This window comes from Streptococcus caballi DSM 19004 (genome assembly GCF_000379985.1).
Taxonomy (GTDB): Bacteria; Bacillota; Bacilli; order Lactobacillales; family Streptococcaceae; genus Streptococcus; species Streptococcus caballi.
Map to the genome: position 1 here is coordinate 1 of NZ_KB904065.1, position 53127 is coordinate 53127.

The window sequence follows — 53127 nt, forward strand, 5'->3', positions numbered from 1 at the left end:
CCACATCGTGATACGGGCAAAGTTGGATTATCAAGCTTCTGACTGTCCCCATTGTCAGGGAAAAATGATGACATACAACTTTCAGAAAACATCAACTATCCCACTTCTTGATATCCAAGGAATGCCCACCGTCCTTAAGCTCAAAAAAGTGTTGCTTTCAGTGCAAGGCTTGTCGCAGAGTGAGNGTGGCTGAGACCTCTCTCGTTCAGAAAAACGGGCAGATTTCCAAACCTGTCTGGGCTAAAATCACACAGCTCCATACAGAGAGGTTGACTAACTCAGCTATCGCAAAGAAACTTCATATCTCCGTCTCTACCGTTCAGAGAAAGCTAGAACAGTTCACCTTCAAAGAGGATCTCCAAACTTCCTACAGTTTTGAGTTGGGATGAATTCTCTCGAAATAAGGGCAAGCTCGCCTTCATTGCACAAGATTTTGAGACGAGGAAGATCGTCACCATCCTTGAAAACAACAGGCAATCAACCATCAAAAACGACTTCTACAAGTCTCCTAGAAGGGTTCGTGAGCAGGTTAAAGTGGTAACCGTGGACATGTCTGGCAGCTACATTCCTATCATTAAACAATTGTTTCCTTGCGCCAAAATCGTCCTTGACCGCTTTCATATTGTGCAGTACATGAGCAGAGCGCTCAATCAAACCCGCATTCAAATTATGAAGCAATATGACAAGAAATCCCTTGAATACAGAGCTCTTAAATACTACTGGAAGCTCATTCAAAAGGACAGTCGGAAACTGTCGCTTAAGGCTTTCTACTCTAGAACTTTTAGAGAAACGCTAACGCCTAGACAATGTCTTGATAAGATAGTCAAGCGCGTTCCTGAATTAAAAGGTTATTATGACCTGTACCAACTGCTCCTGTTTCATTTTCAAGAGAAAAATACCGACCATTTCTTTGGTTTAATTCAAGAGGTTTTACCTCAGCTCAATCACACCTTTAAAACTGCTTTGAAAACCTTTATGCGCTACAAAAGCTATATCACTAATGCCATTGAATTGCCTTATTCTAACGCTAAACTAGAAGCTACCAATAAACTCATCAAGGATATCAAGCGCAATGCTTTTGGCTATCGGAACTTTGACAACTTTAAAAAACGCATTTACCTCGCTTTGAACGTAATCGCCCAATAACAAAGTATATTGAAAAAGGCTCCAAAGTCCTGTCGACCCTGGAACCTTTTTCTATTTACACACTCTTTTAATTTTTTCCTTCCATGGCAAATAGGCCTCTAGCACCTCTTTTTTTGCGAGCGTCTCCTCGTTAGGTAAGTGTTCTAGAGGATAGGTCATATATTTCTCTGCATCAAGGCCATGTCGTTTAGCAGTTTCCAAAAGACTCAGAATGACAGCTGCCGACTTGGCTCCCTCAAAGCTTTGAGAAAACAACCAATTTTTACGGCCCATCACCAATGTCTTCATTGCCCTTTCAGCCATATTGTTAGACAGGACTAAGTCACCGTCCGAGAGAACGGTTCGGAAAGTGGTTTCGTAGTTGAGGCTATACTCTATGCAGTGCCCAATTTAGAACCCGGCAAGACAGCCTGAATGCGACACCAGTCAAAGAATTCGTCCATCAAAGGGGCTAACTCTGTCTGACGTTTATGTAGTCGTTCCTCAGTAGACAAATCTGCCCAGTCATTCTCTAAGGCAAATAGGCGGTCGCAATAGGCTAATCCCTTGGCTCCTAAAGAAGTCTTGTCTGTCTTCTTAGGAGTCGCCTCAAAAAAACTTTCGTCTGACGTGAGCCCAACAACCAACCAGCTGAGCCTTGTTTAACTGCCGATAGGCTGACAGCAGTTCGCAGTTAACCAAGCTTAGCGTCGCTTCGCTCCTAAACCTTGGACTGCTATCGCATAGGCAGAACTAAAGGACTAAAGTCCTAAGTTACTGCCGTAACATGTCACAATGTACGTAGCCCGCATAATCCCCAAGAAATTCCTCCACAACCAAGCCACTCCGTCGTTTGTCATGATGATAGAGGGTGATGCCATTTTTCTCATGCTTACCAGACAAGAAGGTCCAGTAGAAGGTCAACTCACTATCATTTTCTAAGACCTTGTAGGAAGTCTCATCCGCATGGAGAATAGGTTGTTTCAGTAATTTCTCATGTAACAGGTCATAAATCGGCTCGAAATAATACTGACTAGACTTGATATGCCAGTTGGCTATCTCCTTCCGACTGATGGGCAGGCCAAGCTTATGCCAGTCCTCCTCCTGGCGGTAATTTGGCACCTTCAGATTGAATTTCTGGTGAATGGTGTGGGCGATGATAGAGGCTGAACCCAAGCTGTGTGCCAAAGGTGCCTTAGGAATGGGAGCCCTTATAATCTTATCGCTCAGATTCTTCTGACTACAGGCCTGACACTTGTATGCGTGTTGAACATGGTCAATCCGCTTTAACTGTGCAGGAATGAAGACTAACTCTTGTCGTTGAACGGTAGAACCAATCTCTTTCAACTGTCCATGACAGTCTGGACAAGTACAGTCTTCACCCTGCAATTCGTGATGAACTATCTCTGGAGTGAACTGACTAAAAATAGCCTGACGAACTCCCTTAGCTTTCTTGCGTTTATAAGTGATAATCTCTGTTTCAACTGGGTAAGTCAGCTTCTTCCTTCAGGGAGGCTTTCCTCCCCAAACAAGCTCAGCTGACCGGGTTGATATACAACCTTCTCTGATGATTTTCCGTAAAGTTTCTGTCTCAGATAATCGTCCTGTTCACGAAGGAGGGTTAGCTCATTGGTAAGTTGTTCAATCGTTGAGGTCTGTTGTTTAATAATTGCTAATAACTCATCCATGCTATTGAGCCTCCTTCATTTTATTTCATTATACCGAAAGAAAAGCCATGATTTCAATAGAAATCACGATTTTTTGAAACATTTATTTTTGGGATGATAGAAAATCCCTTCATGAGCCAGTCTACTTGTTCGGAAGTTAGAGCCTTGACCTCTTCTTCATTGTTTGGCTAGGTCAATTTCCCATTTTCAAAACGTTTATACAATAACCAAAATCCCTGTCCATCCCAGTAAAGAGCCTTGAATCGGTCTTTTCGACCGCCGCAGAAGAGATAGGCCTGACCTGAAAAGGGATCCAAATTGAATTGACTTTTGACAAGGTAAGCGAGTGAATCAATCCCCTGACGCATATTCGTTTTTCCGCAAACCAAGTAGACTTGACCTAGATCACTGAGCCGGATTGTCATAGAGCAGTACCTTATCCAAGATTGTTTCCAATACTTCAGAGTTGATAGATTGGAAGAATGTGACTTCCGTTTTTCCGATACGAATTTTCATCAGAATATCGTTTCTGCTTTTCTTTTCAAAGCGTCGTGATTTAGGAACAGTCAATGGGACGATGGGTTGTGACATAAAAAATCCTCCAGTTTTTTTATTACAGTATACTGGAGGAGTGAGTGATTGGATAGATACCTTGTTATGGGGCGCTTACCTTTGAACAGCACAAAAGAGAAGACAACATTTGTCTCCTCTCGTGCTTAGTTATAAGTCACCCACTACAGTTGACAAGAGTCAAAAAACGCCTGCTTACGAAATACCTTTACAAGTAGAGATATTTCGTAAACAAGCGTTACCTACCAATATGATGAGTGTTACCGCTGGAGGACCCTCCAGCGGCTGACCAGAGCTAGACTAAGAATTTTTAATTCCATCATCATAACACTCAACAAAATTGATGATTTATACTAATTCAATGATAGCCATTGGAGCAGCATCACCACGACGTGGTTCTGTTTTAAGAATACGTGTATATCCCCCGTTACGTTCAGCATAACGAGGTGCGATGTCATCGAAAAGTTTTTGAAGTGCTGTTTGTGCTGAATATTTATCAGTAGCTTCATCATAATTTTCTGATGCAATTTCGTTACGTACATAAGCAGCTGCTTGACGACGAGCGTGTAAGTCACCACGTTTACCAAGAGTAATCATTTTTTCAACTGTTTTACGGATTTCTTTTGCACGTGCTTCAGTTGTAACGATTGATTCGTTAATCAAAAGGTCAGTTGTCAAATCGCGCAACATTGCTTTACGCTGTGAGCTAGTGCGTCCTAGTTTACGGTAAGCCATTGTGTCCTCCTCTATTTATTTATCGTTTTTTAGTCCGAGACCAAGGTCGGCAAGTTTAACTTTAACTTCTTCAAGACTCTTGCGTCCAAGGTTACGAACTTTCATCATTTCAGGCTCAGTTTTTTCTGTCAAATCAAATACAGTATTGATTCCTGCACGTTTAAGGCAGTTATATGAGCGTACTGACAAATCAAGCTCTTCGATGGTACGGTCAAGTACTTTCTCATCGTTCACCTTTTCTGTTTCCTTCATCACATCTGTCGCTTTAGCAACTTCAGTAAGATCAGTAAACAAGTTCAAGTGTTCAATAAGAACACGGGCTGAAAGACCTAAAGCATCCTCAGGAATGATTGTGCCATTTGTCATGATTTCAATTGTTAATTTATCAAAGCCATCATTGCTACCAACACGGGCAGGCTCAACTTGATAGTTAACTTTTTTCACCGGTGTATAGATAGAATCCACCGCCAGCGTTCCTACTGGTGCATCATCTTTTTTATTACCTTCAGCTGGAACATAACCACGATTTTTTGCAACGGTCATTGTCGCCTTCAAGCTGTGTCCCTCAGCGATTGTAAAAAGATAATGATCAGTATTTACAATTTCAATATCACTATCTGTCAGGATATCTCCAGCAGTCACTTCTGCAGGACCTTCAACATCTAGTTCAATAATTTTTTCGTCTTCGACGTAAGATTTTACAGCAAGACCCTTAATGTTAAGGATGATTTGCATCACATCTTCGCGTACACCAGGAATAGTATCAAATTCGTGAAGTACTCCATCAATTTTAATTGACGTAACTGCTGCACCAGGAAGTGAAGACAAGAGTACACGACGAAGAGAATTACCTAGAGTTGTACCATAGCCGCGTTCAAGTGGCTCGATGACAAATCTGCCATAATCTTTATTTTCATCAATTTTTGTTATTATTGGTTTTTCAAACTCAATCATCTATTTACCCCTCAAAAACGAATCCTGTATACTATTAAAATTTATGATTATACACGACGACGTTTTGGAGGACGAGCACCATTATGTGGTACAGGAGTCACGTCACGAATTGCAGTTACTTCAAGTCCAGCAGCAGCAAGCGCACGAATAGCAGACTCACGACCTGAACCAGGACCTTTTACAGTGACTTCAACTGTCTTAAGACCATGTTCTTGTGCCGATTTTGCAGCAGCCTCAGCAGCCATTTGTGCAGCGAAAGGTGTAGATTTACGAGAACCTTTGAAACCAAGAGCACCAGCTGATGACCAAGCAAGAGCATTACCATGTACATCTGTAATCATAACAATAGTGTTATTAAATGTAGCGTGAATATGTGCAATACCAGATTCGATATTTTTCTTCACACGACGTTTACGTGTTGGTTTAGCCAATTTTTATACCTCCTATTTTATTTTTTCTTGCCAGCAATCGCAACAGCTTTACCTTTACGAGTGCGAGCATTATTTTTAGTGTTTTGTCCACGGACAGGAAGTCCACGACGGTGACGGATTCCGCGGTATGAACCGATTTCCATCAAGCGTTTGATGTTCAAGTTAACTTCACGACGAAGGTCACCTTCAACTTTAATTGAGTCAACTTCACGACGGATTGCATCTTCTTGATCCGAAGTCAAATCTTTAACACGGATATCTTCTGAAACACCAGCTGCTGCCAAGATTTTCTTAGATGTTGCAAGACCAATTCCGTATACATAAGTAAGTGAAATTACTACACGTTTATCATTTGGAATATCAACTCCAGCAATACGAGCCATTTTTTCTCCTTTCTATCTTATCCTTGACGTTGTTTGTGTTTTGGATTTGATGGACAAATTACCATAACACGACCGTTACGACGAATTACTTTACAGTATTCGCAAATTGGTTTAACCGATGGTCTTACCTTCATGTTTTAATCCCTCCAATTATTTCGATTATTTAAAGCGGTATGTGATGCGTCCACGTGTTAAATCGTATGGGCTCATTTCAACAGTAACACGATCACCTACCAAAATACGGATGTAGTTTTTACGGATTTTTCCTGATACAGTTGCTAAAATTTGGTGTCCATTTTCCAATTCAACAGTAAACATTGCATTTGGCATTGTCTCAACAACCTTGCCTTCAATTTCAATCACATCTTCTTTTGCCACGCAAAAGTACCCCCTAAATTTCGATTTGATGCCCTCTGGATACAGAGGTAACAATTATAAGTCAGACTATCCTAGTATATCACGAGTTTTCTACTTGTGCAAGTAGAAAATCTAAAATTATTGCATAGCCAATATCGCATTCTCAACATCTTTAAAGACATCGGCAATGTCTTGATTACCTTCAATATCTGAAACAAGACCTGCTTTACGATAGTGATCCAGAATAGGTTGACCTTGAGCAATATTAACATCCAAACGGCGTTTTACAGTCTCAGGTTTGTCATCCTCACGTTGATAATAATCTTCTTCTTTATAATCAACTGGTGGATTAAAGACTTTATGATAAGTCGCCCCTGTTTCACGATGGATAATGCGGCCACTCAAACGTTCAACTAAGCAAGCAGGATCAACTTCAATATTGATGACACCGTCCAATTTGATACCCAGCTCAGATAACGTTTCATCCAAAGCATAAGCTTGTTCAATTGTGCGTGGATAACCATCTAGTAAGAAACCTTTTTCTGAAATATCTTCTTGTGCTAGACGTTCTTTAACAATACCATTTGTCACTTCATCTGGAACTAGCTCGCCTTTATCAATGTAAGATTTTGCTAATTTACCCATTTCAGTTTGGTTGGCTATTGCTGCACGGAACATATCACCAGTAGAGATATGTGCTACACCAAATTCTTCAACAATTTTTGCCGCTTGGGTTCCTTTACCAGCACCTGGTAAGCCCATGATTAAAAGATTCATGATCGTCTCCTTTTAAAGAATAAGAGGTCCAATTAAAGAAAAGTAGTCAAAGAGTAAGAATTCAACTAATGATACCATTCTCGGTCTGAACTCAATTTTGTTTTCAAATAAATCTAACAACTACTGCTAGACTTATTAAAAAGCAAAATAGAAGGCTGACTAAGTCAACCTATACTCTATTCTGTTGTATCCATAAAACCAACATACTGTCTTTTCAAGAGATAGCCTTCTAGTTGTTTCATTCCTTCAATACCTGTTGAAATCAAAATCAACAAACTTGTTCCTCCAAGTGCAATACTTGAAGAAAGATTCATCGCTTGTTGAGCAATGATTGGTGTTAAAGAAATGAAAGCTAGGAAGATAGAACCTACAGTCGCCAATTTTTTCAGCAAGGATGACATATATTCTTCTGTCTCACGTCCAGGTCTAACACTTGGAATATAGGACGCATTCTTCTGTAAGTTTTCTGCAGTTTTTTCCGGATTAACTTGTACAAATGTATAGAAGAATGAGAAGAGAATGATGAGAATGGCATAGATAACCATACCCGTTGCTGTTTGATAATTAAAAATAGACTGAAGGTTAGTCAACCAAGGAATTTCCTTACCATGTTGCAATAAAGGAATAATCGTACTTGGAATGGTTGTAATCGAGCTGGCAAAGATAACGGGAATAACGCCGGCAGGATTCACCTTTAACGGTAGGTAAGAACTTGTTGGTGCCCCTTGAGCAAGTTTAGTATATTGAATTGGAATTTTATACTCAGCTTGTTGAACAAAAGTCGTAAAGAAGACGATTGCCAAGACTGCTAAAATCAAAATACCAACAAAAATATATGAATGTGTCAAATCGCTTGAACGAACATTGACAAAGAAATCTTCGTAAATCGTCGAAACTGCACTTGGAATAGATGAAATGATACCTGCAAAGATAATCATTGAAACACCGTTTCCGAAACCTTTGTCCGAAATCTGTTCACCTAACCAAGTTACAATCATGCTCCCAGTCGTCAATAATAAACCAATTAAAACATAGGTTTGAACGTTAGGGGTAGATACCAAAGCAATACTTGACAACGTATTAAATCCGGCTGTAATACCGATAGACTGAACAAAAGCAATAGCTAATGTAATATAGCGCGTTGCTTGGTTGAGTTTACGACGGCCGACCTCACCTTGTTTACCCCATTCAACAAACTTAGGCAAAATGTCCATTTGCAAAAGTTGAACGATGATTGAAGCAGTGATGTATGGACTAACCCCCATTGAAAAAACAGAGAAGTTAGTCATAGCATTACCAGAAACGAGGTTTAACATATTTAAAAAAGGAAGATCACTAAGTTGTTCAAGACTTTTTACATTAATACCTGGCACTGTAATGTGAGTACCGATACGAAAGACGAGGATGATAAAAAGAGTATAGAAAATTTTATTTCTTACATTTTTTACCTTCAAAGCGTCTTTGAGTATTTTAAAGAACATCCTGAGTCCTCCTCATTAGATGACTTCGATTGAACCACCTTTTGCAGTGATTGCTGCTTCAGCAGATTTTGAGAATTTCGCTGCTTTAACAGTCAATTTCTTAGTCAGTTCACCATTACCAAGAATTTTAACGCCTGATTTTTCAGCACGAACAATTCCAGCTTCTTTAAGAACAACTGGAGTTACTTCTGTGCCATCGTCAAAGACGTTCAATTGATCAAGGTTGACAAGAGCGTATTCTTTAGCGTTGATATTTGAAAATCCACGTTTTGGCATACGACGGAACAATGGAGTTTGTCCACCTTCAAAACCAAGACGAACACCGCCGCCTGAACGAGCCTTTTGACCTTTTTGACCACGGCCAGATGTTTTACCGTTACCTGATGATGTACCACGACCTACACGGTTACGGACTTTACGAGAACCTGTTGCAGGTTTAAGTTCATGAAGTTTCATTCTATTTCTCCTTTTTTTGCATAATGCTAGCGCCTCTACGTAGGGAAAAGGACTCCACGCAGAGACTCGCCTATGCTTTTCTTAATTCAGATTAAGTCGCAAGGAAAACCCAGCGACTTAAAGATTATGTTGCGCAGCAGATAAACTGCATTGCCCTGATAAGAATATCTTATCAATTATTTAACATCCTCAACAGTTACCAAATGAGATACTGCATTGATCATACCACGAACAGCAGCGTTATCTTCTTTAACAACTGAAGAGTTTAATTTACCAAGTCCAAGGGCAACAACTGTTTTGCGTTGTGCAGGGATGCGACCGATTGGAGACTTAGTCAAAGTAATTTTAATTTGAGCCATGATAATCTCCTTTCTTATGCCAAATCAGAAACTGAGATGCCACGAAGAGCAGCAACTTCTTCTGCACGTTTAAGTTGTTTCAAACCTTCAACAGTTGCACGAACGATGTTGATTGGAGTATTTGAACCAAGTGATTTAGATGTAACATCTGCAACACCAGCTAATTCGATGACGGCACGAACAGCACCACCAGCGGCAACTCCAGCCCCTTCAACAGCAGGTTTCAACAAAACGCGGGCTCCACCAAATTCTGAATGAACTTCGTGAGGAATTGTTGTACCAACCATAGGAACTTCAATCATATTTTTCTTAGCAGCTTCAACTGCTTTACGAATAGCTTCTGGTACTTCTTGTGCTTTACCAGTACCAAAGCCTACGTTACCATTGCGGTCACCAACTACTACTAATGCTGCGAAACGAAGACGACGTCCACCTTTAACAACTTTAGTAACACGGTTAATCGCAACAACGCGTTCTTCAAGTTCAACTGCGTTATCTTTAAAAGCCATTTCTTAGTGTCCTCCTATTAGAATTTCAATCCGTTTTCACGAGCTGAGTCAGCCAAAGCTTTCACACGTCCGTGATAGAGATATCCACCGCGGTCAAAGACCACTTCAGAAATACCTTTAGCTACTGCGCGTTCAGCAACAAGTTTACCGACAACAACGGCTTGTTCTGTTTTAGTTCCTTTAGAAACTTCTTTGTCAAGAGTTGATGCACTTGCGAGCGTTACACCCGCTACGTCATCAATTACTTGAGCGTAGATGCCTGTATTAGAACGAAATACGTTCAAACGTGGGCGATCAGCAGTTCCAGAGAGTTTACCGCGAACGCGACGGTGGCGTTTTTGGCGGATTTTATTTTTATCTGGTTTCGAAATCACAATTTTCACCTCTTTAAATTTAGATCTTGTCAAATGACAATATGTAAATTCTAGAGCATGACAGGTAAGCAAGCAAGCTCTTGCTAAACTGACATAATCTATTATTTACCTGTTTTACCTTCTTTACGACGTACAAATTCACCAACGTAGCGAATCCCTTTACCTTTGTATGGTTCTGGCGAACGGAGGCTACGAATGTAAGCAGCTGTTTGACCAACAACTTCTTTATTGCTTCCAAGTACGTTGATTGTAGTTGGTGTTGGTACTTCAAAAGTGATCCCTTCTGGAGCAACAACTTCATCTTGATGAGATTTACCAACAGAAAGTACGAGTTTTGAACCTTGAAGTTGAGCACGGTAACCAACCCCGCGCATTTCAAGTTCTTTTTTGAAACCTTCAGAAACACCAACAACCATGTTGTTCAAGTTAGCACGAGTTGTACCGTGGATTGTTTTCATTTCTTTTGAGTCGTTTGGACGATGAAGAGTAACTTCGGTTCCTTCGACTTTGATTTCAATATTTTTGTTAAACTCACGAGTGAGTTCGCCCTTAGGTCCCTTTACAGTAACAACATGGTCGTTGTTAGTAACTTCGACACCAGCAGGCAAAGTAATAACTTTATTACCAATACGTGACATAGTTTTTATTTTCTCCTGTTAAATTGTCAGGCCGCTTACGCGACGAGTTTTCACGGGGCAACCATGATACTAGAGCCGTCAAGCAAGTCACAGAAAAATAGGAAAACAAATCAAAGATGCTAACATCTAGGTGAAGTTTATCTTTTTTTCAGAGACTTGTAGGCGAGTTCAATTACATATCTCGGTTAGAAGTCTGATAAAATCTGATTTGAACACGAGCTAGGGCCTGTGTGAAAAAGATACATTTTCCTAGAGTGCAAACATTCTCCGCTAGATGCCCTATTTCACTTGGCCTCTTATGCTCTTCGTATCATGATTTTACCAAACGTAGGCGATCACTTCTCCACCAACATTCTTTTGACGTGCTTCCTTGTCTGTCAAAAGACCTTCTGATGTTGAAACAATTGCAATTCCAAGTCCGTTAAGAACTTTTGGCATATCTTCACGTTTTGTGTAAACACGAAGACCTGGTTTTGATACACGTTTCAAGTTTGTGATAACACGCTCACCATTTTGTCCATATTTAAGGAAGACACGGATGATACCTTGTTTATCATCTTCGATAACTTCAACGTTTTTTATAAAACCTTCGCGTTTAAGGATCTCAGCAATCCCTTTTTTGATGTTTGATGCAGGCACTTCAAGTACTTCATGTTTCGCTTGATTAGCGTTACGAATACGTGTCAAAAAGTCTGCAATTGGGTCAGTCATAACCATTTTAAATTTCTCCTCTTACTAGTAGTTTGAATTGTTCACTTGCTAGTTAATGATTCTTGGATTACCAAGAAGCTTTAGTAACACCAGGAATTTGACCTTTGTAAGCCAATTCACGGAAGCAAACACGGCAAAGTTTAAACTTGCGGTAAACAGAATGTGGACGACCACATTTTTCGCAACGTGTGTAAGCTTGCGTAGAGAACTTCGCTGGGCGTTTGTTCTTAGCAATCATTGATTTTTTAGCCAATTTATTTACCTCCTAGATTATTTTGCAAAAGGCATTCCAAGACCTTTAAGCAATTCACGTGATTCTTCGTCAGTATTAGCAGTAGTAACGATAACGATATCAAGACCACGTACTTTATCAACATCGTCGAAGTTGATTTCTGGGAAGATCAATTGTTCTTTCACACCAAGTGTATAGTTTCCGCGTCCGTCAAATGATTTTGTTGGAACACCATGGAAGTCACGTACACGTGGAAGTGAAACAGTAACCAATTTATCTAAAAATTCGTACATGCGTTCGCCACGAAGGGTAACTTTAGCACCGATTGCAACACCTTCACGAAGACGGAAGCCAGCGATTGATTTCTTAGCTTTAGTGATAAGTGGTTTTTGACCTGAAATAAGTGCCAATTCAGCAGCAGCTTTTTCAAGGTTTTTAGCGTTTGATACAGCATCACCAACACCCATGTTAAGAACGATTTTCTCAACTTTTGGCACAGCCATGACAGATGTGTAGTTGAATTTTTCTGTCAACGCAGGAACAACTTCTTTAGTATATTTTTCTTTTAAGCGATTTGCCATTATGCTTCTCCTTTCCTTCGTGATTAATCAAGCACTTCGCCTGATTTTTTGTTGTAACGAACTTTCTTGCCGTCTACAACTTTGTAACCAACACGCCCTGCAATACCATTTTTATCAAGAACTTGAACATTTGATGCATGGATTGGCGCTTCTTTTTCCACGATAGCACCTTGAGGGTTTTCGGCGTTTGGTTTTTGGTGTTTTTTGACGATTGCAACACCTTCAACAACAACTTTGTTTACCTTTGGAAGAGCTTTGAGAACTACAGCTTCAACGCCTTTGTCCTTACCAGCAATAACGCGAACTTTGTCGCCTTTTTTTACAAACATTTGAGCTTTTCTCCTAATTATTTCTTACGCCCTACTGGGCACCCTGACAAACGTCAGGGGACTAAGTTTGTTTTAATTTTAGATTAAAGTACTTCTGGTGCAAGTGATACAATCTTCATATAGCCACCTTCACGCAATTCACGTGCAACTGGGCCGAAGATACGAGTTCCGCGAGGAGTTTTGTCGTCACGAATAATCACCGCTGCGTTGTCGTCAAATTTGATGTATGAACCGTCTGGACGGCGAGCACCAGTTTTTGTACGAACGATAACAGCTTTAACAACATCGCCTTTTTTAACTGCCCCACCAGGAGTAGCTTGTTTTACAGATGCAACGATGACGTCACCGATGTTAGCGAATTTACGTCCTGAACCACCAAGAACTTTGATAGTCAAGATCTCACGAGCACCGCTATTATCAGCAACTTTCAAGCGAGTTTCTTGTTGAATCATTTCAATTTTCTCCTTTTAGTTTGATTAGATAATAACAGCTTCTTCCACAACTTCTACAAGACGGAAGTGTTTTGTAGCTGACAGTGGACGAGTTTCCATGATACGCACGATATCGCCTTCTTTAGCGACGTTGTTTTCATCATGTGCTTTGTATTTTTTAGAATAGTTGATACGTTTACCATAGACTGGGTGGTTACGTTTAGTTTCAACTACAACAGTGATTGTTTTATCCATTTTGTCAGATACTACGCGTCCAACAAGGGTTTTACGTTGATTACGTTCCATTATTAGAATTTCTCCTTTCCCAATCTATTATTTTTTTTCAGTTTGCACTGTTTTTACACGTGCAATTTGTTTTTTCACTTCGTTCAAACGAGCAGTTTGATCAAGTTGACCTGCTGCAGCTTGGAAACGAAGGTCGAAAAGTTCTTTCTTAAGTTCGTTTTCTTTCTTAGCAAGCTCTTCTTGAGAAAGACCACGAAGCTCTTTAACAAAATCTTTAATTTCTTGAAGTTTCATGATTTCTCCTTATTCTGCTTCACGTTTCACGAATTTAGTCTTAACTGGCAATTTGTGGCTAGCAAGACGAAGTGCTTCACGTGCGACTTCTTCAGATACACCAGCGATTTCAAACATCACTTTACCACGTTTAACTGGTGCTACCCAACCTTCAGGTGCCCCTTTACCAGAACCCATACGTACACCGATAGCTTTAGCAGTGTATGATTTGTGTGGGAAGATTTTAATCCAAACTTTACCACCACGTTTCATGTAACGCGTCATCGCAATACGGGCAGCTTCGATTTGACGGTTTGTGATCCAGTGGCTAGTAGTAGCTTGAAGACCGTATTCACCGAATGCGACTTCTTTACCACCTTTAGCTTCACCGCGCATTTTTCCACGGAATTCGCGACGGTGTTTAACACGTTTAGGTACTAACATTTGTTATTTGCCTCCTTTAGTGTTTTTACGAGCTGGAAGAACTTCACCACGGTAGATCCAAACTTTAACACCAAGTTTACCGTAAGTAGTGTCAGCTTCTTCCCAAGCGTAGTCGATATCTGCACGAAGTGTGTGAAGTGGAACAGTTCCTTCTGAATAACCTTCAGCACGGGCGATATCAGCACCGTTCAAACGACCAGATACTTGAGTTTTGATTCCCTTAGCGCCTGCACGCATTGTACGTTGGATAGCTTGTTTTTGAGCACGACGGAAAGCAACACGTTGTTCAAGTTGGCGAGCAATATTTTCACCAACAAGGTGAGCATCAAGATCTGGTGATTTGATTTCAACGATGTTGATGTGAACTTGCTTTCCAGTCAATTTATTAAGTTGAGCACGAAGAGCATCAACGTTTGCTCCTCCTTTACCGATAACCATACCTGGTTTAGCAGTATGCAGTGATACGATTACTTTGTTTACAGCACGTTCGATTTCGATTTGTGAAACTGAAGCGTCTGCCAATTCTTTTTGAATGAATTTACGGATTGCAAGATCTTCATGAAGGTAATCCGCGTATTCTTTTTCAGCATACCATTTCGCATCCCAGTCACGGATGATCCCGACACGCATACCGATTGGATGTACTTTTTGACCCACGATTTTACCTCCTTATTTTTCTGACACAACTACAGTGACGTGAGTTGTGCGTTTGTTGATTGGTGAAGCTGAACCTTTCGCACGTGGACGGAAACGTTTCATTGTTGGTCCTTCGTTGGCGAATGTTTCAGATACTACCAAATTAGCTTTTTCCAAACCAAAGTTATTTTCTGCGTTTGCAATTGCAGAGGTAAGAACTTTTTCAACAACGCGAGCTGCTTTGTTTGGAGTAAATTTCAAGATTGCGATTGCGTCAGCAACGTTCTTACCACGAATAAGATCAAGAACAAGACGTGTTTTACGAGGTGAAACACGCACTGTACGAGCCATTGCTTTAGCTGAAGTAATTTCTGCCATTGTGTCCTCCTCCTATTAACGACGTGTTTTCTTATCGTCAGCTGCGTGACCTTTGTAGGTACGGGTTGGTGCAAATTCACCAAGTTTGTGACCTACCATGTCTTCTTGGATGTAAACTGGTACGTGTTTACGTCCATCATAAACTGCGATTGTGTATCCGATGAAACTTGGGAAAATCGTTGAACGACGTGACCAAGTTTTGATTACTTTTTTCTTTTCGTCATTTGCTTGAGCTTCAACTTTTTTCATCAAATGCTCATCGACGAAAGGTCCTTTTTTAAGACTACGTCCCATTTTGTAGTTTTCTCCTTTAAAATATTGTACCACAGCGGCCTGTGCGCCCAAGGCGCACTACCGAGTTGGCGGATGTATCATAACCAACCGGCGCAGTGGTTGACGGTCAAATAGCGGCATTTTTCAACTTGCTATTTTCCTCGTCAACTGTGCGGGGGTCTCGCTACGAAGTTTTAACAACCTTCTGCTCGGCCGCCTATTTTTCGTTACGACGACGAACGATAAGTTTGTCTGATTTAGCTTTCTTATTACGAGTTTTAAGACCAAGCGCAGGTTTACCCCAAGGAGTAGATGGCGCTTTACGTCCAACTGGTGCTTTACCTTCACCACCACCGTGTGGGTGATCGTTAGGGTTCATTACAGAACCACGAACTGTAGGACGGATACCCATCCAACGTGTACGACCAGCTTTACCAAGGTTGACAAGTGATTGTTGTTCGTTACCAACTGTACCGATTGTAGCACGACAAGTTCCGAGAATCATACGAACTTCACCTGATTGAAGACGAACAAGAACATATTTACCTTCTTGACCAAGCACTTGAGCAGAAGCTCCAGCGGCACGAATCAGCTCGGCACCTTTACCTGGTTGAAGTTCAATATTGTGGATAACTGTACCAACTGGGATATTTGCAAGTGGAAGTGCATTACCAACTTTAATATCTGCATCTGGACCAGAAATGATACGTTGACCTACTTCAAGACCTTTTGGTGCAAGAATGTAAGCTTTCACACCGTCAGTGTAGTGTACAAGAGCGATGTTAGCTGTACGATTTGGATCATACTCGATAGTCTTAACAACTGCTTCAACGCCGTCTTTGTTGCGTTTGAAGTCAATCAAACGGTAGTGACGTTTGTGTCCGCCACCTTGGTGACGTACAGTAATGCGACCGTTGTTGTTACGACCAGCTTTGTTTTTAAGTGAAACAAGCAATGATTTCTCAGGAGTACTTGTTGTGATTTCAGCAAAATCCAAAGAAGTCATGTTACGACGGCCATTTGTCGTTGGTTTATAAACTTTAATACCCACGTTAATTCCTCCTTAGATTATTCAGCTTCAGCTGCGAACAACTCGATTGCTTTAGAATCAGCTGTTAGAGTGATAATAGCTTTTTTAGTTTTATTAGTGAATCCTGTGTAACGACCAACGCGTTTAGCTTTTGGTTTAACGTTAACAGTATTTACGTTTGCAACTTTAACTCCGTCAAATGCAGCTTCAACAGCTTGTTTGATCAAAAGTTTGTGTGCACGAGTGTCAACTTCAAATGTATATTTCCCTGCTTCGAGGTCAATCATAGATTTTTCAGTGATGACAGGTTTTTTAATTACGTCGTACAAATTCATTATGCAAGAACCTCCTCGATTGTAGAGATTGCTTCTTTAGTAACAAGAAGTTTGTCTGCGTTCACGATGTCAAGAACACTTGCAGTAGTTGCAGTTGCAACTGTTACGTTTGGAAGGTTACGTGCAGAAAGAGCTGCAAATTCATTTCCTTCTTCAAGGATTACAAGTACTTTTGAGTCAACGTTAAGTGCTGAAAGTACATTTGCAAATTCAGCAGTTTTTGGAGCTGCAAATGAAAGGCTTTCTACAGCTACAAATTTATCTTCAGCAACTTTTGCTGAGTAAACTGATTTCAAAGCAAGGCGACGAACTTTTTGTGGAAGTTTGTATCCGTATGAACGTGGAGTTGGCCCGAAGACAACACCACCACCACGCCATTGTGGTGAGCGAATAGAACCTTGACGTGCACGTCCAGTTCCTTTTTGACGCCATGGTTTACGTCCACCACCAGATACTGCAGAGCGGTTTTTAACTGCGTGAGTACCTTGGCGAAGGCTAGCGCGTTGGCTAATCACGACATCAAATACTACTGATTCGTTTGGTTCGATACCGAAGACAGCGTCGTTCAATTCAACTGAGCTAACTTCTTTACCAGTTTGGTCAAATAGTTTTACGTTTGCCATTTTAACTGTTTTCTCCTTTCTTATTATTTAGCAGCTTTAACTGCTGATTTGATAGTGATAAGAGATTTCTTAGCACCTGGTACGTTACCTTTGATAAGGACAACGTTTTTCTCTGGGATAACTTGTACAATTTCAAGGTTTTGGATTGTCACACGGTTGCCACCCATACGTCCTGCCAAGTGTTTATTTTTGAAAACACGGTTAGGTGCAACAGGTCCCATTGAACCTGGACGACGATGGTAACGAGATCCGTGAGCCATAGGACCACGTGATTGACCGTGACGCTTAATAACACCTTGGAAACCTTTACCTTTAGTTGTACCAGTTACATCAACAACATCGCCGGCTTCAAATTGTTCAACAGTAAGTTCTGCTCCAACCTCTACGCCTTCGATGTTCTTGAATTCACGAATGAAGCGCTTAGGAGCAGTGTTAGCTTTCGCTACATGGCCTTTGGCAGGTTTGTTACTCAATACTTCGCGTTTATCATCAAAACCAACTTGAACCGCTTCGTAACCGTCTGTTTCAACAGTTTTCACTTGAAGCACAACGTTTGGTGTTGCTTCGATGACAGTAACAGGGATAAATTCACCAGCTTCAGTGAAGATTTGAGTCATTCCCACTTTTTTCCCTAAGATTCCTTTTGTCATGAGAAAATATTTCCTTTACTTTATTTATTTCAAAAAGTTTTTAATGAGCGTTTTTTATGCTCAAAAAAGTTTTTAACGAGCGTTTTTTATGCTCAAGGTATGATGCAAAAGGCGTCAAACTCACAGCAAAAACAGGAAATCTGACGAAGAAACTTCTGTTTCTAGGAAGATTTATCTTTTTTGCACAGAGTTTAGCTTGTGCTCAATTAGGTGAAATCAAATTAGAGTTTGATTTCGACGTTAACACCACTTGGAAGATCAAGTTTCATCAAAGCATCAACAGTTTTTTGTGTTGGGTTGATAATGTCGATGAGACGTTTATGCGTACGCATTTCAAATTGCTCGCGTGAATCTTTGTATTTGTGAGTCGCACGAATAATAGTGTAAAGGCTGCGTTCAGTTGGAAGTGGAACTGGTCCAGCAACTGTAGCGCCTGTGCGTGTCGCAGTTTCAACGATTTTTTCTGCCGCTGTGTCAAGTGTACGGTGTTCGTATGCTTTCAAGCGGATACGGATTTTTTTGTTTGCCATCTTTTTCTCCTTTTCGTCTATTTAAGATAATAGGCTAGCTCCTCAAGAAAACCAACACATGTTGCGTGGCAATGCAACCAAGTGTGTCGCAACCTCTTGTATCATAGCTAAAGCTGTTTATTTACAGCACCAGTATATGATATCAGATTTGGCAAGGCTTTGCAAGGTTTTTAGCTTACTTTTTTTAAAAAAAGAAATGTGGGCGCTTTCAGATGCCCACACCTTTTATTTGATAAAGTTGATAACGATAATAAAGGAATCCCCAACGGAAAACATTGTCTAAAATCGTCGCGATCCATACACCAGCTAACCCCATGCTGAATGTGATTCCTAGCAAGTAGCCAGTGATAATACGAATGACCCACATTCCAAATGTCGTGGCGTAAAAGGGGAGTTTTGCATTACCCAAACCTTGCCACGCCGCCGTGTAAATAAGTGTTCCTGCTGTCGCCGGACCACCGGTAAAAGAATACAGAAGGACAACCATACTAGCCTTAATTGCGTTCGTATTCGTCGTAAATAGACCTGTCAAGTGGCCACCTAAAATATATACCGTCGCTCCAACTAGCAACATAAGAATCACAGAAATGATGTAAGAATCATGCACCAACTGGCGAATTTCTTGCTTGTTGTCCTGTCCCAAACTGTGAGCCACTAAAATAACCGTGGCCGTAGCAACACCCATTCCTGGCATATAATTAAACTGGGTCAAGGTTTCACCAATTGCATTTCCGGCAACAACCTCTGTTCCAAATTTAACGATGATAGCAACGATGACTACATCTCCTGCCCGCATCATCAACCGCTCCCCAGCTGCTGGCAAAGCAACTTTCAACAAGTCTGTATCAACTGTTGGTCTCATCTTCCTTATTATAGAAAAAATGGGTAGCTGACTAGCCATCAAAAGAAGACCTAGAAAACGCGACAGAACAGTTGCCCCAGCTACTCCAGCGATCCCCCAGTGGAAAATAAAAACAGTTAGCGCCGACAAAATTGCATTTAGTAGGTTGCTTAATAAGCTAGCATACATGGGCAAACGGGGCTTCCCCTGTGCGCGTAAGAAGGCCCCAAAACTTGTCATCAGACCTAAGCTAACAATCAGACCGCCAACAATAGCCAAATAAAAACTTCCTGCCTGTGTCACGTTTGCTTCAGTTCCCAAAAAAGATAAAATGGATTTTCCGCCCAAGAGTGAGATTAACCCTAAGACCAGACTTAAAACAAGGGTAGCAAAAATAGCTTCCGCCTGATAACGCAAAACTTTCTGATTATCTTTTTCGCCTCTACTCTTTGCAATTAAACTGGAAATAGCTGCACCTAAAGCAATGAAAACAGCTTGATAAATGGTGATAATATTGTTAGCCACCGAAACGCCTGATACAGCTACCAAGCCAATTTGAGCTACCAAATAATTATCTACCACTCCCATGAGCATCTGCAGCAAATTTTCTGCCATGGCTGGCAGAGCCAGCTCAATAATTTTTCTTCTTTGATTCATAATACTCTATAAATGAAAAGAGCCCAACGGCTCCTCCCTATTATTAAAATACATTCTTCATTTTTACAAGCCTAAATAATCTTCAACAGCCTTTTGCATATCTGCTGTCGCAACAACTGTTTTATGTAGAACTGCTGCTTCTTCAAGGCCGTCAACTGCTGCTGGAATAGCAACACCTGATAGTTCATGTAATTTCTGTACCGCTGCAAAGTCATCTCCACTGTCTTTACCTGTCACTGCTGCTACTGCAACGCGTGGGAATTTATAAGGACTAGCCGTTGAGACGATAACCGTTGGCTTATTGTCCCCTGATTTTTCAGTGTAGTCTTGATAGACAGCTGAAGCAACTGCTGTGTGAGGATCTTCAATATAATGGCTTTCCTCATAAACACGTTTGATTTCCGCTGCTGTTTCTTTTTCAGTTGCAAAACCTGCTGCAAACAAGTCCAAAATGGATTGGTCAGCATCTTTCAACTTGTACTCTCCTGCATTATCAAGGTCTTCCATGAGTTGCTTAGTCTTAGCAGCGCTATTTCCCAAAAGATGGAAAATAAGACGTTCCAAGTTTGAAGACACCAAGATGTCCATAGACGGGCTAGTTGTCACCTTAAAGGCACGCTTCTTGTCATAAGTCCCCGTTTTGAAGAAGTCGGTAAGAACATTGTTTTCATTAGAAGCACAAATGAGTTTACCGACTGGCACACCAATCTGACGCGCGTAATAGGCAGCCAATATATTTCCAAAGTTACCTGTCGGTACGGTGAAATTAACCTTGTCGCCATTTTGAATATCACCTGATTTAACAAGTTGCGCATAAGCATAGACATAGTAAACAACCTGCGGTATCAAACGACCAACATTCATTGAGTTAGCTGACGAAAATTGAGTCTTGTTCGCTAACAGCTTAGCTCGTAAGTCAACATCGTTGAACATGCGCTTAACATCTGTCTGAGCATCATCAAAGTTACCTTCAATGGCAACAACATGCGTATTGGCACCTGTCTGTGTGGTCATTTGCAGTTTTTGAATTTTTGAAACACCGTCTTTTGGGTAGAAAACGATAATTTCAGTACCTGGCACATCCGCAAAACCAGCCATTGCAGCTTTACCAGTGTCACCCGATGTCGCTGTCAAGATAACAATTTTGTTGTCAACACCTTGCTTCTTAGCTGACGTTGTTAAGAGATACGGCAAAATTGACAAGGCCATGTCTTTGAAGGCAATGGTTGAACCATGGAAAAGTTCCAAATTATATTGATTGCCAAGTTTTACTAGGGGAGCGATAGCTGGCGTATCAAATTTGCTATCATAAGCATTAGTGATGCAGTAATCCAACTCTTCTTCTGTGAAGTCATCCAAGAAAGCTGACAAGACCAACTTAGCCACTTCTTGATAAGAAGCATCTTTGAGCTGGTTAAAGTCTAAATTGACCTCTGGTGTTGTTAGCGGTGTAAAGAGGCCACCGTCTGTCGCCAAACCTTGTAAAATCGCTTGACTAGCTGTCACTTTGTTATTGTCATCGCGGGTTGATTGATATACTAATGTCATGTTAAACCTCAATTTTAGATAGTCTTTTAAGCATTATACCATAATTATCAGAAAATTTGCGCAAATTTGTTAATATATAGCAAAAAAGCTATCCAAATTGGATAACTTTTATGGTCTCAATCACGCTTCCCAACGTGAATCCATGCCAGCAATAGCAATCCAAACAGCTGCTAAAAGGTCATAGAACAAGTCTGCCATCTTAATCATTCCTCCTATTTTCATAACACTTTATGTCAGGTTTATTATAACGCTAAAAATAGGCTTTGTAAACTGATTTTAAGGGATTTCCAACAACTTTTTATTGTTAAAATTTCTAACATAAAATTTAAAAATCCAGCTGATAAAGAGTCAACTGGAAGAAAGGATTATTATTTTTTCGCATCACGTTTAGCGGCACGTTGAATAGCTCTTTGAATATTTTCAACATAGAGCTTAGCACCCGTATCATCGGCATCACTATAGTGAACGCCATCAGTACCACCCCAGATTTCAGGATGAGCCATTGCTACTTGATACCAGTCAGCAACAGTAATGTAGGAATACTTCTTAGCCAAAGAACGCTCGTAATCTCTCACTGTTGACGCTTGAGTAGCATTACGTGCATTATAGGGAGTTACTAGAACTAAGCGATGTCCTGCTGGCAACTTATCAATAAACTGCTGTAGGTCTTTTTCGTAATTATCCAAAGAATTGACTCCAACAGCTAAAACCAGTGTATTGGCCAAAGTATTTGACTTAATCTGATTTTCCATGATTTCAAAGGCTTGATCAAAATTACGACTCACGCTGGCATCAAGTTGAGCTTCTGGAAGAATGGACGAAAAAGCTGCGCTAGATCGCAAAGCAACTGAGTCCCCAATAACAGCCACATTGGACAGGGCAGATGCATCCCCTGCAGCTAGCGTATGAGTCTGATTGATTTTAGTTTGTTCCTGCTTTAAGGTATTAACCAACAAGTCTGTTTCAAAATCTCCCACTTTAGGGGCAAAGACAGAGGTGCCAACGGTCAACAAGGTTAAGGTAGCAAGCACACCCAAAACCCAGTATTTATAGGGCTTTAAATCAATTTCAAGGCCAAACAGGCTTGATTGTTTACCAGCTATATAAGGTTCTATGATGTAATAAGAAAAAGTTGAGAAAATCACAGAAAACAGCACTGTCAGAAGAACAGCGAAGCCATTTGCCATTAACTGACTAAAAATAATATAGAATGGCCAATGAAAAAGGTAGATGCCGTAGCTTATGTCCGCTAAGTAAGTAATAGCCAACGGTTCCTTAACTTGTGGCGTCTGGTCATTTAAAACACGCGCCGCATAAATCATAACAATCCCCAAAATGCTAGATATAAGAAAACCAAGGAGATAAGTCACTTTGTGATTGAAATTCAGAACAAAACTCAACAGTAAAAGTAACAGAAAACTGACTGCCATAGCTGCTATGACTTTTTTCCTAGACCAAGATATCACATTTTGCTTAAACTGCGAGGTTGTTTCCTTGATGCCCGTCAAGGTTGCGGTGATAGCTCCCAAGAAGAATGGGAAACTGTGAGAAAGTGTCGAAAAATAGATACTTGACACATTACTAACAAAGAAAGCACGCACAAACATGGTTAAAAAACTAATCAGGAAGAAAGCCGTTGATATGAGAAAAATATTACCACGAAATCGTTTTTGCTTATAATGACGCTTGGATAAGAACCAAATCAAAAGACCCCAAATTAAATAAAAGTGAACCTCTATGGCCAAACTCCAAGTATGGACAAAAAGATGAGGGATAAACTGAGCTTCATAGTTTCCACCCGTCAGAATTTCATAAAAATTGGTGGTGAAACCAATAGCCGCAGCGATTTGATGTCCAATGCCTACAATAAAATCTCTCCGAACTAAGAAAACAAAAGGCATGGTCAATAGAACCATCAAAACCAGCGGAGGAACAATACGATAAAAACGTCTCCGATAAAAACCCTTCAAATCAAATTTCTGACTTCTAGCGTATTCATCAATCATCAAAGCTGTGATCAAATAACCTGAGAAAGTGAAAAAGATGTCAACACCGATAAAGCCACCTGGAAAGGCATTTTTAAAAAAGTGATATAAAAGTACTAGTAACAAGCCTGTTATACGTACTAAAGAAAACCATTTAATTCTCATTTTTGATAAATCCCCTGTTTAAAGGTTCCCTTATAAACCTTGTTATTTTTCGCATTTAGGACACCTTGACCATCAGCCTGGCCTTTTTTAAAATCCCCTTTATAGGACCAACCTGTGCTGGCTGTAAAAGTTCCTTTCCCATCAAAAAGGCCGTTGACAAACTGACCTTCATAAACATCACCATTTTCATAGGTCAATTTTCCTTGACCATTCATGCGATGATTCACCAAATAGCCAGTATAGGTAATCTTACCCTTATCATAGGTCAAACTGGTTTTAGTTTTTCTATTAACTGTAAAAGTGGACAGCCCACAAAGCAAGAGAAGAATAACGAGAGCCACTTCTATCTTACCGCGTGATATATTTAATTTTTTTAACCATTCATGCATCACTCTATACCTAATTCTAATCTTTTAAAATTCTCTCCAGCCAACGCTGACATCCCGCCTTTACCTGGATGTAAGTTGCATCAAAATCGCCTGTGTACCAAGGATCTGGAACACCACCTTCTGCAAAAAGAAAAATCTTTCTGTCATACAATCCATTAGATAGCCTTTTCAAATCAGCTACATTTTGCTTATCCATCCCGATAATAAAATCAAAAGTTTCCAAGTCCTGCTTAGCAATCTGTTGGGATCGTTTCTGCGAACTATAGGCAATCTTGTGCTTCTGAAAAATACGACGAGTGCCAGTATGAATGGGGTTACCATGTTCCCAGCCCGAGGTTGCACGGCTGACGACTTGTAGCCGACCATCTTCATCAAGATTTTTCATAACAAATTCAGCCATGGGACTGCGGCAAATATTCCCAAGACAAACAAAACAGACTTTTTTCATTCTCTTGCTTTCCTCTAAGGTGCTTTTTATCTAGTCCTATCATACCTCATTTTTCAAGCTTTTTCCACCTTAAAAGCTCCTTTTAGCGAGCCTACAAGTTGTCTGTCTAAAGAAAAACTGAAACTAAAATCAGTTTCAGCTCAGCGATTTTCATCATAGGGGTAACCCAGGTGCTCATAAGCTTTGGCCGTTGCCACGCGCCCTGTTCTGGTTCGCATGATAAAGCCTTTTTGAATAAGATAAGGCTCATACATGTCTTCAACTGTGTCGCGCTCTTCGGCGATATTGACTGACAAAGTTCCAAGTCCAACAGGACCTCCGTTGTACATTTCAATCATGGTGCGAAGGATTTTTTGGTCAACATAATCCAGCCCTTCATGATCCACATCCAGCATGTTGAGCGCCTTATCTGTGATCTCACTAGTAATAACACCATCCCCCATGATTTGCGCGTAATCTCGGACACGCTTGAGCAGACGGTTAGCAATACGTGGGGTTCCACGACTACGTAGTGCCAATTCCTGCGCAGCTTCGTGTACAATTTCCATCTCAAAAATAGCTGCAGTCCGTTCAATAATCTCTGTCAAATCAGCTTCTTCGTAGTATTCCATATGTCCCGTAATCCCAAAGCGAGCTCGCAAAGGGTTGGAGAGCATACCTGCCCGAGTCGTCGCGCCAATCAAAGTAAAAGGTGGCAAATCAAGGTGAACGCTGCGGCTGGTATCGCCGGCGCCAATCATGATATCAATGTAAAAATCTTCCATGGCACTGTAAAGCACTTCTTCGACCGCCATGGGCATGCGGTGAATCTCATCAATAAAAAGCACATCCCCAGGTTCAAGATCATTGAGAATGGCCACCAAGTCGCCAGCCTTTTCGATGGCGGGCCCAGAAGTCTGCTTGAGATTGACACCCAACTCGTTAGCAATCACAAAAGCCATGGTTGTCTTACCAAGGCCCGGAGGGCCAAACAAAAGCACATGGTCCAAAGATTCATCGCGCATCTTAGCTGCCTCAATAAAAATCTTTAGCTGATCCTTTACCTTGTCCTGCCCGATATATTCTCTCAAATATTGTGGGCGAAGGGTACGTTCAACATACTCCTCGTCACCCATTAAATCATTATCTAAAATTCTAACCATAAGACTATTATAGCAGAAAAAATAACAAAACTCCTATGAGTCTTATTATAGTCCCCACCAACCAACTAACAACACTACAAAATATCTCATTGGTTTCTACCTCCTTAATAATTTATGAATTCATTATAAACAAGGTAAACAAAAAACAACATGACATATATGTCATGTTGAATCATTTTTCCATTCTTCTTTAAGTTTTTCTTGTAAATAACTATCTCCGATGAGGTCAGCAAATAGTATAGCCTGCTGATAGGCTGTCTCTGCTTTACTCCAATTTTTTTCAAAATAAATGAAATATTTCCATTCAACCAAACTTAAAATAGGCCTCTTCTGAAAATCATGAATATCTGTCATAATTGCATTGCTTTTAGCAATAATTCTTTCAATAAAGTTTTTCTTCTCCAATTTAAAAGCTACATCCACATGTGAGAGCAAAATATTATTTAATGTAAAATATATTTCAGTGGACAGCTTTTTCTGACTAAGAAGACAGCTAAGTAAAGAATCATAACGTTCGATTGTGTAAATTCCTTCATAACTTTCACTTGAAGCAAAACAAGTTAAATACAATTCAATCAGTAGTAAATCATTAATTTGATAAACTTTTTTACGCTGAACTTGATCAAAGTAATCGTTTAAAATCTCTTCACCAAAATTAACATTGGCACTAAAATGTACATCAAATTTTGACTGAAGACAGTCCACAATCAACTTTTCCTCTTCTGGAAGAGAAGTGTAAAATTTCAATAAGATTTCATCAATATAGGACTCTCTTTTCTTTATACGCTCGTTATCTCCATAAGTCGGTATCCTTAATAACATATTCTTTAATTCTTTATACCTTGAAGGTAAATCATAAAAATTATTATCTGCTAGCTCACCAACTGACACCCCAAGTGTCTGAGAAATATAGAGAACTTTATTTAATGTCGGTACTGATTTTCCTGCCTCAATCCTAGCTAGCTGCCGAACAGAGAGTTCTGTCTGATCTCCACAGACTTCTTCCTGGGTTAGCCCCTTGAGTGCTCTTAAGTTCTTGATTTTATCCCCGAATCTTTTCATATATGCTTCCTCAGAATTTTATGGTTGTAGGTCTATTATATCATGATAAACGCTATTTTTTGAGTAAGCGGCTTTTATTGTTTTTCTGTATAGACCGCTATAGTTTATGCCTATAACAAAGCACCTCGACCAACTGGTTGAGGTGCTCTGCTATTATCAAAAATTTAGTCACCCAGTCCGATGCGGTCAAAGATTTCGTTGACTCGCTTAGTATAGTAGGCTGGGTTGAAGATTTCGTCGATTTCGTCTTGGGTCAGGCGGGAAGTGACTTCTGGGTCTGCTTCCAGCAGCGGTTTGAAGTCCACTTGATTGTCCCAAGACTGCGCAGTTTTAGGCTGAACAAGGTCATAAGCCTGCTCGCGGGTCATGCCTTTTTCAATCAAAGTCAGCATGGCACGCTGGCTGAAAATGAGACCAAAGGTAGAGCCCATATTGCGCTTCATATTTTCTGGGAAAACCGTCAGATTCTTGACGATATTGCCAAAGCGGTTGAGCATGTAGTCAATGAGAATGGTCGTATCAGGCGTGATAATGCGCTCAGCCGATGAGTGCGAAATATCGCGCTCATGCCAGAGGGACACATTTTCATAAGCTGTCACCATGTGACCGCGAATCACACGCGCCAGACCCGTCATGTTTTCTGACCCGATAGGGTTGCGTTTGTGGGGCATAGCAGAGCTGCCCTTTTGACCTTTGGCAAAGAACTCTTCCACCTCACGCTGCTCAGACTTTTGCAGACCGCGGATTTCCGTCGCCATGCGCTCGATTGATGTGGCAATGCTGGCTAGCACAGCAAAATATTCGGCGTGCAGGTCACGTGGCAGCACTTGGGTTGAAATCTCCTGTGGGCGAATACCAAGTTTTTCACACACATAAGCTTCAACAAATGGTGGAATATTAGCGAAGTTCCCAACAGCACCAGAGATTTTCCCAGCTTCCACACCAGCGGCAGCATGTTCAAAACGCTCGATATTCCGCTTCATTTCGCTGTACCAAGTCGCAAGCTTGAGACCAAAAGTCGTTGGCTCCGCATGGACACCATGTGTACGCCCCATCATGATTGTAAATTTATGTTCTTTAGCTTTGTTAGCAATGATTTCAAGGAAATTATCCAAATCCTTGCGAATAATGGCATTGGCCTGTTTGTAAAGGTAGCCGTAGGCCGTATCTACCACGTCTGTCGAAGTCAGCCCAAAGTGCACCCACTTGCGCTCCTCGCCTAGTGTCTCAGAGACCGCACGGGTAAAGGCAACCACATCGTGGCGCGTTTGCTGTTCAATCTCCAAAATGCGGTCAATATCAAAATCCGCCTTCTCACGAATCTTGGCCACATCCTCCTTAGGAATCTCACCCAACTCAGCCCAAGCCTCATCAGCCAAAATTTCCACTTCCAACCAAGCACGGTACTTGTTTTCCTCACTCCAAATGTTCGCCATCTCAGGGCGTGAATAACGTTCGATCATGTTTAAGATACCAAGGGCGACAAGAAAGCGACTGAATTTTAGGAAACCAACGACGGACGCTTGTGTCCTAGGCGGTTTATCTAAATTCCGAGCTTTCCGCCCGGGTTCAGTTGTGCTAACTTGTAACCCATTCCTTTCTGTTTTACAATTTTTTGATATGGAATTAAGAGTACCCGTATTCAATTTAGAGAATACGGCTACCCTTGTTCCTTTCTATATTTTTATTTTTTATTCTTTCCCGAAAAATGATTGGCTATTGCTGATCCTCCAATAGAGACTAGCGCCGTTGCAATTATTGTAGCATTTTTCTTCAAAAATTTTACAGGTTTATTTAACGTTTTACCAATTTGATGAACTTGTTTTTTATCCATGTTGTTCTCCATTCAATAATTCTTCGCCAGTAAATTCAATAGTGATTACATCATCTTCCAATAACTCTGTTGTTCCAATTTGAGCAATGAATTCACTGGGTTCAATACACCATTTCATTTGACGTTGATACTCCTCGCTGCCTAAATCTTGCAATTCCACTAGTTTTGATACATACTCGTGGTGATTTTCTACTAAAGATTTTACAGGCGAATAAATTATATCAAGTAATTTATCATCACCTGTCACTGAATAAGTTTTAGCAAGTAAATCACTAGCTTTTACGATATAAGAGAATTGATCGTTTAATTCAGAAAAACTATTTGAAATATCATCATTGAATTTGTCATCCCATAATGATTTTAAAAATAAACCGAACTTTGATTTTGGTATTGATAAACTCTTGGAAATTTCATCTTCAAATTCCTTAATAAGAGATTCTCTACCTTCATTCAACTGACTTATTGAACTTAGCAACAAAAATTGTTTATGTGGATTATCATCAGGCATTTGTAAAGCTTGATTTATTGTGCTCTCTGCACCTAGAATTTTTGCCCGTCTATCATTTTTTTGTCCCTGCTTAATTTCCAAACTCAGCTGTTTAACCTCGGAGAGAAGAATTTCTAAATCATCAATTCTTTGAGCATTTGCTAGCTGGTTCACATTAGACATGATATTCTGTATAGCTTCAGGATTATCTAATACGATTTTTTCCAGTCTAGCTTTAGAAACAATATCATTATTTGTTCCTTTAGTCACAAAATTAGGTAGCAAAGATTTCCTCAGGATTGATATTTTGTTTAATTTCATTATAAGAATTAACAATAGTCGAGAAATAATTACCAATTTGTTCAAAACTTCTTCTTTTATTTTGAGATAGTTCAACATCAAGTGAGGTATTCCCCGCTTCCTTTGTCTTGACAAGCTTATCATTTTTTATGGCTAATTCGCCCATACAACCCCCTGTTAAAAATCAATTTTATCACTAACAACCGTCACGTGACCTATTTTGCGGTTGTGCTTTACTTCTAGTTTACCACAACAAGCACTCATTTTACTCAATAATATTCAACTAAATCAGCATAAATGCAGCACATAGGCCTGAAAAGATATTAGCTGCTGCATGGATAAGCCAACTTGGAACAATGGAACCTTGAGCCTTTTTTTCATTGATATAGCCCATTCCATAAGCAATGACAAAGATAAAGCCTGTAATCATCATTATTGAACCAACATCCAGCTGCTTCAAAAACATGAAACCATGTATTAAAGCAAAACACAAGGACTGGATGGTATTAGCCAAGGGAAAAGCTAGCTTTTGCATAAGACGTTTCAATAAGAATCCTCTAAAAAACAATTCTTCCGGCAAAGCGGTATTAAATAGCCCATAAATGAGAATAGCAGGCAGAACCTTAAAACCACCGCCTCGAAAAACCGTTGTCGCCGTTGACACTCCCTTTAAGCGGAATAAGATAAAAAGAGAAACCAGCAAAAATAGTACGGTCATCACCAGTAGGGGTACAAAGACTTGTTTAAAATCATGTTTCTTGACTTTCTTAAAGCCTAGCCAGTCTAAAAAAGCAGAGTGTTTTCTATCTATAGCAACCCAATAAATAAATGGAATGATAGCAAACAATACTATTTCTAAAAGGCTACTAACAACTTTTTGGATGAATAGTTCCATTGTTAACCTCCTGATGCCTATCTACCACCTCAGCATCTTCTGTCAATTACAAGTCCTTTGTGATTCACTCATTCACCGCTAATTGCGCTGCTTTCTCCGCGTGGATAGCTGTTGTGTCATAGAGGGGGAGGTCTGTGTCTGCTTGTTTGACTAGGAGGCCAATCTCTGTGCAGCCTAGAATAACAGCTTCAGCACCAGCATTTTTCAAATCATCAATGATGGCAAGGTAAGTTTGTTTTGAGCTGTCTTTGATGTCTCCCAGACACAGCTCATCATAGATGATTCGGTTGACCTCGGCAATGCCAGCTTGGTCTGGAATCAGCACTTCTAATCCCGCTTCAAGCAGTTTGTCCTTGTAAAAATCTTGGGTCATGGTGTACTTGGTGCCCAAGAGACCAACCTTTTGAATGCCATTTTCAAGAAGAGTCTCAGCAGTTGCCTGTGCAATGTGCAAAATAGGAATAGTGACTTTTTCTTGAATCTGCGGAGCAACCTTGTGCATGGTATTGGTGCAGATGACAATGAAGTCCGCACCAGCCTGCTCCAGCTTCTGGGCAATTTTGCTCAGCACTTCCGCACTCTTAGCCCAGTCGCCGCTTGCCTGATAGTGCTCAATCTCTGCAAAGTCAACACTGTAAAGCAGAATTTTGGCCGAATGCAGCCCGCCAAGCTCATTTTTGATTGTCTCGTTGATGAGCTGATAATAAGTGGTTGTGCTTTCCCAGCTCATCCCGCCAATAAGACCGATTGTTTTCATATAGTTCCTTCTACTTGCTCAAAAAATAATCACATATACGAGGAGCTGCTAAATTTTTAGGATAGCCTACTCCATAATTCTTTTTCGTAAGACTACAATATCCCTTACTATCAATCTGATAAATATAACTATTAATCTCTCCTGCTAATGTCGTGAAATAAATCGTAACTTTGTTAGGAACATGCTCAAAATTTGCTTTACCTTCAAGTAAATGTGTCTGTATTTCATTTTGATGTGCCTTTGAAATTATATATATTTTCTGATCCACATCCAGTTTTGGTATAATTTCACAACTTTCATTCTCTCCAAATATTATATGAAGATTGAAAATTGGTTGAACATTTACAATTTCAACCGAGCAAATTTTATCTCTTTTATTATCCGACGCATAGGATTTTTCAAAGCCATTCGGTTCAACAAACTGATTTTTTTGATTCTTTTTTACAAGATAATACCAATGTTTGTCATCAAAATATACTCTACAATTAGGTTTTATAAGCTGGTAATCATAACTTAAAACAAATTCTGGACGATATTTTAATAACTCTCTGTGTTTTTCTTGGGATATTTGAAAATGTATTAATAGCACTGATATAACAATGCCAGATATACTACCATAAAAACTTAACCAATCCCCTAAACTAGAATTCAAATATTTCGATATAAAAGATAGAACAACAGAAAATATTGGACCCAACAAAATGATGAATATGAATAAAAAGATAAATATCCTAAAATTTTCCCTAAAATATTTAATCATATTCTGCTCCTCCTAAAAATCCATCCCTTCCCCAAACTCCCTCACTTTATCCGCATCTTCTGCGAACACCGTTACATGCCCCATTTTGCGGTTGTGTTTGGCTTCTGCTTTGCCATAAAGGTGGAGGTGGGCGCTAGGATTTTCTGCGACGTACTGCTCAGCTTTTTCCATGTGTTGTCCGAGGACGTTGAGCATGACAGCTGGGGCGTGGAGGCAGATTTGAGGAAGGGGTGCGCCGAGCACGCCTAGGATATGGGTGTCAAATTGTGAGAAGTCGCAGGCTTCGATGGAATAGTGCCCTGAATTGTGAGGGCGCGGTGCGATTTCGTTGACGAGGATGTCATCGGCTGTCGCAAACATTTCCACGCAGAGGGTGCCTGAGAGATGGAGCTTTTTGGCAATTTGCACCGCCATGCTCTTGGCTTTCTCAGCCAGTTGGTCGGAAATACGGGCTGGAACAATGGTTTTTGAGAGGATATTGTTGCGGTGGATATTTTCCTGAACAGGAAAAACCGTCACGTCCTTGCCATTGCCTGACACAATGACCGAGATTTCAAGGTCAAAGTCCACAAACTCTTCCAAGACGCACTCGGCCGAGTTTGCTAATTGCCTAGCGGCAGCTAAATCGTCGCTGGTCTTGATGACGACTTGACCGTGGCCGTCGTAACCGCCTGTGGCCGTTTTCAAGACGTAAGTCTTGCCCAAGTCCAAATCCTCCAAGTCCAGACTGGAAGTCACGACCTTGTAAGGGGCGACCGTCACGCCAGCCTTGTTGGCGAGGAAGTCTTTTTCAAAGATGCGGTTTTGCGAAATGCGCAGCAGGTTAGTCCCCTGCGGCAGCTGACCAGCCTTGATAACCTCATCCAGTCCGTCGGCATCGACATTCTCAAACTCATAGGTCAGCACGTCGCAGCGCGCAGCCAATTGGCGTAAAGCGTCCACGTTGTCGTAAGGCGCCGCAATCATATCAGACACGCGCGAAGCAGGACAGTCCGCCGTCGGATCCAGTGTCACCACCTTGTGCCCCATGTAAATAGCGGAAATGGCCATCATCTGACCCAGCTGGCCGCCGCCGACAATACCAATTGTTTTAGATGAGTTCATCCGTTGATGCCTCCGCGATTTTTCCTTGTTCTTCTGCGAAATGGGCTAGCGCTGTTGCCAAATCTTGGTCTTCAATTGAGAGAATGCGCAGAGCAGTCAGGGCAGCGTTGGTAGCTCCCGCTTCCCCAATGGCCATAGTTGCCACAGGCACGCCGCCCGGCATTTGCACGATAGAGTAAAGTGAGTCAAGACCTGAGAGAGCACGCGATTTGACAGGCACACCGATAACGGGCAGCGTTGTTTTGGCTGCTACCATCCCCGGTAAGTGCGCTGCACCGCCAGCACCGGCAATGATGACTTTGATGCCGCGCTCACGTGCTTCCTCTGCATGTTTGAACATGAGGTCAGGTGTGCGGTGGGCAGAGACGACTTTTTTCTCATAAGCCACACCGAACTTGTCTAAAACTTCAGCTGTTTTTTGCATGGTTGCCCAGTCAGATTTGGAGCCCATGATAATAGAAATAATTGGTTTCACGATTTTCTCCTTTTTCAAGCCCGCCTTAGGCTGTGAGGTCGTCGTGAGCTTTCTTGCGTGTGTTGCTGCACTCTTCTTCTCGTCTTTTCTTAAAAGTCGAGGAAAAGCTAGCAACACATCTTAGAAATCTCCCTGACTAAGTTTGTAGCCAAAGGTCTCCAAACTTCCCTAAATACCACAGCGGCGGCGGGCTTGGTTTCATAGCGACCTGCGGTCGCTTATTGCTGTCGCTGTTAGTCTTTTATGGCCTTGCTTCCAATATCATTTCGGTAAAAGAGGCCTGTGGTGTTTTGTTTATCAAGCTGGGCGTAAATTTTGTCCTGCGCAGCTTTGACGGTATCGGCTGTGGTAACGAGCATATAGACGCGTCCGCCGTTTGACAGCAATGCTTTGCTATTGCCATCAAACTTAGCCCCTGCATAGTAGGTGATGATATCACCGTCGGTCTTTTCTGGCAGAGGCAGGCCTTTTTCGTAGGCGAGCGGGTAGCCATCTGAAGCGACCACCACACCGAGGGTCACACCCTTATCTAGCCACGTGATGTCAGGCGCCTTGCCAGCCAAAATGTCCGTGATGTTCTGCGCAAAGTCAGAAGTCAGACGCGGTAGGATAATCTGGGTCTCGGGATCGCCAAAGCGGGAGTTGAACTCGATAACCTTAGGACCATCAGCCGTCAGGATAAGCCCCGCGTAAAGCACGCCCAGATAAGGACGCCCTTTCTTAATCATGCCCTCAAGCACCGGCTTGACAATACTGTCAACCGACTGGTCAATCACACTTTGAGGCAGGTGAAGCACCGGCGCATAAGCCCCCATGCCACCCGTGTTTGGCCCCTTGTCACCGTCGTAGGCACGCTTGTGATCCTGCGCTGCAGGCATGATGTAGAATTTATCAGCATTGACAAAGGCAAAGAGGGAGAACTCCTCACCGTCCAGAAATTCTTCGATAACCACACGCGCACCGGAGTCGCCAAACTTATTGTCCAGCAGCATCTCATGCGCTGCTTCGACCGCCTGCTCCACGGTCTCTGCCACGACCACGCCCTTGCCCAGCGCCAATCCGTCCGCCTTGACCACGATAGGAGCGCCCTGCTTTTCGATATAAGCCTTTGCTTCCTCAAAGTCGGAAAATGTGCCATAGGCTGCTGTCGGAACGCCGTATTTAACCATGATTTCCTTAGCGAAATCCTTGGACCACTCCAGCTCCGCTGCTAACTTAGTCGGACCAAAAGCCTCAAGCCCTGCCTGATTAAAATCATCAACGATACCAGCTGCTAAAGCGTCATCAGGACCAATGAAAGACCATGCAATGTCATTGCTCTTTGCAAAATCAATGAGCTTAGAATGTTCGGAAATTCCTATATTAACCAAATCCAACCCATCAAGCGTCATGCCATCATTTCCGGGCGCAACAAAAACCTGCTCTACCTGCGGAGACGCCAATAACTTCTTAGCAATCGCATGCTCACGACCGCCAGAACCAACAACCAAAAGTTTCATAAACAAGATACCTCAATATAAAACAATCACATGGACAAACGCCCAAAACCAAACCTTTTCGCAAAAAACAAGGATTTTTTACGAATTATATAGGAATATTATAACATATTTGTTCGGGAGATTGGATTTCTAATCTAATTTCTTCGAAAAAGAAAGCACCACTAACTTCAGAATATTTTCAATCGTCATATCTACATAATTAGTGATAATTGCCAATCTATCTAACTTTTATCACTAAAACCGTTAAAATCAGTTAAAAAGCAGTTTCACAGGAGGTTCTTCTGTCTGAAACGATATTGTTAACCAATTACAAACTGCCACAACAGGATTAAAGAAAAGTGTCTGCTAAGAGGCCACGAGTTCCATAAGTATCGGTCTTTCTTCTTTTTGAGTGTAAAATGAAAAAGACTACAGTTACATTTTTCCTAAATTTTACAATATCTTTATTCTTCTTTGATTTCCTAATGATATACTCTTGGTGAAAAAATAAAAGGAGAATATTATGACTGTCACTACATCTGAGAAAAAAACTTCTCACTGTCTTTTTTAGCATCACTTTCGTATTTCTTATTTTAGCCTCTCTTTTTGATTTAGCTATTTCGGAAAATTTCGCAAATCAAGCTTCTGTTTTTGGAACCATCTTCCAAATTTGTGGCATGTTTCCCGAACACTTAGTACTTTATATTAGCGCGAGTATTCTGGCTTATGCCGCGATAAATCGCTCTGGAAGCAGATGGATTCGCTATTTTCTTGCTATGCTTATGCTCTTAGTAGCATTTTGGGGTATTTACGGAATGGTACAAGAATGGTTTGGTTACACTGTTAGCATGCTCAATAATATTAAGGACGGTATTGCTATTGGTGCTGCTAATAATGATAGTTCTCAAAAAGTTGTCTACTCTAAATTTTTAGAATTTGCTTGTGCCGTAGGTATATGGGGAATCGGAGAAATTGGAATTTTTAAGTGGCTTTCTGAAAAAGATAGTAAACAATTGAAATATTTGATTTTAGTAGCTTTTGCAGGAATTGCCTTCTATTTCATCTCTGGTGAAATCATCAATACAATGAAAGGCTACTGGGGACGTTTTCGTCCTTACGAAATAAATGGACAAGTTGAGGGAGGAGTTTTTACAAATTGGTGGCATCTTAATGGTATCAATGGACACAAATCATTTCCTTCTGGTCACACTCTTGCAGGAATGTCTGTTATATTTTTCACCTATTTTGTTGATAGAAAAAACACTAACTTGCAAAAAAAGGTAGCTTACGCGGGAACTTTCTACGGACTGCTCATGGGAATATCACGTGTACGCGTAGGAGCTCACTTCCTCTCTGATATATCTGTCAGCGCTATTCTGACATTTTTAATTGCATTTTTAATCATGAAACTACTAGATATCTCACTTATTGAAGAAAATAAATAATTTTCCTTCGCTTCGTTAGCCAGGTTCTAATTGTTCAGCTTATCTTTTATGACTTCATTAACGTACTTTGCTGTACTTATGCTTGCAATTACGGCACCGTCCCCAAAACCAACTGAAGTTCTTTATCACGAGAGAAACATTTGCTAACAGAGTTTTTAATAAAAATGCAACAAAAGAGCTAGACTTGCATCTAGCTCTTTTTAGGAGATTTATGAAAAAGAAAAGTTTTAGGAGTCCTATTGCTAGGATGGTTATAGTATAGCTGGACTAGCTTAAGACAGGCTTAAAGAAAACTTGCGGAAAACTTAAAATAAGCACCCTAACGTTTGGGGTGCTTATTGCTATTTTCGAAATTCTTAATGTCTAAAATGACGAACTCCTGTAAATACCATGGTAATACCATATTTGTCTGCCATATCGATTGATTCTTGGTCACGGACTGAACCACCAGGTTGAATGATTGCTTTCACACCTGCGGCAGCAATTTCTTCAACGTTATCTGCAAATGGGAAGAAAGCGTCTGAAGCAAGGACAGCACCGTCAAGACGATCTTTGGCTTGGTCAAGAGCGATACGAACAGAAGCCACACGATTGGTTTGACCAGGACCAACACCAAGTGTCATGTGGTCATTTGTCACAATGATACCGTTAGATTTTACGTATTTGATAGCTTTCCAAGCAAATTCGAGCGCTGTTTTTTCTTGATCGTTTGGTTGACGTTTTGTCACAACTTTCCAATCAGCTGGATTTTCTTCGACAACATCTTGGTTTTGTACCAAAAGACCACCCACAACACCAGTGTATTCTTTTTCAGCCTCACTGGCCTCTTGCGCTTCAAATGGCAGCTCAAGGATGCGCAAATTCTTCTTCTTAGTTGTAAGAATGGCTAGCGCTTCGTCTGTATAGCTTGGTGCGATGATGATTTCAAGGAAAATACCGTGCATCTTTTCAGCCGTCGCAACATCTACTTCTCTGTTCAGCACAACAATACCACCGAAAATGGATACAGGGTCAGCTTCATAAGCGTAGTCCCAAGCTGTTTCAATATCGTCAGCCTGTCCGATACCACATGGGTTCATATGTTTGAGTGCCACAACCGTTGGACGATCTTTAAAGTCACGGATAATACGAATAGCCGCATCAGCATCACGAATGTTATTAAAGGACAATTCTTTACCGTTCAACTGTTTGGCAGAAGCAATTGAGTAATCTGTTGGCAAAGCTTTTTGATAAAAGTCTGCATCTTGTTGTGGATTTTCTCCATAACGCATCGGTTGTTTGAGGTCATAAGTCAGAGTTAGTTTTTCAGGCTTGGTTTCGCCGACTTGAGCAGTGAAATACTCTGCAATTAAGGCATCGTAAGCTGCGGTATGACGGAAAACTTTTGCAGCCAAGCGTTGGCGCGTTTCGTAAGTTGTTTTTCCATCAACTGACAATTCATCAAGCACTACAGCATAGTCTGCTGGATCAACGACAACGGTCACACTGGCATGGTTTTTAGCCGCTGAGCGTAGCATTGATGGACCACCGATATCAATATTTTCAACCGCATCTGCATAAGTCACATCTGGTTTCAGGATGGTTTCCTTGAATGGGTAGAGGTTAACCACTACCAAATCGATAAGTTCGATATTGTTATCCTTAGCAGCCTGCAAATGGCTGTCAAGGTCACGACGAGCCAAAAGTCCACCATGGATTTTCGGATGAAGTGTTTTGACACGACCATCCATCATTTCAGGAAAACCTGTCACATCATCAATGGCAATGGTTTCAACCCCAGCATTATCAAGGGCAACCTTTGTCCCTCCAGTTGAGATAATCTCCCAACCAAGTTTTGTCAATTCTTGGGCAAAGTCAACAATGCCCGCTTTGTCTGATACACTAATCAGTGCGCGTTTAGTCATGTTTTTTTCCTTTCTTATGAGAGATATTATCTTATAGCAAGACGACCGTTACTTTGTCTGAACTCCCAACTCCTCCAAAACTTCTGGATAGAGCTGATACTCTGCTTCATGAATACGAGCTTCAAAGCTTTCAATGGTGTCATCAGCCAAGCGTGGCACGCGTACTTGTTTGATGACTTTTCCTGTGTCAACACCGCTGTCCACCCAGTGAATCGTGACACCCGATTGGTCCACACCTGCTTCCCAAGCATCTTCAATACCGTGAGCTCCTGGAAATTCAGGTAGGTAGGCAGGGTGGATGTTGATAATACGACCTTCGTAAGCCGCTAACAAAGTAGGACCAACAATCTTCATATAACCTGCCAAGCAAACCAAGTCAATGTCATATTCTTCAAGTAAAGCAACGATTGCCTCTTCGTAGGCGACTTTGTTGTCAAACTCCTTGAGTTCAAACGAATAAGCTGTCACACCGAGTTTTTCTGCACGCTCTAAGACATAAGCATCTCGGTGATCTGAAAAGACAAAGTCAACGGGAAATTGCTCTGCAATCACCTGGAAGTTTGAGCCATTTCCAGAAGCAAAAACTGCAATTTTTTTCATTACTTAATCACCACACTTGCGTCAGCTTTTTTCACGATACGGCCAAGTTCGTAAACAGGCTCGTCAAGCAAGGCTTTCACGCGCTCAACCTTATCAGGGCTAACTGCCAACATCAAACCAATGCCCATATTAAAGATTTCAAACATTTCTTCGTGTTTGATGTTACCGTATTTTTCAAGAGCTTTGAAAATTGGAAGAACAGGAACTTTATCTTCTTCGATTTCAGCAGCTAAATCATCCGCAAACATACGTGGGACATTTTCAATGAAACCACCACCAGTAATGTGAGCAATACCGTTAACCAATTCTTCTTTGATAAGTGGAAGCACCGCTTTAACGTAGATACGTGTTGGTTCAAGAAGAACTTCTTTTAATTTTTTGCCTTCAAGTTCAGGAAGTACTTCTTCACCTGTGTAATCAGCAAAGACACGACGGACAAGTGAATAACCATTTGAGTGAATCCCACTTGAAGCAAGTCCAAGAAGAACATCACCATCAGAAACTTTTGAACCATCAATGATTTGTGATTTTTCAGCAACACCTACTGCAAAACCAGCCAAATCATAATCATCTTCACCATACATACCAGGCATTTCAGCAGTTTCACCACCGATAAGAGCTGCGCCAGATTGAACACAGCCTTCGGCAACTCCAGCCACTACTTGCTCTAGTTTTTCAGGGATATTTTTCCCAGTAGCAACATAGTCAAGGAAGTAAAGGGGTTCCGCACCAGCTGCAATGATGTCATTAACACACATGGCAACACAGTCTTGACCGATTGTATCGTGTCTATCATATTTAATGGCAAGCATGAGTTTTGTTCCCACACCATCAGTTCCTGAAATCAAAACAGGTTCTTTCACACCAGTTTTTGTAAGGTCGAACATACCACCAAAGCCACCAAGAGCTCCCATAACACCTGCACGTTCAGTACGCGCAACGTGTTTTTTGATACGTGCAACAACTTCATAACCCGCTTCAACATCAACACCAGATTGAGCATAAGCATTTTTTGTCATAATATTTTTCTCCTTTTGGGAAATAGCAGAGCTAAACTCTATTACCATCTCTGTAAAAACTAACTTTCTTATCCAAACTAGCTAGATACTCTTCTTCGTAATCATAGAGTGGCGTTGGATACTTCCCATCAAAATAAGCCACACAGAGTCCGCCATTTGGAGCATCTGTTTCAATTCCAATAGAATCAATAAGTCCACCAATTGACAGATAAGTCAAACTATCCGCGCCGATAATTTCACAGGTTTCTTCAACCGTATGGTTAGCTGCAATCAATTCTTTACGCGTTTGAATATCAATGCCATAAAAACATGGATAGGCAAGAGCTGGGCTGCCAATAGCCACATGAACTTCTGTTGCGCCAGCTTCTTTCAAAAGCTGAACGATACGACGAGAAGTCGTTCCACGCACGATAGAGTCATCAATCATAACGACACGCTTGCCCTTAACAACTCCAGACACAGCAGATAGTTTCATTCGCACGCCTTGCTCACGCAATTCCTGAGTAGGCTGGATAAAGGTGCGTTGCGTGTATTGATTCTTGATAAGCCCCATTTCGTTTGGTAGGCCTGATTCTTCGGCAAAGCCCATAGCTGCGCTGAGTGAAGAATTCGGTACGCCAACCACAATATCCGCCTCATGTTTAAACTCACGCGCCAGCTGTGCCCCCATACGTTTACGAGCTGTATGAACATTGACTCCATGAATATTTGAGTCAGGACGGGCAAAGTAGATGTATTCCATAGAACAGATGGCCAGCTGCGTATCTGTCGTGTAGGTATCGTAAGTGATACCTGAGTCATCAATCACAACCACTTCACCTGGCTTAACATCGCGAATCCACTCGGCACCAACCACTTCAAAAGCACACGTCTCACTAGACACGACGATGGCTCCATTAGCCATCTTCCCAATAGAAAGCGGACGGAAACCATTTGGATCAAGGGCAGCAATTAGCTTATCTTCCATCATAAGGAGGTAAGCAAAGCCGCCTTTAACAGTGTTAAGAGCTTCCTTGACCTTGCCCATAAAGCTCGGATTGTGACTACGACGAATGAGATGCGCCAAAATTTCTGTGTCAGATGAAGACGAGAAAATCGCACCATTACGTTCCAATTCTGTCTTCAGGGTCTTCGTATTGGTCAAATTACCATTGTGTACCAGACCAAATTCCATGTCGTAAAATTTGAAATGGAAAGGCTGAATATTATCAATCGAAGCCTCACCAGCTGTCGCATAGCGAACATGCCCAATAGCAGCCGTTCCTGTTAATTTTTCTAGGTTGGCTGGATTTTTGAAAACTTCTGAAAGGAGACCTGTGTCACGGTGACGAAGAAGTTTTCCGCCATCATTGCTCAAAATGCCGGCTCCTTCTTGTCCGCGGTGTTGAAGACTGTGGAGTCCAAAATAAGTCACTTGAGCTGCTTGAGGATGCCCCCAAATCCCAAAAACACCACATTCCTCATTTAAAGATTTTACTTCGTATGTCATTTTATATACCTTTTTGCACTTAAATCCTAAGCTTCAATAAATTTACTTGCCAATTTATAAACTTGACGAATCTCTTTACTTTCTATTTTCCAAGTTTTTAACTCAACGTTCACCAAATCTGGAAATTTTTTGCTAATATCCCTTAAAGCATTCCCTACTGATTTTCTAACATATTCACTTTCATCCTCTTTTAAACTAGCTATTCTTCTAATAGCTTCGTTAGGATTTTTTTTAAAATATGGTCTACTTGTCCATATTCTTAGACCCTCTGTAACAGCTCTTCTCGTATTAGGATTGCTGTTTTTTAACCATTCGTCAATAATAGGAAGTGCTGTTTCATATCCTGTTTTCTTGCAAAATTCATCAAATGATTTTGCTAACACTTCTTGAACTCTCCAGTTGTCATCCTTGGAAACTTCATCTCTCATGAATATTAAAACCTCTTCGTCTTTTGATAAATACCCAAAAAGGAATACAGCATACATTCTTACTTGGTAAACATCAGATTGATAAGCTAAACATGCTAATTTCTTGATATATTCATCATCGTTGGACTTATAATCAGTTAAGGCTCTTTTTTCTTCCTCTTTAAATCCATGTTCTATGAGCGAAAAATCATTTTCTAGCCTTGCGACATATTGATTCATAATATCCTTTCTGCAAATAGGCCTTGAGCAAACGTCTATTCCCCAGTAAAGTATTTCACTGCACTTTCAAATAATTTCTGGTCTTTGTTTCCTGGAATATTTTGGAAGAGACCATTTTCATAACGTTCTGAATGTCCCATTTTACCGATGATTTGACCGTTCTTGCTTGTGATGCCCTCGATAGCGTTAACAGAACCGTTTGGATTGTATTTAGAATCCATACTTGGTTTACCGTCAAAGTCAACGTATTGGCTGAAGATTTGTCCATTATCACGCAGTTCTGCAAATTCTTCATCTGTTACGACGAATTTACCTTCACCATGTGATACTGGAATAGCATGAACATCACCCACTTCAACACCAAGAAGCCACGGTGAATTGGTATTAGCAATCCGGGTTTCAACCATTTTCGCCACGTGTTGGTTAGCATCATTGTAGAAAAGAGTTGGGCTTGTTTCAGTCGCATCTTCAAAGTTACCGTATGGAAGCAAACCTGATTTGACAAGTGCTTGGAATCCATTACAGATACCGATAATAAGACCACCTTTTTCAATAAAGCTGTCAATAGCTGCGCGGACTTTTTGGTTCAACAAGATATTGACAATGAATTTAGCCGAACCGTCTGGTTCATCAGCAGCTGAGAAACCACCTGCAAAGAAGATGATGTTAGCTTTACTGATATTGTCAACCATTGTGTCAACAGATGCTTCAATAGCTGCTTCATCAAGTGTTACAAATGGTACCAAGCTAACTTTTGCACCTGCTTGTTCAAAGGCTTTAGCTGAATCGTACTCTGAGTTTGTACCAGGGAATACTGGGATGTAAACCAATGGTTCAGCAACTTTTTCACTTGCTTTAATCACTGCATCTGAAGCAACTGCTGGAACATCTTCAAGTTTTGTACTCTGTTCAAATTCAGTTGGATAAACATCTTCAAGTTTGCCCTCAAAGGCTGACAAAAGTTTATCGCCTGCAAGGTTGACACCGTTGACAGTCAGTGTAAAGTCAGCTGTTGTTTCACCGATTTTGTTAACTTCAGCAATTTCTTCAGTAGATGTAAAGATAAAGCCACCGAGTTGTGCTGTCAAGCTTCTGTCAAGTTCAGCTATTCTCACATCAGCACCGATACGATTACCGAAGCTCATAAGAGCAAGACTTTCGATAAGACCACCATATTTAACAGCTGAAGCTGATGTGATATGGTGTGCCTTTTGAATCGCTTCAAATTTAGCAAAATTAGCTTTAATCAAATCAAAATCAATCTCTTGTGAAATAGCTTGCCCTGGGATGTAGTAAATGTATTCACCAGCTGTTTTAAATTCTGGCGAAAGAACATTACGACTATCAGCTGTTGTCACACCAAAAGCAACCAAGGTTGGCGGTACGGTCAATTCTTCAAATGTACCAGACATTGAGTCTTTACCACCGATTGATGGTAAGCCAAGTTGCAATTGCGCTTCGATTGATCCAAGAAGAGCTGAAACTGGTTGTCCAAAGCGTTCAGCTTGTTTATCCATACGTTGGAAATATTCTTGATAAGAGAAGCGTGCTTTAGACCAATTCGCACCTGTTGCCACCAAACGAGCTGTTGCTTCGATAACAGCGTAAGCTGCACCATGATATGGTGACCATTCAGCAATATAAGGATTGAACCCTTGAGCCATAACAGAAGCTGTTGTTGTTACGCCATTTTGAACAGGAAGTTTTTGAACTGAACTTTCTGTTGGCGTGATTTGATAACGACCACCAATCGGATGGTTAACCGTTGAACGACCAACAGAGCTATCAAAGATAGTTTGTAAACCTTTTTGACTAGCGTGATTAAGGTCAGAAAGAACATTTACAGTATCAGATTCAAGTGTCGCAGCTGAAGTGGTACGTTGTTCTGGCATGTCAACTTGACTGTCAACAACATTAGCATCAACCACCACGCGCACACCGTTTGTATCAAGGAAACGACGTTCAATATCAACGATTGTTTGACCATTCCAAGTCATAACAAGATTTGGTTTTTCAGTAACTGTGGCAACCACTACCGCGTCAATATTTTCCTTGGCACATTCAGCGATGAAAGCATCCACATCTTTTGGACGAACCACAACTGACATCCGTTCTTGTGATTCAGAAATAGCAATTTCAGTTCCGTTAAGTCCTTGGTATTTCAAAGGCACTTTGTTAAGGTCAATTTCAAGACCGTCAGCTAATTCACCGATTGCCACACAGACACCACCAGCACCAAAGTCATTGGATTTTTTGATGAGACGAGTCACATGACCATTGCGGAAAAGACGTTGAATTTTACGTTCTTCAATGGCATTTCCTTTTTGAACTTCTGCACCAGCTGTTTCAACAGATTCAACCGTTTGAACTTTAGATGAGCCAGTTGCACCACCGACACCGTCACGACCAGTTTTACCACCGAGAAGAATAACCACATCACCAGCTTCTGGTTTCTCACGAACAACATTTTCCTTAGGAGCTGCACCGACAACGGCACCAAGTTCCATACGTTTAGCGACGAAGCCTGGGTGGAAATATTCTTTAACGTAAGTTGTGGCAAGACCGATTTGGTTACCATATGAAGAATAACCATGCGCCGCTGTTTTAGAAATCACTTGTTGTGGCAATTTACCAAGACGCGTTTCTGAAATTGGTCTTGTAATATCACCAGCACCTGAAATACGCATTGCTTGATAAACATAGGAACGTCCTGACAATGGGTCGCGGATTGCACCACCGATACAGGTTGCGGCACCACCAAAGGGTTCAATTTCCGTTGGGTGATTGTGTGTTTCGTTCTTGAACATCAAAAGCCAAGGTTCTTTAACACCATTCACATCAACTTCAATTTCAACAGAACAGGCGTTAATTTCGTCTGACACTTCCATATCGTCCAAGCGACCATTAGCACGTTCGTAACGACCAAAGATTGTCGCCATGTCCATCAATGTTTGTGGCTTTTCAGAACGTCCAAGTCCATCACGCATAGCGATGTATTTGTCATAAGTTGCCTGTAATTGTTTTTGGAATTTAGACGCTGAAAAATCAATATGTTTAAGCTCAGTCTCAAAAGTTGTGTGACGGCAGTGGTCTGACCAGTAAGTATCCAAAACTTTCAATTCTGTTTCCGTTGGCACGCGCCCAATTGATTTGAAATAGTCTTGGATAAAGACAAGGTCATCAACTTCCATGGCCAAACCTTGCTCAGCTTTATAATCAGCAAATTCAGCCGCTGTATAAGTCTTGAAGAAATCAAGATTTGGAATCGTTTTGTCTGATTCTGAAAATGCTTGTGGCGCAATTCCTATTGTAATATCTTTAAAACGAGAATCTACTGGATTAAGAAGATAATTCTTAACCGCATCAAGTTCAGCAGTATCAATATCCTTGTTAACAAGATAAAGTTGAGCCGTATTAACTGTTACATCATTACTGCTACCAAGTAAAAGCAAAGCTTCTTGTGATGACGCTGCACGTTGGTCAAATTGACCTGGAAGTGATTCAATAGCAAAGAAAGCATAGTTAGAAAGTTCAGCAACCACATCACTCTCAGCTAAAATATTATCCGTTACTTGTTCAGAAAAAATGTGTTTTTCAGCACGTTCGAAAAGCGAATCTGCTAAACCAAAAACATCGTAGACTTGGACAATACGCAAGCTTGACAAGCTTGTCAACTGCAAATTATGGGTCAATTCCTTTACCAAGGACTGCGATTTAATCTGAAAATCAGCCTTTTTCTCAACGAAAATACGTTTGTCCATTTTATTTAAGCTCCTGTAATTTCTCAAGCACTACTTCATAAACATCTGTCAGGCTACCAAGGTCACGGCGAAAAACATCTTTATCCATGTGATGACCTTCAGCATCCCAGAGGCGGCAATTATCTGGTGAAAATTCATCTGCCAAGATAATTTTGCCATCCTTGTCCTTACCAAATTCCAATTTAAAATCAATCAATTTAAGGCCGATTTGGCTAAACCAACCTTTCAAAAGTTCATTAATACGACGTGTTTCTGCTTTGATATAAGCAATATCTTCATCGCTTGCAATATCAAGGAATTTCACGTGTTCATCATTGATGAAAGGGTCATCCAAGTCATCGTTTTTATAATAGAATTCTACGATTGGTGTTTCTAAAGCGATGCCTTCCTCTACACCAAAACGTTTTGAGAATGAACCAGCTGTAACATTACGAAGGACTACTTCCAGCGGAATAATATCAACTTTTTTATTTAATTGCTCGGTTTCTGACAATTGTTTAACAAAGTGAGTTGCCACACCAGCTGCATTTAATTTCTCAAAAATAAGAGATGAGATTTGATTATTAAGTACGCCTTTGCCTTTGATGGTTTCCTTGCGGGCTCCATTGAGCATGGTAGCTTGGTCCTTGTAGACCGAAATAATCAAATTCTCATCTTCAGATGTTGTGTAGATATCTTTAGCTTTGCCGGTATAAATAAGTTCGCGTGACATATTTTGTTCGCCTTTCATCTTTATTCTAGTAAATTCTAACACAAGAGTTTTTAAAATTCAAGATTTTACAGACTTTGTCGTGAAATAAAAATATCAACGTTCGTTATATGCGAATATTTTATTTTAAAACAGCTGCCAGCCCAAGCTAAAAAGAAAAGATGCCCTTTTAAAAGGACACCCATCTCCGTCAATAATTAATTTAGTCTACCAACTAGGTAATTTAACATGTCCCCCATGCATTCCAAATCTTCCACATCTTCATCTGGAATTTCCAAGTTAAACTCATCTTCCATACTAATGACGAATTCCATCAAGGCAATGGAGTCAACTCCTAAATCATCATGAAGACTGGTCGTTTGAGTAATCACCAAGTCTGGCTTGTGCAATTGTTCCCTGATAAGGTATGTAATTCTATCAAAAATTTGATCTTTTGTCATCTCTCTTCCCCCTATGATTTTTTAGGTGTAAAGGCCTCAACCAATTGTCCGACAACATTTGTTTCTAGCATCACTCGGACTTGTTTGATAGTATTGAAAACAGCCTTAGCATCACTTGAACCATGACATTTAACGACTGGCGCCTTCAAGCCAAAGAGAACTGCTCCGCCTGCGCTAGCATAGTCCATGCTATCTTTCAAGCTATAAAGACTATCCTTCAACATAAGAGCTCCCAGCTTAGCCTTCCAACCACCAGATTTGATAGAAGACTTGAGGCTACCTAAAATATTAAGAGCTGTTCCTTCCATAGTTTTAAGTACAGCGTTTCCCGTGAAACCATCGGATACAACAACGTCAGCAACGCCATTCATAAGGTCACGCGCCTCTACATTCCCCACAAAGTTAAGGCTTGGTTCGTTAGCTAGCAACCCATAAGCTTCTTTGTGAAGTGGATCGCCCTTGGTACTTTCTGTTCCGTTATTGAGCAGCCCAACCCGAGGTTTGTCAATACCACGAACATTTTTAGCATAGAAGGAACCAAGAATAGCATATTGTCGCAAGTGAGCCGGTGTATTTTCAGCATTAGCACCAAGATCTAACATGTCATAACCCTTGCCATCTGTTGTTGGCAGAGTTGACATGAGACCCGGACGATCAACGCCTTTGATACGGCCAACCACAAAGAGACCTGCAGCTAGCAAGGCGCCTGTATTCCCCGCAGAAACAACTGCATCTGCTTGACCTTCCTTGACAGCCTGAGCTCCCAAGACCATGGAAGCTTTCTTCTTACGACGGATGGCCTTGGCAGGCTCATCACCTGAACCTATTTTTTCATCCGTATGAACAATGCTAACGCGCTCTGTTGCTGTTAAATAGGGTCTGATCTTCGTCTCATCCCCATAAAGTTGAATTTCTATGTCCGTGAATTCGGCTAGGGCTTGGTTGACCCCCTCAACGATAGCCTGAGGAGCATTGTCACCGCCCATGGCATCCACAGCAATTGTTTTCATAAAATCTATCCTCTCGTCAACTGTACTGGGATTATTATAGCATGATTTTGGGATTTTTTCATTTTTTTGAAAAATTGCAAAGCTGCCTACTTTAGCTATCCCCTTATCTTATGCCTCGCTGATTAGCTTGTTTTTTCTTCTCTCCTCCTGTTATTTTGACGCGCGAATGATGCTGGATAAGCGATGGGGAATAGGTGCGGCTATATTGAGGAGAGCCGGCAAATTAATATAAATAGTTTCTTCCGTCATATTTCCTAATAATTCCACGTAAGCCATCAGATATGTAAACTGTTCTCAGAGTAACCCTCAGATAAACTGTCGTTATCATATTTTCCGAATGGGGTATACTTATAATTCTCACTATCACTCGGCCAAGAACCTATAATTTTAAATCCATCAATCTCTCCTAAAATATCATTACCCTGATAAGTTTTTTGCGTCTCCTGATAGATTTCATCAAAGATATTTTTAGGCTGACTAGCGTAATGATAGTAAATGCCCGCCAATAAAGCAAGTACCGCTAATGCTAAAATGCCAATTTTTTTCCGTTTCATAGATCTTCCTACTCTCCTGCTACCTTTTCTAAACGTTCTAAAAATCGTGAAACACCTTTATAATTCTCAGAAACATAGGCTTTCGAAGCCTTATCCCCTTGGGTAAGAACCTCATCCGGAACAAGGCTGGCATAAATGGTGCCTTTGACCTCAGCCCAATCCTCATTCTTGAGAAATTCTTTCTCTCGGATGGACGACCCTTGGGTAACGTCATTATAGTAAGAAGCCATGGCTTGGCTGTAAGAAACTCCCTTATCCATTCGACCAATGCAATGGTATCACCAATTTTCCCACTGGGTTTTAACAGTCACATTACCATAATCTTCAGGTGAGAATTGGCTATCGTAAATCGAACACCAGTCTTTCAGAACTTTTTGATTGACGATTTTGTCATAATACCCGTCCAAGTCTTTTGTTGTGATACCGTATTTTTTCAAATAAGACTTCACTTCTGATTCGTTATCAATATAGTTATCATGATTACCGTTCTCTAGAATAATTTGAACATCTTTTTGAAATAGTTTCTCACCCAAAGAATATTTACCAAAAATCCAAAGACGTGTACTTGTACTAAGTTCTTTTTCAAAAGAAATAAATATCGTTTTTGTAGCTTGTGTAAAATGAAAAGTCAAATGAACATTGCTATAGTCTTCTGAAAAAACATCATTATGATAAGTTATATTAGGGTAAAGTTCTGAATCACTACTATACTCTTGATACTTATGAACATCTACATTACTTAATTGATTAAAAATATTATTGCTTCGATAGGTTTTTTGTGTCTCCTGATAGATTTCATCAAAAATATTCTTGGGCTGATGAACATAATAATAAATTCCAGCTGACAAAGCGAGCACACATAAGATAGCTAAACTAATGATTTTCTTTTTCATAAAACTATTCTCCTACGGCTTCTAAACGACTAAGAAACTTCGATACATCCTCATAATGTTTAGAGATATAGGCTCTCGCCGCTTCTTCCCCTTTTCTGCGAATATCATCCGGAACAAGGCTGGCATAAATGGTCCCTTTGACCTCAGTCCAATCCTCATTCTTGAGAAATTCTTTCTCTCGGACGGACGCCTCTTGGGTAACGTCATTGTAGTAAGAAGCTATGGCTTGGCTGTAAGAAGCTCCCTTATCCATTCGACCAATGATATTAACGGCGTCTAAATCAGCCTTATAGTCATCCTCGCCAATACTTGGCTTCATATCACTGGCGTTATAGGTGGTATCCCCTTCCCAGCCTGATAAATCTTTGACTTGCTCCCTGCCCCCATATAGGTCAGACAACTGAAAACTTGCCGAATTGAGGTGGGTTGCCATGGTGATGGATTGGTGGGTAAAATCCGCGTTTCCTGCCCCATTATTGGAGTAAGCTTTTAAACGCTTATCCCAAAATTCCTCGAAACCTTTTGTTGTTCCATAAACTGATTTATAAGAATTTTTAGCACTTTCGTAATCCTTTGGTGTATTTGCTTTCATTTCTTCTGCAGATACCCCACCAGAAGATAAAGTATGCTGCAATCTCAGATTATAGGTCAACTGTTTGGCTTCTTGTTCACTAAGCCCTAACGTTTGGAAGATTGTTAAAAGTGGCTTGACCTTTTTCTGAGTTTCACCCGTTGTAGGATTGCTGACAAGGTCTTCCGAAAAATAAGGTGTCAGATAACCAGCCGTCTCATCCCATTTGACGCCATCATAAGACACGCCACCTATAAGCCTTAGGAAGACATAATCCCGCTGCTTTTGGCTGTAGTTCGATAATTGCTTATCTAACGCTTTCTTCACAGTCAAGAGTTGCCGCGCTGTCTTCAGGTCAAAGCCATACTCTGCCATCAGACTGGTGATAAAGGCCTTATCTGCTTTACTCACCGTCAACTCTTTGGTGGCTTGGTAGGCGGAGAGATAGGTGACCCAGCTAAGGTTACTTGGGGTATTGAAGACACCTTCTGCCGCATTCCAACTGCCCTTAACCTGAGACAAACCTATAGCCAGTTGTGAGGCAATATTATCTAAATCATCAAAAAGAGTAGCTGAATAAGGGTCATAGGCACGTAAATCTTCTAGGATAGTCTCATACACACGCTTATTGGCATGGTGCCCTCGCATCAGTTCTGTATTGTTCCGTCTGAGTTGAGCCTTCCTCTCACTGCTGGCTTTTAACTTAGAAATAGATTGGTTAATCTCATCTAGATGAGCAATCATGATTTCTTCTTGTCTTATCTTATCCAATAGGTCATCCTCTCGCCAGCTTTTGGTATCCACTCTGTCTTGATAATCTGCTGGCAGTTTGGCAATGGCTTTGGATAAGGTTTCTGCGTACAACTGTCCGCCTTGGGCTAGGGGAAGCAAGACACTGCTGAAAAAGTCCCTAGCTGAGTTGTAAGCATCACCTTGTAAACTCTCTGTGTCCTGTGCAAAGGTCTGAATGGCTGTTTGCAAAGTTTGGTAAGCTTCTAGTTGTGCTTGACACATGGTGATGACATGACCGCTTTGTGTCTGAGATTGCTCCAAATACATATCAATGCCCATAATGCTTCTCCTCTTCTTTCAAAACTTCCTTTTGCTTCTTATAGTAAATATCGTCTAGTTTATCTTCAAGCTGTCGTTCATCTTTTTTCAGTCCCTCAACATAATCCTCTAAATCATCAAACATCTGAGACTTGAGTTGTCTCATTTGATGAGCCATGTCTTCCAGCTGCCAAGCGTATTTACTTTGAAAAGCAGCCTCCCAAAGTTCCTGTTCTGCAAAACGACTATCACTATCATACCATTCAAAATCCCCATGCAGCTGCTCCGCACGAACACGTTGGCCAATCGCGTCATCTAACTGCTCGGATAGATTGCGTTCCTTTTTCATCAAGTCATCTAATCCAGACATACTCAACCCCTAAAATTCTCTGCCTCTGTATTATCTACAGCTTCAAACTCACTTGCCACTGAGTGAAGATTGTTAGCAGCTGTTGAAATAGCAGAGCTGATTTGACTAGCCAAGGTCTGTGTTTGTAACATCACCTGATGAGCTTTGCCATTTCCCTAAAGCGTCGTTTGCCTATCTTGATTGGCTGCCGCAATATCAGTTAAAGCCTGACAAGCATCTACCAACTGGCTAGCATAAGTTCGAGCAGTTTCTTGATTACTTTGGATTGTCGTTGACATTTAATACTCTCTCTTTTCATAAATTATCATTATTTTATCATAAAAGAAATTGCTTAGGAAATAAAAACCGCCCTATCCCCCGCTACATCAGGCTTTCTCTCTCCTTATAGCTTTAAACTACAGGTGTGTCTAGGAAAGTTCTCTAAGCAAAAGAGATTGACGGAGCTTCTGCTGTCATGAAAGACTGGAACTACGGTAAATGAAAACGACGTTATTTAGCGTAAAAAATGTTATAGAGAAATCGTAGCAAAGCAGAAAACGCTTGAACAGCAAAGGGGAAAGAAGGCAACTGAAGCTCAGATTAACTCAAGACAGCAGCCCTGAACCCAGATGACCCTCAGATGCTGCCTTTTATGGATGCTTGTCCTAGCTTTTGTCTATTTTGCCATGCATGATGGAGGAGTTTTATGACCAATACCCTTGTTGACTTTCGAGCATCCAGCCTCCCAAAAGCAGAGTTTGGCAAATTTTACACGCACTTTCTCAAAGATTTTGATGACAGTCAGATTATTCTGGATGATGAGGTTTCTGTGCCTCTCTTGACTAAAGCACGCAAGGTTCTAGCTACTTACAGTAAATCTCAAGAACGGGTTGACCTGACCCAATCAACGGCAGAACTTGTCAAGGCTGATGATGAGCGTGATACGAATATCCGAGCTCTGCTATCTTCTACCCCTGTTCTTGAGACCAGCCCTGATGAGGCAGAGCACATCGCCATCTATGCTCGTCGCAGCAGCAATCCAGCTTACGCCCAAAGACGCTGGCTTTCACCTTGTTCAAGCCTATTGTTCTTGACACTGACACGCCATAGCTCCTCTTAAAGAGGTATTGAAATTACTTGCCATTCTTAAAGAGAGCTCCATACTCTTTTATGCTCAATGATCAAGTACCATATCATGCTAACCCTTTGACGACTAGGCTCGTGAAGAAATCATCCACTGGATAACTCCTTTGTTCTTGCATCTATTTTTGATGATAGTTTCATTGAGGCCAACTGTGCTGACATAATATTCCTCTGCCCCAAAATGGTAATTACCCTATTTGTATTTGAGACTGATATGTTTATCAAACATCTAAGAGTACTCTTATCCATAAAACGTGAAACACTGAGTTTAGATGGAATAGTGACCAACATATAGATACGGTCTGGCATCAAATGTCCCTTGATATTTTCAACACCTTTATTGTACCGTATCTGGCGATTTTTATATAACAAGCAATACAGGCGGCTCTTTGTCTCACACCTTTGAAGCAAGGTAGGCTAAAGTCACATAATCATGACCACCCGTCTAACGGGTGGTTTGAACAGGGGCTATAAGCCCACATCACCAGCCAGCGCCTAAAGACGCTGGCTTTCACTTTGTTCAAGCCTCACTGCTTTTGACTCGTCACTTGCCTCTTAAAGAGGCGTTGGTATTACTTGCCATCATCCCTAAAGGGATCTTCGTATTCTTTTACGCTCAATTTATCTAGGGCGAGGTCATGTTTTTCTTGTTCTTGGATATATTTTTTGATAGTGGCTTCGTTCAGTCCAACTGTGCT

General features: G+C 40.9%; 65 protein-coding genes and 7 pseudogenes. 3 read left to right on the forward strand and 69 right to left on the reverse strand.

The window, feature by feature from the left end; genetic code table 11:
* Nucleotides 1-1146 (forward strand): annotated as a pseudogene (locus A3GS_RS11350) (ISL3 family transposase); the annotation flags it as partial.
* Between the two features lie 51 nt (nt 1147-1197).
* Here A3GS_RS11350 and A3GS_RS12170 read toward each other — a convergent pair.
* From A3GS_RS12170 to purD, 52 genes and pseudogenes are all read right to left on the reverse strand, one after another.
* Nucleotides 1198-1809: pseudogene (locus A3GS_RS12170) on the reverse strand (IS66 family transposase); the annotation flags it as partial.
* Between the two features lie 102 nt (nt 1810-1911).
* Nucleotides 1912-2653 (reverse strand): annotated as a pseudogene (locus A3GS_RS0102270) (IS66-like element short variant transposase); the annotation flags it as partial.
* Between the two features lie 34 nt (nt 2654-2687).
* Nucleotides 2688-2813: pseudogene (locus tag A3GS_RS13275) on the reverse strand (hypothetical protein); the annotation flags it as partial.
* A gap of 167 nt (nt 2814-2980) precedes the next feature.
* Complete coding sequence (tnpB, locus tag A3GS_RS0102280; protein WP_018363808.1) at nt 2981-3217, reverse strand: IS66 family insertion sequence element accessory protein TnpB; 237 nt, start codon at nt 3215-3217, stop codon at nt 2981-2983.
* Nucleotides 3198-3383 (reverse strand): hypothetical protein, encoded by a 186-nt coding sequence (locus tag A3GS_RS0102285; RefSeq protein ID WP_018363809.1) that lies wholly within the window; start codon nt 3381-3383, stop codon nt 3198-3200. The genes tnpB and A3GS_RS0102285 overlap by 20 nt, the downstream gene beginning before the upstream one ends.
* Nucleotides 3384-3710: 327 nt before the next feature.
* Nucleotides 3711-4097 (reverse strand): 50S ribosomal protein L17, encoded by a 387-nt coding sequence (rplQ, locus tag A3GS_RS0102290; protein WP_018363810.1) that lies wholly within the window; start codon nt 4095-4097, stop codon nt 3711-3713.
* Between the two features lie 15 nt (nt 4098-4112).
* The gene (locus A3GS_RS0102295) at nt 4113-5051 is read right to left on the reverse strand and encodes a DNA-directed RNA polymerase subunit alpha (protein ID WP_018363811.1); all 939 of its coding nucleotides are present in this window, start codon (nt 5049-5051) and stop codon (nt 4113-4115) included.
* Nucleotides 5052-5098: 47 nt separating this feature from the next.
* The gene (gene rpsK, locus A3GS_RS0102300; RefSeq protein ID WP_003080097.1) at nt 5099-5482 is read right to left on the reverse strand and encodes a 30S ribosomal protein S11; all 384 of its coding nucleotides are present in this window, start codon (nt 5480-5482) and stop codon (nt 5099-5101) included.
* A gap of 17 nt (nt 5483-5499) precedes the next feature.
* Nucleotides 5500-5865, reverse strand: coding sequence for a 30S ribosomal protein S13 (gene rpsM, locus A3GS_RS0102305; protein ID WP_018363812.1), 366 nt, complete (start codon nt 5863-5865; stop codon nt 5500-5502).
* Nucleotides 5866-5882: 17 nt separating this feature from the next.
* Nucleotides 5883-5999 (reverse strand): 50S ribosomal protein L36, encoded by a 117-nt coding sequence (gene rpmJ, locus A3GS_RS12175; protein ID WP_002959355.1) that lies wholly within the window; start codon nt 5997-5999, stop codon nt 5883-5885.
* Between the two features lie 25 nt (nt 6000-6024).
* Entirely contained in the window at nt 6025-6243 is a 219-nt protein-coding gene (infA, locus tag A3GS_RS0102310) for a translation initiation factor IF-1 (RefSeq protein WP_001040189.1), read from the reverse strand.
* A gap of 117 nt (nt 6244-6360) precedes the next feature.
* Entirely contained in the window at nt 6361-6999 is a 639-nt protein-coding gene (locus A3GS_RS0102315; protein ID WP_018363813.1) for an adenylate kinase, read from the reverse strand.
* A 176-nt stretch (nt 7000-7175) separates the two neighbouring features.
* Nucleotides 7176-8480 carry a preprotein translocase subunit SecY gene (secY, locus tag A3GS_RS0102320; protein ID WP_018363814.1) on the reverse strand — a complete coding sequence of 435 codons (1305 nt, stop codon included), beginning with the start codon at nt 8478-8480 and terminating at the stop codon, nt 7176-7178.
* Between the two features lie 15 nt (nt 8481-8495).
* On the reverse strand, nt 8496-8936 hold the full coding sequence (gene rplO / locus A3GS_RS0102325) for a 50S ribosomal protein L15 (RefSeq protein WP_018363815.1): 441 nt from the start codon (nt 8934-8936) through the stop codon (nt 8496-8498).
* A gap of 176 nt (nt 8937-9112) precedes the next feature.
* The gene (rpmD, locus tag A3GS_RS0102330; protein WP_018363816.1) at nt 9113-9295 is read right to left on the reverse strand and encodes a 50S ribosomal protein L30; all 183 of its coding nucleotides are present in this window, start codon (nt 9293-9295) and stop codon (nt 9113-9115) included.
* 14 nt (nt 9296-9309) lie between these two features.
* Nucleotides 9310-9804, reverse strand: a complete 495-nt coding sequence (rpsE, locus tag A3GS_RS0102335; RefSeq protein ID WP_018363817.1) for a 30S ribosomal protein S5 — start codon at nt 9802-9804, stop codon at nt 9310-9312.
* Nucleotides 9805-9821: 17 nt separating this feature from the next.
* Nucleotides 9822-10178 carry a 50S ribosomal protein L18 gene (gene rplR, locus A3GS_RS0102340; protein ID WP_003001342.1) on the reverse strand — a complete coding sequence of 119 codons (357 nt, stop codon included), beginning with the start codon at nt 10176-10178 and terminating at the stop codon, nt 9822-9824.
* A gap of 101 nt (nt 10179-10279) precedes the next feature.
* Nucleotides 10280-10816: a 50S ribosomal protein L6 gene (gene rplF, locus A3GS_RS0102345; RefSeq protein WP_018363818.1), complete on the reverse strand. Its 537-nt coding sequence runs from the start codon at nt 10814-10816 to the stop codon at nt 10280-10282.
* A gap of 318 nt (nt 10817-11134) precedes the next feature.
* A complete protein-coding gene (gene rpsH, locus A3GS_RS0102350; protein WP_018363819.1) occupies nt 11135-11533 on the reverse strand; it encodes a 30S ribosomal protein S8 in 399 nt (132 codons plus the stop codon).
* A gap of 61 nt (nt 11534-11594) precedes the next feature.
* Nucleotides 11595-11780: a type Z 30S ribosomal protein S14 gene (locus tag A3GS_RS0102355; protein ID WP_001085697.1), complete on the reverse strand. Its 186-nt coding sequence runs from the start codon at nt 11778-11780 to the stop codon at nt 11595-11597.
* A 17-nt stretch (nt 11781-11797) separates the two neighbouring features.
* Nucleotides 11798-12340: a 50S ribosomal protein L5 gene (gene rplE, locus A3GS_RS0102360; RefSeq protein WP_018363820.1), complete on the reverse strand. Its 543-nt coding sequence runs from the start codon at nt 12338-12340 to the stop codon at nt 11798-11800.
* Between the two features lie 23 nt (nt 12341-12363).
* Complete coding sequence (rplX, locus tag A3GS_RS0102365) at nt 12364-12669, reverse strand: 50S ribosomal protein L24 (protein WP_018363821.1); 306 nt, start codon at nt 12667-12669, stop codon at nt 12364-12366.
* Between the two features lie 83 nt (nt 12670-12752).
* A complete protein-coding gene (gene rplN, locus A3GS_RS0102370) occupies nt 12753-13121 on the reverse strand; it encodes a 50S ribosomal protein L14 (protein WP_000615920.1) in 369 nt (122 codons plus the stop codon).
* Between the two features lie 24 nt (nt 13122-13145).
* Nucleotides 13146-13406 carry a 30S ribosomal protein S17 gene (rpsQ, locus tag A3GS_RS0102375; RefSeq protein WP_002944482.1) on the reverse strand — a complete coding sequence of 87 codons (261 nt, stop codon included), beginning with the start codon at nt 13404-13406 and terminating at the stop codon, nt 13146-13148.
* 27 nt (nt 13407-13433) lie between these two features.
* Nucleotides 13434-13640, reverse strand: coding sequence for a 50S ribosomal protein L29 (gene rpmC, locus A3GS_RS0102380; RefSeq protein WP_018363822.1), 207 nt, complete (start codon nt 13638-13640; stop codon nt 13434-13436).
* A 9-nt stretch (nt 13641-13649) separates the two neighbouring features.
* Nucleotides 13650-14063: a 50S ribosomal protein L16 gene (gene rplP / locus A3GS_RS0102385; protein WP_003062852.1), complete on the reverse strand. Its 414-nt coding sequence runs from the start codon at nt 14061-14063 to the stop codon at nt 13650-13652.
* A gap of 3 nt (nt 14064-14066) precedes the next feature.
* A complete protein-coding gene (gene rpsC, locus A3GS_RS0102390; protein WP_018363823.1) occupies nt 14067-14720 on the reverse strand; it encodes a 30S ribosomal protein S3 in 654 nt (217 codons plus the stop codon).
* 12 nt (nt 14721-14732) lie between these two features.
* A complete protein-coding gene (rplV, locus tag A3GS_RS0102395) occupies nt 14733-15077 on the reverse strand; it encodes a 50S ribosomal protein L22 (RefSeq protein WP_018363824.1) in 345 nt (114 codons plus the stop codon).
* 15 nt (nt 15078-15092) lie between these two features.
* Complete coding sequence (gene rpsS, locus A3GS_RS0102400; RefSeq protein ID WP_000533765.1) at nt 15093-15371, reverse strand: 30S ribosomal protein S19; 279 nt, start codon at nt 15369-15371, stop codon at nt 15093-15095.
* A gap of 196 nt (nt 15372-15567) precedes the next feature.
* Entirely contained in the window at nt 15568-16401 is an 834-nt protein-coding gene (rplB, locus tag A3GS_RS0102405; RefSeq protein WP_018363825.1) for a 50S ribosomal protein L2, read from the reverse strand.
* A 17-nt stretch (nt 16402-16418) separates the two neighbouring features.
* The gene (locus A3GS_RS0102410) at nt 16419-16715 is read right to left on the reverse strand and encodes a 50S ribosomal protein L23 (RefSeq protein ID WP_018363826.1); all 297 of its coding nucleotides are present in this window, start codon (nt 16713-16715) and stop codon (nt 16419-16421) included.
* The gene (gene rplD, locus A3GS_RS0102415) at nt 16715-17338 is read right to left on the reverse strand and encodes a 50S ribosomal protein L4 (RefSeq protein WP_018363827.1); all 624 of its coding nucleotides are present in this window, start codon (nt 17336-17338) and stop codon (nt 16715-16717) included. Before rplD ends, A3GS_RS0102410 begins: the two co-directional genes overlap by 1 nt.
* 23 nt (nt 17339-17361) lie before the next feature.
* Entirely contained in the window at nt 17362-17988 is a 627-nt protein-coding gene (gene rplC, locus A3GS_RS0102420; RefSeq protein WP_018363828.1) for a 50S ribosomal protein L3, read from the reverse strand.
* Nucleotides 17989-18209: 221 nt separating this feature from the next.
* Complete coding sequence (gene rpsJ / locus A3GS_RS0102425) at nt 18210-18518, reverse strand: 30S ribosomal protein S10 (RefSeq protein WP_002885653.1); 309 nt, start codon at nt 18516-18518, stop codon at nt 18210-18212.
* A 208-nt stretch (nt 18519-18726) separates the two neighbouring features.
* A complete protein-coding gene (locus tag A3GS_RS0102430) occupies nt 18727-20016 on the reverse strand; it encodes an MATE family efflux transporter (protein WP_018363829.1) in 1290 nt (429 codons plus the stop codon).
* Nucleotides 20017-20079: 63 nt separating this feature from the next.
* On the reverse strand, nt 20080-21564 hold the full coding sequence (thrC, locus tag A3GS_RS0102435) for a threonine synthase (RefSeq protein ID WP_018363830.1): 1485 nt from the start codon (nt 21562-21564) through the stop codon (nt 20080-20082).
* Between the two features lie 368 nt (nt 21565-21932).
* Entirely contained in the window at nt 21933-23714 is a 1782-nt protein-coding gene (locus tag A3GS_RS0102445) for an acyltransferase family protein (protein ID WP_018363831.1), read from the reverse strand.
* A complete protein-coding gene (locus A3GS_RS0102450; protein ID WP_018363832.1) occupies nt 23711-24103 on the reverse strand; it encodes an MORN repeat-containing protein in 393 nt (130 codons plus the stop codon). The genes A3GS_RS0102445 and A3GS_RS0102450 overlap by 4 nt, the downstream gene beginning before the upstream one ends.
* Before the next feature lie 16 nt (nt 24104-24119).
* Nucleotides 24120-24551: a low molecular weight protein-tyrosine-phosphatase gene (locus tag A3GS_RS0102455; protein ID WP_018363833.1), complete on the reverse strand. Its 432-nt coding sequence runs from the start codon at nt 24549-24551 to the stop codon at nt 24120-24122.
* A gap of 140 nt (nt 24552-24691) precedes the next feature.
* Nucleotides 24692-25693, reverse strand: coding sequence for a Holliday junction branch migration DNA helicase RuvB (gene ruvB / locus A3GS_RS0102460; protein WP_018363834.1), 1002 nt, complete (start codon nt 25691-25693; stop codon nt 24692-24694).
* A 162-nt stretch (nt 25694-25855) separates the two neighbouring features.
* Nucleotides 25856-26755 (reverse strand): helix-turn-helix domain-containing protein, encoded by a 900-nt coding sequence (locus tag A3GS_RS0102465; protein WP_018363835.1) that lies wholly within the window; start codon nt 26753-26755, stop codon nt 25856-25858.
* 164 nt (nt 26756-26919) lie between these two features.
* A complete protein-coding gene (gene purB, locus A3GS_RS0102470; protein ID WP_018363836.1) occupies nt 26920-28218 on the reverse strand; it encodes an adenylosuccinate lyase in 1299 nt (432 codons plus the stop codon).
* A gap of 221 nt (nt 28219-28439) precedes the next feature.
* Complete coding sequence (locus A3GS_RS12625) at nt 28440-28589, reverse strand: hypothetical protein (protein ID WP_018363837.1); 150 nt, start codon at nt 28587-28589, stop codon at nt 28440-28442.
* Nucleotides 28582-29346: a hypothetical protein gene (locus A3GS_RS11365; protein WP_240430883.1), complete on the reverse strand. Its 765-nt coding sequence runs from the start codon at nt 29344-29346 to the stop codon at nt 28582-28584. The genes A3GS_RS12625 and A3GS_RS11365 overlap by 8 nt, the downstream gene beginning before the upstream one ends.
* 4 nt (nt 29347-29350) lie before the next feature.
* Nucleotides 29351-29542 (reverse strand): hypothetical protein, encoded by a 192-nt coding sequence (locus A3GS_RS13010; protein WP_018363839.1) that lies wholly within the window; start codon nt 29540-29542, stop codon nt 29351-29353.
* Nucleotides 29543-29553: 11 nt separating this feature from the next.
* Complete coding sequence (locus A3GS_RS13280) at nt 29554-29640, reverse strand: hypothetical protein (RefSeq protein WP_420805163.1); 87 nt, start codon at nt 29638-29640, stop codon at nt 29554-29556.
* Between the two features lie 19 nt (nt 29641-29659).
* Entirely contained in the window at nt 29660-30271 is a 612-nt protein-coding gene (locus tag A3GS_RS0102485) for a CPBP family intramembrane glutamic endopeptidase (RefSeq protein WP_018363840.1), read from the reverse strand.
* Between the two features lie 64 nt (nt 30272-30335).
* A complete protein-coding gene (locus A3GS_RS0102490; RefSeq protein WP_018363841.1) occupies nt 30336-31028 on the reverse strand; it encodes an aspartate/glutamate racemase family protein in 693 nt (230 codons plus the stop codon).
* 10 nt (nt 31029-31038) lie between these two features.
* Nucleotides 31039-31788, reverse strand: coding sequence for a hypothetical protein (locus A3GS_RS0102495; protein ID WP_018363842.1), 750 nt, complete (start codon nt 31786-31788; stop codon nt 31039-31041).
* Between the two features lie 12 nt (nt 31789-31800).
* The gene (purK, locus tag A3GS_RS0102500) at nt 31801-32892 is read right to left on the reverse strand and encodes a 5-(carboxyamino)imidazole ribonucleotide synthase (RefSeq protein ID WP_018363843.1); all 1092 of its coding nucleotides are present in this window, start codon (nt 32890-32892) and stop codon (nt 31801-31803) included.
* Nucleotides 32879-33367, reverse strand: coding sequence for a 5-(carboxyamino)imidazole ribonucleotide mutase (gene purE, locus A3GS_RS0102505; RefSeq protein ID WP_018363844.1), 489 nt, complete (start codon nt 33365-33367; stop codon nt 32879-32881). The genes purK and purE overlap by 14 nt, the downstream gene beginning before the upstream one ends.
* A gap of 233 nt (nt 33368-33600) precedes the next feature.
* A complete protein-coding gene (gene purD / locus A3GS_RS0102510; RefSeq protein ID WP_018363845.1) occupies nt 33601-34866 on the reverse strand; it encodes a phosphoribosylamine--glycine ligase in 1266 nt (421 codons plus the stop codon).
* Nucleotides 34867-35522: 656 nt separating this feature from the next.
* Between purD and A3GS_RS0102520 the strand changes: the two genes are divergently transcribed.
* The gene (locus A3GS_RS0102520; protein ID WP_156808855.1) at nt 35523-36290 is read left to right on the forward strand and encodes a phosphatase PAP2 family protein; all 768 of its coding nucleotides are present in this window, start codon (nt 35523-35525) and stop codon (nt 36288-36290) included.
* Between the two features lie 356 nt (nt 36291-36646).
* Here A3GS_RS0102520 and purH read toward each other — a convergent pair whose 3' ends face one another.
* The 15 genes and pseudogenes from purH to A3GS_RS11375 all read right to left on the reverse strand — a co-directional run bounded on the left by purH (nt 36647) and on the right by A3GS_RS11375 (nt 51585).
* A complete protein-coding gene (purH, locus tag A3GS_RS0102525) occupies nt 36647-38194 on the reverse strand; it encodes a bifunctional phosphoribosylaminoimidazolecarboxamide formyltransferase/IMP cyclohydrolase (RefSeq protein ID WP_018363848.1) in 1548 nt (515 codons plus the stop codon).
* A gap of 48 nt (nt 38195-38242) precedes the next feature.
* Nucleotides 38243-38794: a phosphoribosylglycinamide formyltransferase gene (gene purN / locus A3GS_RS0102530; protein WP_018363849.1), complete on the reverse strand. Its 552-nt coding sequence runs from the start codon at nt 38792-38794 to the stop codon at nt 38243-38245.
* Nucleotides 38794-39813 (reverse strand): phosphoribosylformylglycinamidine cyclo-ligase, encoded by a 1020-nt coding sequence (purM, locus tag A3GS_RS0102535; RefSeq protein ID WP_018363850.1) that lies wholly within the window; start codon nt 39811-39813, stop codon nt 38794-38796. The genes purN and purM overlap by 1 nt, the downstream gene beginning before the upstream one ends.
* Before the next feature lie 31 nt (nt 39814-39844).
* Nucleotides 39845-41302, reverse strand: a complete 1458-nt coding sequence (gene purF / locus A3GS_RS0102540; RefSeq protein WP_018363851.1) for an amidophosphoribosyltransferase — start codon at nt 41300-41302, stop codon at nt 39845-39847.
* A 26-nt stretch (nt 41303-41328) separates the two neighbouring features.
* On the reverse strand, nt 41329-41949 hold the full coding sequence (locus A3GS_RS0102545; protein WP_018363852.1) for a DNA alkylation repair protein: 621 nt from the start codon (nt 41947-41949) through the stop codon (nt 41329-41331).
* Nucleotides 41950-41984: 35 nt separating this feature from the next.
* Nucleotides 41985-45710, reverse strand: a complete 3726-nt coding sequence (locus A3GS_RS0102550) for a phosphoribosylformylglycinamidine synthase (protein WP_018363853.1) — start codon at nt 45708-45710, stop codon at nt 41985-41987.
* A gap of 1 nt (nt 45711) precedes the next feature.
* The gene (gene purC, locus A3GS_RS0102555; RefSeq protein WP_018363854.1) at nt 45712-46422 is read right to left on the reverse strand and encodes a phosphoribosylaminoimidazolesuccinocarboxamide synthase; all 711 of its coding nucleotides are present in this window, start codon (nt 46420-46422) and stop codon (nt 45712-45714) included.
* Nucleotides 46423-46616: 194 nt separating this feature from the next.
* Nucleotides 46617-46859 carry an acyl carrier protein gene (locus tag A3GS_RS0102560; RefSeq protein WP_018363855.1) on the reverse strand — a complete coding sequence of 81 codons (243 nt, stop codon included), beginning with the start codon at nt 46857-46859 and terminating at the stop codon, nt 46617-46619.
* An 11-nt stretch (nt 46860-46870) separates the two neighbouring features.
* Nucleotides 46871-47869, reverse strand: coding sequence for a phosphate acyltransferase PlsX (plsX, locus tag A3GS_RS0102565; RefSeq protein WP_018363856.1), 999 nt, complete (start codon nt 47867-47869; stop codon nt 46871-46873).
* A gap of 275 nt (nt 47870-48144) precedes the next feature.
* Nucleotides 48145-48423 carry a TipC family immunity protein gene (locus A3GS_RS0102570; RefSeq protein ID WP_018363857.1) on the reverse strand — a complete coding sequence of 93 codons (279 nt, stop codon included), beginning with the start codon at nt 48421-48423 and terminating at the stop codon, nt 48145-48147.
* Between the two features lie 8 nt (nt 48424-48431).
* Nucleotides 48432-48683, reverse strand: a complete 252-nt coding sequence (locus A3GS_RS11370; RefSeq protein WP_018363858.1) for a hypothetical protein — start codon at nt 48681-48683, stop codon at nt 48432-48434.
* 18 nt (nt 48684-48701) lie between these two features.
* Complete coding sequence (locus A3GS_RS0102580) at nt 48702-49316, reverse strand: TipC family immunity protein (protein ID WP_018363859.1); 615 nt, start codon at nt 49314-49316, stop codon at nt 48702-48704.
* A gap of 4 nt (nt 49317-49320) precedes the next feature.
* Nucleotides 49321-50958 carry a T7SS effector LXG polymorphic toxin gene (locus A3GS_RS0102585; protein WP_018363860.1) on the reverse strand — a complete coding sequence of 546 codons (1638 nt, stop codon included), beginning with the start codon at nt 50956-50958 and terminating at the stop codon, nt 49321-49323.
* Nucleotides 50948-51307 carry a DUF3958 family protein gene (locus A3GS_RS0102590; RefSeq protein WP_018363861.1) on the reverse strand — a complete coding sequence of 120 codons (360 nt, stop codon included), beginning with the start codon at nt 51305-51307 and terminating at the stop codon, nt 50948-50950. The genes A3GS_RS0102585 and A3GS_RS0102590 overlap by 11 nt, the downstream gene beginning before the upstream one ends.
* Nucleotides 51308-51309: 2 nt before the next feature.
* Nucleotides 51310-51585, reverse strand: a pseudogene (locus tag A3GS_RS11375) (TIGR04197 family type VII secretion effector).
* A 407-nt stretch (nt 51586-51992) separates the two neighbouring features.
* Between A3GS_RS11375 and A3GS_RS0102600 the strand changes: the two are divergent.
* Entirely contained in the window at nt 51993-52406 is a 414-nt protein-coding gene (locus tag A3GS_RS0102600; protein ID WP_018363864.1) for a hypothetical protein, read from the forward strand.
* Nucleotides 52407-52553: 147 nt separating this feature from the next.
* Here A3GS_RS0102600 and A3GS_RS13015 read toward each other — a convergent pair.
* Together A3GS_RS13015 and A3GS_RS11380 are read right to left on the reverse strand one after the other, a co-directional pair.
* Nucleotides 52554-52771 (reverse strand): annotated as a pseudogene (locus tag A3GS_RS13015) (transposase); the annotation flags it as partial.
* A gap of 230 nt (nt 52772-53001) precedes the next feature.
* Nucleotides 53002-53127 (reverse strand): annotated as a pseudogene (locus A3GS_RS11380) (IS200/IS605 family transposase); the annotation flags it as partial.

What these genes read in the sequence shown, in the direction of transcription:
- rpmJ (WP_002959355.1), bottom strand. Translation starts at nt 5,999, where the DNA reads ATGAAGGTAAGACCATCGGTTAAACCAATTTGCGAATACTGTAAAGTA.
- A3GS_RS0102455 (WP_018363833.1), bottom strand. Translation starts at nt 24,551, where the DNA reads ATGAAAAAAGTCTGTTTTGTTTGTCTTGGGAATATTTGCCGCAGTCCC.
- A3GS_RS0102410 (WP_018363826.1), bottom strand. Translation starts at nt 16,715, where the DNA reads ATGAATTTGTACGACGTAATTAAAAAACCTGTCATCACTGAAAAATCT.
- tnpB (WP_018363808.1), bottom strand. Translation starts at nt 3,217, where the DNA reads ATGACAATCCGGCTCAGTGATCTAGGTCAAGTCTACTTGGTTTGCGGA.
- purM (WP_018363850.1), bottom strand. Translation starts at nt 39,813, where the DNA reads ATGACAAAAAATGCTTATGCTCAATCTGGTGTTGATGTTGAAGCGGGT.
- A3GS_RS0102285 (WP_018363809.1), bottom strand. Translation starts at nt 3,383, where the DNA reads ATGTCACAACCCATCGTCCCATTGACTGTTCCTAAATCACGACGCTTT.
- A3GS_RS0102490 (WP_018363841.1), bottom strand. Translation starts at nt 31,028, where the DNA reads ATGAAAACAATCGGTCTTATTGGCGGGATGAGCTGGGAAAGCACAACC.
- ruvB (WP_018363834.1), bottom strand. Translation starts at nt 25,693, where the DNA reads ATGGTTAGAATTTTAGATAATGATTTAATGGGTGACGAGGAGTATGTT.
- purK (WP_018363843.1), bottom strand. Translation starts at nt 32,892, where the DNA reads ATGAACTCATCTAAAACAATTGGTATTGTCGGCGGCGGCCAGCTGGGT.
- secY (WP_018363814.1), bottom strand. Translation starts at nt 8,480, where the DNA reads ATGTTCTTTAAAATACTCAAAGACGCTTTGAAGGTAAAAAATGTAAGA.
- A3GS_RS0102495 (WP_018363842.1), bottom strand. Translation starts at nt 31,788, where the DNA reads ATGATTAAATATTTTAGGGAAAATTTTAGGATATTTATCTTTTTATTC.
- rplP (WP_003062852.1), bottom strand. Translation starts at nt 14,063, where the DNA reads ATGTTAGTACCTAAACGTGTTAAACACCGTCGCGAATTCCGTGGAAAA.
- A3GS_RS0102585 (WP_018363860.1), bottom strand. Translation starts at nt 50,958, where the DNA reads ATGGGCATTGATATGTATTTGGAGCAATCTCAGACACAAAGCGGTCAT.
- A3GS_RS0102600 (WP_018363864.1), top strand. Translation starts at nt 51,993, where the DNA reads ATGACCAATACCCTTGTTGACTTTCGAGCATCCAGCCTCCCAAAAGCA.
- plsX (WP_018363856.1), bottom strand. Translation starts at nt 47,869, where the DNA reads ATGAAAACAATTGCTGTGGATGCCATGGGCGGTGACAATGCTCCTCAG.
- A3GS_RS0102520 (WP_156808855.1), top strand. Translation starts at nt 35,523, where the DNA reads ATGTTTCCCGAACACTTAGTACTTTATATTAGCGCGAGTATTCTGGCT.
- rpsH (WP_018363819.1), bottom strand. Translation starts at nt 11,533, where the DNA reads ATGGTTATGACTGACCCAATTGCAGACTTTTTGACACGTATTCGTAAC.
- A3GS_RS0102560 (WP_018363855.1), bottom strand. Translation starts at nt 46,859, where the DNA reads ATGACAAAAGATCAAATTTTTGATAGAATTACATACCTTATCAGGGAA.
- rpsM (WP_018363812.1), bottom strand. Translation starts at nt 5,865, where the DNA reads ATGGCTCGTATTGCTGGAGTTGATATTCCAAATGATAAACGTGTAGTA.
- purH (WP_018363848.1), bottom strand. Translation starts at nt 38,194, where the DNA reads ATGACTAAACGCGCACTGATTAGTGTATCAGACAAAGCGGGCATTGTT.
- rplX (WP_018363821.1), bottom strand. Translation starts at nt 12,669, where the DNA reads ATGTTTGTAAAAAAAGGCGACAAAGTTCGCGTTATTGCTGGTAAGGAC.
- rplQ (WP_018363810.1), bottom strand. Translation starts at nt 4,097, where the DNA reads ATGGCTTACCGTAAACTAGGACGCACTAGCTCACAGCGTAAAGCAATG.
- purD (WP_018363845.1), bottom strand. Translation starts at nt 34,866, where the DNA reads ATGAAACTTTTGGTTGTTGGTTCTGGCGGTCGTGAGCATGCGATTGCT.
- A3GS_RS12625 (WP_018363837.1), bottom strand. Translation starts at nt 28,589, where the DNA reads ATGGATAAAAAACAAGTTCATCAAATTGGTAAAACGTTAAATAAACCT.
- rplO (WP_018363815.1), bottom strand. Translation starts at nt 8,936, where the DNA reads ATGAAACTTCATGAACTTAAACCTGCAACAGGTTCTCGTAAAGTCCGT.
- rplD (WP_018363827.1), bottom strand. Translation starts at nt 17,338, where the DNA reads ATGGCAAACGTAAAACTATTTGACCAAACTGGTAAAGAAGTTAGCTCA.
- A3GS_RS0102445 (WP_018363831.1), bottom strand. Translation starts at nt 23,714, where the DNA reads ATGAGAATTAAATGGTTTTCTTTAGTACGTATAACAGGCTTGTTACTA.
- rplF (WP_018363818.1), bottom strand. Translation starts at nt 10,816, where the DNA reads ATGTCACGTATTGGTAATAAAGTTATTACTTTGCCTGCTGGTGTCGAA.
- rplC (WP_018363828.1), bottom strand. Translation starts at nt 17,988, where the DNA reads ATGACAAAAGGAATCTTAGGGAAAAAAGTGGGAATGACTCAAATCTTC.
- rpsJ (WP_002885653.1), bottom strand. Translation starts at nt 18,518, where the DNA reads ATGGCAAACAAAAAAATCCGTATCCGCTTGAAAGCATACGAACACCGT.
- A3GS_RS13010 (WP_018363839.1), bottom strand. Translation starts at nt 29,542, where the DNA reads ATGGGCGAATTAGCCATAAAAAATGATAAGCTTGTCAAGACAAAGGAA.
- thrC (WP_018363830.1), bottom strand. Translation starts at nt 21,564, where the DNA reads ATGACATTAGTATATCAATCAACCCGCGATGACAATAACAAAGTGACA.
- rplN (WP_000615920.1), bottom strand. Translation starts at nt 13,121, where the DNA reads ATGATTCAACAAGAAACTCGCTTGAAAGTTGCTGATAATAGCGGTGCT.
- purC (WP_018363854.1), bottom strand. Translation starts at nt 46,422, where the DNA reads ATGTCACGCGAACTTATTTATACCGGCAAAGCTAAAGATATCTACACA.
- A3GS_RS0102580 (WP_018363859.1), bottom strand. Translation starts at nt 49,316, where the DNA reads ATGAAAAAGAAAATCATTAGTTTAGCTATCTTATGTGTGCTCGCTTTG.
- rpsE (WP_018363817.1), bottom strand. Translation starts at nt 9,804, where the DNA reads ATGGCTTTTAAAGATAACGCAGTTGAACTTGAAGAACGCGTTGTTGCG.
- A3GS_RS0102570 (WP_018363857.1), bottom strand. Translation starts at nt 48,423, where the DNA reads ATGAAACGGAAAAAAATTGGCATTTTAGCATTAGCGGTACTTGCTTTA.
- rpsS (WP_000533765.1), bottom strand. Translation starts at nt 15,371, where the DNA reads ATGGGACGTAGTCTTAAAAAAGGACCTTTCGTCGATGAGCATTTGATG.
- A3GS_RS0102545 (WP_018363852.1), bottom strand. Translation starts at nt 41,949, where the DNA reads ATGAATCAATATGTCGCAAGGCTAGAAAATGATTTTTCGCTCATAGAA.
- A3GS_RS0102590 (WP_018363861.1), bottom strand. Translation starts at nt 51,307, where the DNA reads ATGTCTGGATTAGATGACTTGATGAAAAAGGAACGCAATCTATCCGAG.
- rpmD (WP_018363816.1), bottom strand. Translation starts at nt 9,295, where the DNA reads ATGGCTCAAATTAAAATTACTTTGACTAAGTCTCCAATCGGTCGCATC.
- rpsQ (WP_002944482.1), bottom strand. Translation starts at nt 13,406, where the DNA reads ATGGAACGTAATCAACGTAAAACCCTTGTTGGACGCGTAGTATCTGAC.
- A3GS_RS0102295 (WP_018363811.1), bottom strand. Translation starts at nt 5,051, where the DNA reads ATGATTGAGTTTGAAAAACCAATAATAACAAAAATTGATGAAAATAAA.
- A3GS_RS0102465 (WP_018363835.1), bottom strand. Translation starts at nt 26,755, where the DNA reads ATGAAAAGATTCGGGGATAAAATCAAGAACTTAAGAGCACTCAAGGGG.
- A3GS_RS13280 (WP_420805163.1), bottom strand. Translation starts at nt 29,640, where the DNA reads ATGAGTGCTTGTTGTGGTAAACTAGAAGTAAAGCACAACCGCAAAATA.
- purF (WP_018363851.1), bottom strand. Translation starts at nt 41,302, where the DNA reads ATGACATACGAAGTAAAATCTTTAAATGAGGAATGTGGTGTTTTTGGG.
- rplE (WP_018363820.1), bottom strand. Translation starts at nt 12,340, where the DNA reads ATGGCAAATCGCTTAAAAGAAAAATATACTAAAGAAGTTGTTCCTGCG.
- A3GS_RS0102450 (WP_018363832.1), bottom strand. Translation starts at nt 24,103, where the DNA reads ATGCATGAATGGTTAAAAAAATTAAATATATCACGCGGTAAGATAGAA.
- A3GS_RS0102430 (WP_018363829.1), bottom strand. Translation starts at nt 20,016, where the DNA reads ATGAATCAAAGAAGAAAAATTATTGAGCTGGCTCTGCCAGCCATGGCA.
- A3GS_RS0102485 (WP_018363840.1), bottom strand. Translation starts at nt 30,271, where the DNA reads ATGGAACTATTCATCCAAAAAGTTGTTAGTAGCCTTTTAGAAATAGTA.
- rplV (WP_018363824.1), bottom strand. Translation starts at nt 15,077, where the DNA reads ATGGCAGAAATTACTTCAGCTAAAGCAATGGCTCGTACAGTGCGTGTT.
- A3GS_RS11370 (WP_018363858.1), bottom strand. Translation starts at nt 48,683, where the DNA reads ATGGATAAGGGAGTTTCTTACAGCCAAGCCATGGCTTCTTACTATAAT.
- A3GS_RS0102550 (WP_018363853.1), bottom strand. Translation starts at nt 45,710, where the DNA reads ATGGACAAACGTATTTTCGTTGAGAAAAAGGCTGATTTTCAGATTAAA.
- A3GS_RS0102315 (WP_018363813.1), bottom strand. Translation starts at nt 6,999, where the DNA reads ATGAATCTTTTAATCATGGGCTTACCAGGTGCTGGTAAAGGAACCCAA.
- rpmC (WP_018363822.1), bottom strand. Translation starts at nt 13,640, where the DNA reads ATGAAACTTCAAGAAATTAAAGATTTTGTTAAAGAGCTTCGTGGTCTT.
- purB (WP_018363836.1), bottom strand. Translation starts at nt 28,218, where the DNA reads ATGATCGAACGTTATTCACGCCCTGAGATGGCGAACATTTGGAGTGAG.
- purN (WP_018363849.1), bottom strand. Translation starts at nt 38,794, where the DNA reads ATGAAAAAAATTGCAGTTTTTGCTTCTGGAAATGGCTCAAACTTCCAG.